At 39.7% G+C, this 57671-nt stretch carries 48 protein-coding genes and 1 tRNA gene (2 of these 49 cut by a window edge); 22 read left to right on the top strand and 27 right to left on the bottom strand.

The window, feature by feature from the left end; genetic code table 11:
- Positions 1-1591: the 5' portion of a phospho-sugar mutase gene (locus tag BLQ87_RS29440; RefSeq protein ID WP_074612486.1), read on the bottom strand. 143 nt of this gene lie to the left of the window's left edge; 1591 of the gene's 1734 nt are visible here — the first part of the coding sequence; the start codon lies at positions 1589-1591; its stop codon lies beyond the left edge, outside the window.
- 200 nt (positions 1592-1791) lie between these two features.
- Here BLQ87_RS29440 and BLQ87_RS29430 point away from each other — a divergent pair, with 200 nt between their 5' ends.
- The gene (locus BLQ87_RS29430; RefSeq protein ID WP_074612484.1) at positions 1792-3105 is read left to right on the top strand and encodes an aspartate kinase; all 1314 of its coding nucleotides are present in this window, start codon (positions 1792-1794) and stop codon (positions 3103-3105) included.
- Between the two features lie 10 nt (positions 3106-3115).
- Here BLQ87_RS29430 and BLQ87_RS33915 read toward each other — a convergent pair whose 3' ends face one another.
- The gene (locus BLQ87_RS33915; RefSeq protein ID WP_172664994.1) at positions 3116-3292 is read right to left on the bottom strand and encodes a hypothetical protein; all 177 of its coding nucleotides are present in this window, start codon (positions 3290-3292) and stop codon (positions 3116-3118) included.
- Between the two features lies 1 nt (position 3293).
- On the opposite strand from BLQ87_RS33915, the gene lysA reads away from it, so the two are divergent.
- Positions 3294-4451, top strand: coding sequence for a diaminopimelate decarboxylase (gene lysA, locus BLQ87_RS29425; protein ID WP_074612483.1), 1158 nt, complete (start codon positions 3294-3296; stop codon positions 4449-4451).
- 353 nt (positions 4452-4804) lie between these two features.
- Here the strand turns inward: lysA and BLQ87_RS29420 are convergent, their stop codons facing one another.
- From BLQ87_RS29420 to BLQ87_RS29410, 3 genes are all read right to left on the bottom strand, one after another.
- Positions 4805-5185: an SRPBCC domain-containing protein gene (locus BLQ87_RS29420; RefSeq protein WP_074612482.1), complete on the bottom strand. Its 381-nt coding sequence runs from the start codon at positions 5183-5185 to the stop codon at positions 4805-4807.
- Positions 5172-7769, bottom strand: a complete 2598-nt coding sequence (locus BLQ87_RS29415) for a DUF3857 domain-containing protein (RefSeq protein WP_172664993.1) — start codon at positions 7767-7769, stop codon at positions 5172-5174. The genes BLQ87_RS29420 and BLQ87_RS29415 overlap by 14 nt, the downstream gene beginning before the upstream one ends.
- Positions 7770-7834: 65 nt before the next feature.
- Positions 7835-9025, bottom strand: a complete 1191-nt coding sequence (locus tag BLQ87_RS29410) for an acyl-CoA dehydrogenase family protein (protein ID WP_074612480.1) — start codon at positions 9023-9025, stop codon at positions 7835-7837.
- A 135-nt stretch (positions 9026-9160) separates the two neighbouring features.
- Here BLQ87_RS29410 and BLQ87_RS29405 point away from each other — a divergent pair, with 135 nt between their 5' ends.
- Both BLQ87_RS29405 and BLQ87_RS29400 read left to right on the top strand, forming a co-directional pair.
- Positions 9161-9547 (top strand): dihydroneopterin aldolase, encoded by a 387-nt coding sequence (locus tag BLQ87_RS29405; protein WP_074612479.1) that lies wholly within the window; start codon positions 9161-9163, stop codon positions 9545-9547.
- A gap of 91 nt (positions 9548-9638) precedes the next feature.
- Positions 9639-11036 (top strand): FAD-binding oxidoreductase, encoded by a 1398-nt coding sequence (locus BLQ87_RS29400; protein ID WP_074612478.1) that lies wholly within the window; start codon positions 9639-9641, stop codon positions 11034-11036.
- 101 nt (positions 11037-11137) lie between these two features.
- On the opposite strand, the gene BLQ87_RS29395 is transcribed toward BLQ87_RS29400, so the two are convergent.
- Entirely contained in the window at positions 11138-11629 is a 492-nt protein-coding gene (locus tag BLQ87_RS29395; protein WP_074612477.1) for an acyl-CoA thioesterase, read from the bottom strand.
- A 76-nt stretch (positions 11630-11705) separates the two neighbouring features.
- Between BLQ87_RS29395 and BLQ87_RS29390 the strand changes: the two genes are divergently transcribed.
- The 3 genes from BLQ87_RS29390 (at position 11706) to BLQ87_RS29380 (ending at position 13873) form a co-directional block, all read left to right on the top strand.
- Positions 11706-12140, top strand: coding sequence for an Hsp20/alpha crystallin family protein (locus BLQ87_RS29390; protein ID WP_074612476.1), 435 nt, complete (start codon positions 11706-11708; stop codon positions 12138-12140).
- Between the two features lie 212 nt (positions 12141-12352).
- The gene (locus tag BLQ87_RS29385; protein ID WP_074612475.1) at positions 12353-12934 is read left to right on the top strand and encodes a peptidoglycan recognition protein family protein; all 582 of its coding nucleotides are present in this window, start codon (positions 12353-12355) and stop codon (positions 12932-12934) included.
- Between the two features lie 165 nt (positions 12935-13099).
- Positions 13100-13873 carry an HAD-IIA family hydrolase gene (locus BLQ87_RS29380; RefSeq protein WP_074612474.1) on the top strand — a complete coding sequence of 258 codons (774 nt, stop codon included), beginning with the start codon at positions 13100-13102 and terminating at the stop codon, positions 13871-13873.
- Positions 13874-13951: 78 nt separating this feature from the next.
- Here BLQ87_RS29380 and BLQ87_RS29375 read toward each other — a convergent pair whose 3' ends face one another.
- A complete protein-coding gene (locus BLQ87_RS29375; RefSeq protein WP_073225930.1) occupies positions 13952-15343 on the bottom strand; it encodes an arginine decarboxylase in 1392 nt (463 codons plus the stop codon).
- Between the two features lie 103 nt (positions 15344-15446).
- On the opposite strand from BLQ87_RS29375, the gene BLQ87_RS29370 reads away from it, so the two are divergent.
- Both BLQ87_RS29370 and argS read left to right on the top strand, forming a co-directional pair.
- A complete protein-coding gene (locus BLQ87_RS29370) occupies positions 15447-16397 on the top strand; it encodes an arginase (RefSeq protein ID WP_074612473.1) in 951 nt (316 codons plus the stop codon).
- 3 nt (positions 16398-16400) lie between these two features.
- On the top strand, positions 16401-18182 hold the full coding sequence (argS, locus tag BLQ87_RS29365; protein ID WP_074612472.1) for an arginine--tRNA ligase: 1782 nt from the start codon (positions 16401-16403) through the stop codon (positions 18180-18182).
- Positions 18183-18312: 130 nt separating this feature from the next.
- On the opposite strand, the gene BLQ87_RS29360 is transcribed toward argS, so the two are convergent.
- A complete protein-coding gene (locus tag BLQ87_RS29360; RefSeq protein ID WP_074612471.1) occupies positions 18313-18669 on the bottom strand; it encodes a hypothetical protein in 357 nt (118 codons plus the stop codon).
- Between the two features lie 78 nt (positions 18670-18747).
- Positions 18748-19866 (bottom strand): AI-2E family transporter, encoded by a 1119-nt coding sequence (locus BLQ87_RS29355; RefSeq protein ID WP_074612470.1) that lies wholly within the window; start codon positions 19864-19866, stop codon positions 18748-18750.
- 315 nt (positions 19867-20181) lie between these two features.
- Here BLQ87_RS29355 and BLQ87_RS29350 point away from each other — a divergent pair, with 315 nt between their 5' ends.
- The 6 genes from BLQ87_RS29350 to mnmE all read left to right on the top strand — a co-directional run bounded on the left by BLQ87_RS29350 (position 20182) and on the right by mnmE (position 29476).
- Entirely contained in the window at positions 20182-21960 is a 1779-nt protein-coding gene (locus tag BLQ87_RS29350) for a class I mannose-6-phosphate isomerase (RefSeq protein ID WP_074612469.1), read from the top strand.
- Positions 21961-22020: 60 nt separating this feature from the next.
- Positions 22021-23421, top strand: coding sequence for a sugar porter family MFS transporter (locus BLQ87_RS29345; RefSeq protein WP_074612468.1), 1401 nt, complete (start codon positions 22021-22023; stop codon positions 23419-23421).
- 3 nt (positions 23422-23424) lie between these two features.
- Positions 23425-24240 carry a sugar phosphate isomerase/epimerase family protein gene (locus BLQ87_RS29340; protein WP_074612467.1) on the top strand — a complete coding sequence of 272 codons (816 nt, stop codon included), beginning with the start codon at positions 23425-23427 and terminating at the stop codon, positions 24238-24240.
- A 20-nt stretch (positions 24241-24260) separates the two neighbouring features.
- Complete coding sequence (locus tag BLQ87_RS29335; protein WP_074612466.1) at positions 24261-25235, top strand: phytanoyl-CoA dioxygenase family protein; 975 nt, start codon at positions 24261-24263, stop codon at positions 25233-25235.
- Between the two features lie 57 nt (positions 25236-25292).
- Complete coding sequence (locus BLQ87_RS29330) at positions 25293-27950, top strand: glycoside hydrolase family 38 C-terminal domain-containing protein (protein WP_074612465.1); 2658 nt, start codon at positions 25293-25295, stop codon at positions 27948-27950.
- Between the two features lie 155 nt (positions 27951-28105).
- The gene (gene mnmE / locus BLQ87_RS29325; protein ID WP_074612464.1) at positions 28106-29476 is read left to right on the top strand and encodes a tRNA uridine-5-carboxymethylaminomethyl(34) synthesis GTPase MnmE; all 1371 of its coding nucleotides are present in this window, start codon (positions 28106-28108) and stop codon (positions 29474-29476) included.
- Between the two features lie 101 nt (positions 29477-29577).
- Here the strand turns inward: mnmE and BLQ87_RS29320 are convergent, their stop codons facing one another.
- From BLQ87_RS29320 to BLQ87_RS29295, 6 genes are all read right to left on the bottom strand, one after another.
- Complete coding sequence (locus BLQ87_RS29320; protein WP_074612463.1) at positions 29578-30966, bottom strand: serine hydrolase; 1389 nt, start codon at positions 30964-30966, stop codon at positions 29578-29580.
- 107 nt (positions 30967-31073) lie between these two features.
- The gene (locus tag BLQ87_RS29315) at positions 31074-31544 is read right to left on the bottom strand and encodes a hypothetical protein (protein WP_143010582.1); all 471 of its coding nucleotides are present in this window, start codon (positions 31542-31544) and stop codon (positions 31074-31076) included.
- 60 nt (positions 31545-31604) lie between these two features.
- On the bottom strand, positions 31605-32045 hold the full coding sequence (locus BLQ87_RS29310) for a hypothetical protein (RefSeq protein WP_074612461.1): 441 nt from the start codon (positions 32043-32045) through the stop codon (positions 31605-31607).
- Entirely contained in the window at positions 32035-32535 is a 501-nt protein-coding gene (locus tag BLQ87_RS29305; protein ID WP_262502388.1) for an RNA polymerase sigma factor, read from the bottom strand. The genes BLQ87_RS29310 and BLQ87_RS29305 overlap by 11 nt, the downstream gene beginning before the upstream one ends.
- Positions 32536-33027: 492 nt before the next feature.
- On the bottom strand, positions 33028-33555 hold the full coding sequence (locus BLQ87_RS29300; RefSeq protein WP_176833003.1) for an SRPBCC family protein: 528 nt from the start codon (positions 33553-33555) through the stop codon (positions 33028-33030).
- 43 nt (positions 33556-33598) lie between these two features.
- Positions 33599-34030: a VOC family protein gene (locus BLQ87_RS29295; RefSeq protein ID WP_074612458.1), complete on the bottom strand. Its 432-nt coding sequence runs from the start codon at positions 34028-34030 to the stop codon at positions 33599-33601.
- A 126-nt stretch (positions 34031-34156) separates the two neighbouring features.
- On the opposite strand from BLQ87_RS29295, the gene BLQ87_RS29290 reads away from it, so the two are divergent.
- A complete protein-coding gene (locus BLQ87_RS29290; RefSeq protein ID WP_074612457.1) occupies positions 34157-35131 on the top strand; it encodes a GlxA family transcriptional regulator in 975 nt (324 codons plus the stop codon).
- Between the two features lie 81 nt (positions 35132-35212).
- On the opposite strand, the gene BLQ87_RS29285 is transcribed toward BLQ87_RS29290, so the two are convergent.
- The 3 genes from BLQ87_RS29285 to BLQ87_RS29275 form a co-directional block, all read right to left on the bottom strand.
- On the bottom strand, positions 35213-36019 hold the full coding sequence (locus BLQ87_RS29285; RefSeq protein WP_074612456.1) for a helix-turn-helix domain-containing protein: 807 nt from the start codon (positions 36017-36019) through the stop codon (positions 35213-35215).
- A complete protein-coding gene (locus BLQ87_RS29280) occupies positions 36020-36991 on the bottom strand; it encodes an aldo/keto reductase (protein ID WP_083362118.1) in 972 nt (323 codons plus the stop codon). It abuts the gene before it with no gap.
- An 88-nt stretch (positions 36992-37079) separates the two neighbouring features.
- Positions 37080-37778 carry a hypothetical protein gene (locus BLQ87_RS29275; RefSeq protein ID WP_074612455.1) on the bottom strand — a complete coding sequence of 233 codons (699 nt, stop codon included), beginning with the start codon at positions 37776-37778 and terminating at the stop codon, positions 37080-37082.
- Between the two features lie 426 nt (positions 37779-38204).
- On the opposite strand from BLQ87_RS29275, the gene BLQ87_RS29270 reads away from it, so the two are divergent.
- Positions 38205-38852 (top strand): tetratricopeptide repeat protein, encoded by a 648-nt coding sequence (locus tag BLQ87_RS29270; RefSeq protein ID WP_143010581.1) that lies wholly within the window; start codon positions 38205-38207, stop codon positions 38850-38852.
- Between the two features lie 172 nt (positions 38853-39024).
- Here the strand turns inward: BLQ87_RS29270 and BLQ87_RS33620 are convergent, their stop codons facing one another.
- Entirely contained in the window at positions 39025-39621 is a 597-nt protein-coding gene (locus tag BLQ87_RS33620; RefSeq protein WP_143010580.1) for a hypothetical protein, read from the bottom strand.
- Entirely contained in the window at positions 39596-39892 is a 297-nt protein-coding gene (locus tag BLQ87_RS34300; protein WP_074612452.1) for a TlpA family protein disulfide reductase, read from the bottom strand. Before BLQ87_RS34300 ends, BLQ87_RS33620 begins: the two co-directional genes overlap by 26 nt.
- A 439-nt stretch (positions 39893-40331) precedes the next feature.
- Here BLQ87_RS34300 and BLQ87_RS29250 point away from each other — a divergent pair.
- Positions 40332-40404: transfer RNA gene (locus BLQ87_RS29250), tRNA-Ile, on the top strand.
- Positions 40405-40913: 509 nt separating this feature from the next.
- On the opposite strand, the gene BLQ87_RS29240 is transcribed toward BLQ87_RS29250, so the two are convergent.
- The 5 genes from BLQ87_RS29240 to BLQ87_RS29220 all read right to left on the bottom strand — a co-directional run bounded on the left by BLQ87_RS29240 (position 40914) and on the right by BLQ87_RS29220 (position 50406).
- Entirely contained in the window at positions 40914-41360 is a 447-nt protein-coding gene (locus BLQ87_RS29240; protein WP_074612451.1) for a hypothetical protein, read from the bottom strand.
- Between the two features lie 58 nt (positions 41361-41418).
- On the bottom strand, positions 41419-43011 hold the full coding sequence (locus tag BLQ87_RS29235) for a SusD/RagB family nutrient-binding outer membrane lipoprotein (RefSeq protein WP_074612450.1): 1593 nt from the start codon (positions 43009-43011) through the stop codon (positions 41419-41421).
- Positions 43012-43028: 17 nt separating this feature from the next.
- Complete coding sequence (locus BLQ87_RS29230) at positions 43029-46403, bottom strand: SusC/RagA family TonB-linked outer membrane protein (RefSeq protein WP_245723953.1); 3375 nt, start codon at positions 46401-46403, stop codon at positions 43029-43031.
- A gap of 83 nt (positions 46404-46486) precedes the next feature.
- Positions 46487-47671 carry an ROK family protein gene (locus BLQ87_RS29225; protein ID WP_074612449.1) on the bottom strand — a complete coding sequence of 395 codons (1185 nt, stop codon included), beginning with the start codon at positions 47669-47671 and terminating at the stop codon, positions 46487-46489.
- Between the two features lie 329 nt (positions 47672-48000).
- On the bottom strand, positions 48001-50406 hold the full coding sequence (locus tag BLQ87_RS29220) for a serine hydrolase (RefSeq protein ID WP_074612448.1): 2406 nt from the start codon (positions 50404-50406) through the stop codon (positions 48001-48003).
- 228 nt (positions 50407-50634) lie between these two features.
- Here BLQ87_RS29220 and BLQ87_RS29215 point away from each other — a divergent pair, with 228 nt between their 5' ends.
- Positions 50635-51789, top strand: coding sequence for a helix-turn-helix domain-containing protein (locus BLQ87_RS29215; RefSeq protein WP_074612447.1), 1155 nt, complete (start codon positions 50635-50637; stop codon positions 51787-51789).
- A 137-nt stretch (positions 51790-51926) separates the two neighbouring features.
- Positions 51927-53396: a serine hydrolase domain-containing protein gene (locus BLQ87_RS29210; protein WP_172664992.1), complete on the top strand. Its 1470-nt coding sequence runs from the start codon at positions 51927-51929 to the stop codon at positions 53394-53396.
- Positions 53397-53610: 214 nt separating this feature from the next.
- Here BLQ87_RS29210 and BLQ87_RS29205 read toward each other — a convergent pair whose 3' ends face one another.
- Together BLQ87_RS29205 and BLQ87_RS29200 are read right to left on the bottom strand one after the other, a co-directional pair.
- Positions 53611-54273, bottom strand: coding sequence for a hypothetical protein (locus tag BLQ87_RS29205; protein WP_074612445.1), 663 nt, complete (start codon positions 54271-54273; stop codon positions 53611-53613).
- A complete protein-coding gene (locus BLQ87_RS29200; protein ID WP_172664991.1) occupies positions 54264-54680 on the bottom strand; it encodes a YcxB family protein in 417 nt (138 codons plus the stop codon). The genes BLQ87_RS29205 and BLQ87_RS29200 overlap by 10 nt, the downstream gene beginning before the upstream one ends.
- Before the next feature lie 1155 nt (positions 54681-55835).
- On the opposite strand from BLQ87_RS29200, the gene BLQ87_RS29190 reads away from it, so the two are divergent.
- Positions 55836-57296, top strand: a complete 1461-nt coding sequence (locus tag BLQ87_RS29190) for a DUF3375 domain-containing protein (protein WP_074612442.1) — start codon at positions 55836-55838, stop codon at positions 57294-57296.
- Positions 57293-57671, top strand: partial view of a DUF4194 domain-containing protein gene (locus tag BLQ87_RS29185; RefSeq protein ID WP_074612441.1) — the 5' portion only. The gene runs 194 nt beyond the window's last position; only the first 379 of its 573 coding nucleotides appear in the window; the start codon lies at positions 57293-57295; its stop codon lies beyond the right edge, outside the window. Before BLQ87_RS29190 ends, BLQ87_RS29185 begins: the two co-directional genes overlap by 4 nt.

Genomic DNA, 57671 nt, shown 5'->3' with positions numbered 1-57671 from the left:
AAACAATGCTGCCATCAACCGTAATGAATTGCAATACATCCGATTTTGGAAGTGTCAGCTCAGTTTTCTCTCCGCTTAGCAAGTCGGTTTCTGTACCCAGCTCATAGTCCTTCAGCGTCATCACTTTGGCACCTCCAAGGGTCTCAGGTGGATTGTTTCTGAATTTTTCCATCATGGCTTTGATCTCTTCCGCTCCGGTTTTACCTTTTTTGGTAATGGAAACCAGCTCTTCTTTATACAGGCCGTATTCTACGTACATGTCTAACATGGCATTGTACAAGCTACTGCCTTTATCTTTATAGAAAGCCGTCATTTCAGAAATGAAAGCACAGGATACTACCGCATCCTTATCCCTTACCAGTTCACCGATCAGGTAACCATAACTTTCCTCACCACCACCAATAAAGGTTTGCTTGCCCTGAAGTTTGGTCATCAGCTGACCGATCCATTTGAATCCGGTTAAAGTATTGTAAAAGATTACTTTTTTCTTTATCGCGATTTGCTCGATCAGGTTACTGGTTACAATCGTTTTAACAATGTATTGATCGCCGGTAAGTTTTCCTTTTTCTTCCCATGCGCTCAACAGGTAATTAATCAGTAAGCTTCCGGTTTGGTTTCCATTCAACAATACGAACTGACCGTCGTTATTTTTTACAGCGATACCTACTCTGTCTGCATCCGGGTCTGTTGCCAATACCAGGTCTGCATCAATTTCTTCTGCTTTTTTTAGCGCCAGGGTCAATGCTTCTTTTTCTTCCGGATTTGGATAAACTACCGTAGGGAAGTTTCCATCTGGTTTGCTTTGTTCTTCAACAATGGTCAGGTTGGTAAAACCAAACTGCGCCAATGCCCGAGGGACAAGCGTGATTCCTGTACCATGAATAGGAGAGTAGACGATTTTAAGGTCTTTCTGGCGGGCGATGGCTTCCGGAGATACGGACAGCTCCGTGATCTTATCCAGATACAACTGATCAATTTCTTCTCCGATTAATTCCACATTGGCATCAATCCGGTCGAATTTCACTTCGTCGATGCTGCTGATTTTTGCCACTTCATCCATCACCATGGTATCGTCAGGGGAGGTGAATTGTCCGCCGTCTTCACCATAGGCTTTATAGCCATTGTATTCTTTAGGGTTATGTGAAGCAGTCAACATCACCCCACTTTTGCAGCCCAGTTCTCTTACTGCAAAGGAAAGCTCCGGTGTTGGTCTTAGCGCTTTGAAGAAATAGACATGGATTCCATTGGCAGAAAATACATCCGCAGTAATGCCGGCAAAGTAATCGGAATTGTTACGGCTGTCGTGCGCAATGGCTACTTTTACCTTTTCTCCAGGATATTTTTTCAGCAGGTAATTGCACAATCCCTGAGTTGCAGTACCAATCGTGTATTTATTGATTCTGTTGGAACCTGCACCCATGATGCCGCGTAATCCTCCTGTTCCAAATTCCAGACTTCTGTAAAAAGAGTCTGTGAGCTCAGTAAAGGCTTCTTTGTTTAAAAGCTGTTGGATTTCTTCTTTTGTTTTCGTGTCGTAATTACCATTAAGCCATTGGTTTATGGTGCTTAAGGTTGCGGCTTCTAATTGCATATGATAATGTTATAACTTTTGATTGGTTATGGGATAAACAAAATTGCCTACACCATGTTTTGCGGGAGGACAAAAAAAATGCATTATTCCAAATTTTATTTTGTGTATTTAGTGCTAAATATCGGCGATTTATTTAATTTCACGCCCAATTACAAGTATATAGCCAATTTATCAAAAAATAAAATTCTTACCTCAATTAAATGAAGATATTAAAGTTTGGAGGAACTTCCGTAGGAAGCCCTGAGCGCATGAAAAAGTTGCTGGACATTATTAATCCGGCCGAAGAGCAAATTGTGGTCCTATCAGCCGTGTCTGGTACAACCAATAGTTTAGTGGAAATTTCAGGCAAACTTTTAAAGGAGGATAAACAGGTGGCGTTAAGCTTAATTAACGCATTGCACCAAAAATATAATGAATTTGTGATTGAGCTATTGCCGGAGAACGGGTTTCTTGAACAAGGGCAGGAAGTGGTAGATTATCATTTCAACTTTTTAAGTTCATTAGTAAACGATATTTTCACGCCAATCGAAGAGAAAGTGGTATTGGCACAAGGTGAATTGCTGTCGACTACCCTTTATCATATTTACCTGAAGTCTATCGGGGTGCCTTCTGTATTGCTTCCGGCATTGGATTTCATGAAAATTGATGAAGACAACGAGCCTGATGTTCCCTACAGTACCAAACATTTACAGCCTTTGCTGGATCAGCATAAAGGAAATAAGTTATTCATCACCCAGGGATTTATCTGCAGAAACAGCTTCGGAGAAGTAGATAATCTGAGACGTGGCGGAAGTGATTATACCGCTTCATTAATCGGCGCTGCGATCTTAGCCGAAGAGGTTCAGATCTGGACAGATATTGATGGCATGCACAACAATGACCCCCGGATTGTAAAAGGAACGAAGCCGATTTCTCATCTTTCTTTTGATGAGGCCGCGGAGCTTGCTTATTTCGGGGCGAAAATTTTACACCCACAGTCGGTATTCCCGGCGCAGAAGTATAAGATTCCGGTGCGGTTACTAAATACGATGGAGCCTGAAGCAGCGGGAACATTGATCTCTACGGATAGTGAAAAAGGAAAGATCAAATCTATCGCAGCAAAAGATGGCATTACCGCCATCAAGATCCAATCCAGCAGAATGCTATTGGCTTACGGTTTCCTGAGAAGGGTATTCGAGATCTTTGAAAGGTATAAAACACCAATCGATATGATCACGACTTCAGAAGTTGCGGTTTCGTTAACGATAGATTTTACGGATAATCTGGATAAAATCGTAGAAGAGCTTCATGCTTTCGGTTCGGTGGAGATTGATAGCGATCAGAGCATTGTTTGTGTAGTTGGAGATTTCAGTGCGGATAAGCATGGTTATGCAGCCCGTGTACTGGATGCAATCAAGCACATTCCTATTCGTATGATCTCTTATGGCGGAAGTAATTACAACATCTCCCTGCTGATCAATACGAAAGATAAAACAGAAGCTTTAAAGAGTTTACATAACCGTTTGTTTGAATAAGCAAGCGGTTTTACCGCTTCCTTAACCAGACAACAATGGCAAAGATCAGGACGACCAGGAAGAAGAAGAGCCTGACTCTTCTGTTGTACTCCGCACGGTTCATCTTATTGTTCTTGTAATCGAGATAGTTGCCGAAATAGATTAAACTCAAAACAACGATAAAAAATATAATCAGATACTTGAACATTATGTTTTCCGATAAAGATATAGCACGTTTCGCAAATTTAGAAACACCATTTTATTATTATGACCTTACTTTACTGCAAAAAACGTTAAGTGATTGCGCAGCGGCCGCTAAGGTATATAATTTTCATGTGCACTATGCCATGAAAGCTAATTTCAATCCTGCTGTTTTACAAAAGATCAAGGCCGTAGGTTTTGGTGCCGACTGTGTAAGCGGGGGCGAAGTGAACAAAGCCATCGAGATTGGCTTTGATAAAAAACAGGTTGTTTTTGCGGGTGTGGGTAAGTCCGACCGCGAGATCAATGCTGCGCTGGATCATGATATTTTCTGCTTTAACGTAGAATCTGTTCAGGAGCTGGAAGTGATCAATGAGCTTGCGGAAAAGAAAGGAAAGCTGGCGAGAGTAGCGATCCGTATTAATCCAAATGTGGATGCACATACGCATCATAATATCACCACCGGATTGGATGAGAATAAATTTGGGGTCAATTCCTGGGATTTAACCGCCTGTGCGGAAACTTTAAAGAAGAGCCCTAATCTGGAATTTATAGGGGTTCACTTCCACATCGGATCACAGATCACAAACCTGGATGTCTATAAAAATTTATGTGTCCGTGTGAATGAGTTTGCCGGATGGTTTGAAGAACGTGGGTTCATCGTAAAAGTATTAAATGTTGGCGGTGGTTTAGGTATTGATTACCATAACCCGGAACAACAGGTGCCGGATTTTGCCGCTTATTTTAAAGTGTTCCAGGAGTTTCTGGAAGTAAGGTCTAACCAGGAGGTTCATTTTGAACTGGGCAGGGCTTTAGTTGGGCAATGTTCTTCATTGATCAGTAAGGTGCTTTACGTGAAAAACGGAAAGAAAAAGAACTTTATCATTCTGGATGCCGGAATGACGGAATTGATGAGACCAGCTTTATATCAGGCTTACCATAAAATTGAAAACATTTCTAAGCTTGCTTTGGCAGATTCGGTTAAATATGATGTGGTTGGGCCAATTTGCGAAAGCACAGATTGCTTTGGTAAAGAGGTGGAATTGCCGGAAACATTGCGTGGGGACCTGATTGCTTTACGCAGTACAGGTGCTTATGGAGAGGTGATGGCATCACACTATAATTTAAGAGAGAACATCGTTTCTGTATACGATACGGAAGGATAAGGGTTGGTTTGGGCAGTTTTTGCTTTAATATTACTGAATAAAATAATTCTGGTTAAAAAAGAAGGTATTACTACTCAAAGGCTGGAACCTTTGCCCTGAAGGGGGCAAAATTCCTATGCCTTTTCCTGGAATACCTTCTTTTTTTGAAATTAAGGATAAAAATCAGACACAATGAATCATCGTTAAAATAGAAATCCTGCATAGGTACGCCACTAAGAAGGCAATATACCTGTGCAGGATTTTAAAAAAAAAGAGGTATTTCTTTGAGGACGTTCGAATATTTGCTCTTCAGCAAAGATTCGGGGACGAAAAGAGATTCCTCTTTTTTTATGACTAAATTTCAACCTCTTCTTTTATTCTTCGAAAAAGTCGATCAGACCACCGAAATAGTATTCCGTTAATCCTGAAGTGAATTCTTCGTAATCCTCGTCCGGGATATTCGTTTGTACGAATTCCAGTGAAGTTCCTTTTTTATCTTCATGCAGTTTAATGGTGACGATAGAAGGTTCATTTTCTTCTCCGAAATACCATTGCTGAACAATCTTTTTGCCGTATTCCAATTCCAGGTTTTTACCCACGATATCGCCGTCCCAAAAAGAGAATTCTGTGTTTACTTCTTCTGTAAATTCCGCTTCTGCACCTGTCCACAGCTGGATGCTTTGCGCTTTTGTCATCGCCCAATACACCTCTTCAGGAGGCGCAGGGAGGGAATAGTATTTTTTAAATGTTTTCATTGTCAATGTTTTCTTTTTGAGGGGCAAAATGCTGCTCATTATACTGTTTAATCATCGCTGTTCTCCACTCTATTTCAGGGTAAGTAAAAACAAAAGTTTCTTTTACACGTTCGGATCTTTTTAAGTATGAGATCCATAAAATGCAAAAGATGGTATCCGAAACCCTGAGTGTTGAGTTGTTCCATATGACCTCTTGTTCGCTTACCTTTGCTGAAATGATATAGATTACGGCATTGAGGATTAAAAAGCAAATATATCCAAATAAGAAGGGAATATAGAGTTTAGGGAAGTTTTTACGTCTCTTAAAGAATAAAATAGCGCCTAAAACCGAGTAACAAAGGAGTAAAGAAAAGAGAACGACATGGATAATGATCAAAAACTTAATGCTGTATTCCGATAAAGCACCCTGCTCACTGAAGTTTTTCCAGGTATTGGCAGACCATACGCCCATCAGCATCGTTTTTCCCATTAATGCCAACGGGAAACAAAGAACCTGAAGGCCAAGAAAGATCAACCATCCCCGGATTGGCCTTGCTTCAGTCAGTTCCTCCAGCTCAAAAGGAGATCTGATCTGATAGATCTTAAGGCAAAAGACCAGGGAAACGATCAGGGCCAGGATGCAGAGGTAAATGAGGTAGGGGTTGATGTCGTCAGTGGCAGCGGCAGGAGTTCCCCAACTAATATAATAAGTTAGGTTATCCAGGATTTTAGCCCTGTCTTTCACATAAGCCTTTGTTTTTGAGCCATCAATGAAAGATTTCATGTTCCGGAAAACATAGTTTAGTGTGAGCGTCTTTTCGTGTTGAAATCCGGATGTTTCAAAATAATAGTCGTCGGTCTCCAATTTAAAAGGCTCCACTTGCAGGTTCCATGTTTCAGGGGTATGCACAATAATCGTCTGTTCTATATTTACGGGGTTTTTCAGGGAAAGAGGCGTGTTTCGGTTCTTCGCCATAATGTCGCGCATTTCTTCTCTGATCAGGTCAGCATAAAATTGTACGTAAGATTGATTTTTTGCGGAATCTACTTCCCATATATTGCTGATTTCGTAGCGCTCAGTTACCTCCAGGATATTGCTTTCCTCCTGATCGGTGACCTTTAATTCAGCTGTTGTTTCGATATCGGCATATATTTTACCATAATATTCCAGGTAAGATTTCTCCAGGGCTTCGGTACCTGATTCCGCGATTTCGGCCCTCATATTGTCCGCGTAATTGTCGGTATAGGTGGTTTTGATCAGCAGGCTGGCTTTCTTCCCGGCAAGGGTGTCGGGAACGTTAAATTCTAAGACAGAAGAGAGCTTCCCGGTTGGGATACTGATCACTTTTTCGAGCGCGTTAACTCCTGGTTTGATGACCAGCGCTTCTCCATAATCCGGAAAATAAATGCTGTCAAATGTTCCTCTTTGATAGGAGATGGTGGGATCAATCCAGGTTTTGTTGTTGTTATAATTTACGACCACCACCACATGGTTAAAGGCAAAGGGACTCGGTAAGTTCTCTCCGGTTTTAACGGTAGCGTAGGTGTTTACATAAGCCATATCCGCCTTGACATTCATTGGTGCCAGCAAATGGACCAGCAACAGGGACTTGTCTTTACAATCTCCATAGCGCTGTCTGAGTACTTTATTAGGGGAGTTGGGCTTATGAGAGTATTGACCGATTTCAATGCCCATATAGCGGATTTCATCCTGTACAAATCTGGTCGCCAGTTCAATGTATTTCTTGGTATTGTTGCCGGATCTGGCCTTTAATTCCTGTACTTTTTTATCGAGTAAGGCGGATTTCAGATTCGGGTAATCGTTCACTTTTAATCCCCAGTTCACCACTTCATTCCAATTTTGGTAGTCTGAGAGCTGGGTTCGCCTCAGCGGATTGTACCATGAAGGTTCGAAATCCGTGACTCTATGGGTTTTGGTAAGATTGCCTTCCCATTCGTACATATTGAGTCCATCTTTCTCTTTAAGTTTAGGATCGGTATTGAAATTGAAATTTTTAATATTGAATACCCTCTTTTTGTTGAAAATAAGGTTTGAATACAGGTATCCAACGCTGCTTGGGCCTTCAAAATAAAAGGTAGAAGCATACTTTTGACCGAAAATGGGATTGTTGCCTTTAATCGTGTAAGCGTACTCTATGCGATCCCCTTTTCTGATGTCGTCCAACAATAAGAAAGCCTCATAAGTTCCGCTATAGATAAATTTAGAAAGGTCCTTTTCTATTTGAAGAACTTTAAATTTATGGGATTGAAGCAGATCTTTGGATTGATTATTCCTCCATAGCAGGATTTTGTGGAAAATCAATTTTTGAAATCCGGGCTCGTAGGTTACCGAGATTTGTGATCCGTTCTGGACCCCGGCTTCCGACACAATTTCCCGGATCAGGTGACTGTATTCTTCCTGTAGTTCTACATGATTCTGGTTTTCGTACAGGGAAAGGAAGTAGCCATCGGAAATATCTTTGGCCGGAGGGGTAGCTCCTTTGCTGTTTGTTTTAACAATCCATGAAGGGTCTTTACGGTCTATCGAGAAATTTTTACCTTGTCCGTATGCGGTGTTGATGGCTATAAAACATAAAAATGCCACTAGTGGCATTTTTATGTTTTTGTAAAATGAAATGGAGCGCATTTATTCGAAATCAATAGTAAGTTTTATTTGAACGCGTTTATTCCGGTCACATCCATTCCGGTAATCAATAAGTGGATGTCATGCGTTCCCTCGTAAGTCACCACAGATTCTAAGTTCATCATATGTCTCATAATTGAATACTCTCCGGTGATTCCCATTCCACCTAACATTTGTCGGGCATTACGGGCGATATCCAATGCAATTTCTACACTGTTTCTTTTGGCCATAGAGATTTGTTCTGCAGTGGCTCTGTTTTCACTTTTCAATACACCTAAGCGCCATACCAGCAATTGTGCTTTTGTAATTTCAGTCACCATTTCGGCTAATTTCTTTTGCTGTAACTGGAATCCGCCGATAGGTTTACCGAATTGTACACGTTCTTTGGAATAACGCAATGCCGTATCATAACAGTCCATTGCAGCACCCAATGCACCCCATGCAATGCCGTAGCGTGCCTGGTTTAAGCAACCCAATGGTCCTTTTAATCCACTGATTTCCGGGAAAAGGTTTTCTTTGGGAACTTTCACATTGTCAAATACCAGTTCGCCGGTAGCGGAAGCCCTTAAGCTCCATTTGTTATGTGTTTCCGGAGTGCTGAAGCCTTCCATTCCTCTTTCTACAACTAATCCTCTGATTTTGCCGGATTCATCTTTTGCCCATACCACAGCGATATCTGCGAAAGGGGCGTTAGAGATCCACATCTTTGCGCCATTCAACAGGTAATGGTCGCCTTTGTCTTTTATATTGGTTACCATTCCACCAGGGTTAGATCCATGATCCGGTTCGGTGAGTCCGAAACAGCCCATAAGTTCACCTGTAGCTAATTTTGGAAGGTATTTTTTGCGTTGTTCTTCTGTACCATAAGCAAAGATCGGATACATGACCAATGATCCCTGAACGGAAGCGGTAGACCTGATTCCGGAATCACCACGTTCGATTTCCTGCATCAGGATTCCGTAGGCAATGTAATCGAGTCCGGCACCGCCATATTCTACAGGGATGGTTGGTCCAAAAGCGCCAATTTCTCCCAGCCCTTTAATCAGGTGTTTAGGGAATTCTGCTTTCTGTGCATAGTCTTCAATGATCGGGCTAACTTCTTTCTTCACCCAGTCTCTTGCCGCAGAGCGGATCAGCTTGTGTTCTTCCGTAAGTAATTCGTCGAGTAAATAATAATCAGGAGCTTCGTAAAGGTCTTTTTTGGCAGATTTATTCATTGTTTACACTATATTTGGTTAAGTGATCAGCTGTTGCTTTTGTTTGAACCGGGATTTTTTCAAAGCCCTTTGCTTCAAAGGTAATAATTTCGGGGAATGGCTGGTAAAAACCGTCCAAAAAATTAATTTTGCCAAATGAGTTCAGCAAATAGCTATATACAGACCGTTGCATTAAGAGATGTAAAGTGTTTCGCCCTTCATGGCTGGTACCCGGAAGAGCATTTAACCGGGATCTACTTTTTGGTAGATGTGGTGGCCACCTTTGTCCATACCGGAGATACCGAAAACCTGAACCATACGGTGAATTATGAAGTGATCAATATCATCATTCTGGAGGAAATGCAAAACACCCAGAAGATGCTGGAAACGGTAGTGAAGCGGATTCTGGACCGTGTGATTGCCCATTATCCTTTCGTGTTGACTGCCCAGGCAGGGATTCGCAAAATGAACCCGCCAATGCCAGGCGAAGTTGGGCATTCTTTCGTTCAGCTGAGCTATACCGCTCCTGAAAAGAAAGCTTAAATCAACACTGTTGTTAAAATGAATACTTTGCTTATCAATAAATGCCGTGCTTAAATTACCCTCCTTTAAAGATTAAAAAACCAAATATATAATGGAATACACTAAAATAACTTCAGAATTGCTGGAGCTGATCAAAACAGCTGTTGGTGCGGAAAGTGTTTTTACAGATCAGGATGCTTTAGATACTTATTGTCATGATGAAACTGAAGATTTGAAATATTACCCTGAAGTAGTGGTTAAACCTAAAGATACTGCTTCAGTGGCTGCTTTATTAAAATTGTGTAACGCACACCATGTTCCTGTAACGCCCCGTGGTGGTGGCACAGGTTTGAGCGGGGGTGCACTGCCGGTCTTCGGTGGTGTATTGCTGTCTATGGAGAAATTTAAAAAGATTATTGACATCGATACGGAGAACCTGCAGGCAGTAGTGGAGCCCGGCGTGATCACGCAGGAGTTTATGGATGCTGTTGCAGAAAAAGGATTGCTTTATCCTATTGATCCTTCGAGTAAAGGTTCCTGCTTTATTGGTGGGAATGTAGCGCATGGTTCCGGCGGGCCAAGGGTGGTGAAGTATGGAACGATCAGGGAGTATATCCTGAATCTGGAAGTGGTCCTGCCTACGGGGGAGGTGATCTGGACCGGTGCAAATACCTTGAAATACGCCTCGGGCTATAACCTGACGCAGTTGATGATCGGTTCTGAAGGTACATTAGGGGTAGTCACGAAGATTGTGGCTAAACTGATTCCAAAAGTTCAGCACAGTGTGCTCATGATGGCTTCTTTCTCTGAAAATGAGCAGGCTTGCGGCGCGGTATCGGCGATCTTCCGGGCAGGGGTGATTCCTTCTGCACTGGAATTTATGGAACGGAGAGGAGTGGAATGGGTAATAGAATATGACGATATCAAATTTGACCTGAAAGATGGGGTGAATGCTTTTCTCTTGATCGAATTTGATGGTGATGATATGGACGCTATTTTTAAGGACTGTGAGCGGGTGAATGTAGTCCTGGAAGAGTTTGGTTGTACAGATGTACTTTTTGCGGATACCGCGATGCAAAAGGACGAACTATGGAAGATCAGGCGTACGATGCCAGAGTCGGTGAAATCAAATTCTATTTATAAAGAAGAAGATACTGTAGTGCCAAGGGCTGCTTTGCCGAAATTGATTAAGGGAATTAAAGAGATTGGCGGCAGATATGGTTTTGAAAGTGTGTGCTATGGACATGCTGGTGATGGAAATCTTCATGTAAACATCATCAAAGCAGGGATGAGTGATGAAGATTGGAAAAGCAAACTTAAAGACGGCATTGTGGAAGTGTTTGAGCTGACCAGTGCATTGGGCGGAACGATTTCCGGAGAGCATGGAATTGGCCTGGTACAAAAGGACTTTATGCCTATTAAATACAGTGAAATTCACCTGAACCTGATGCGCAGCATTAAAAAGGTATTTGATCCTGCAGGGATTCTGAATCCGGGGAAGATTTTTTAACTGAGATCAGATACGGAATAAAACGGAGGCCGGTAAAAGAAAACTTTTACCGGTTTCTCCATTTTTCGGCCCCTGAGCCGCTTTGTCTATGGTCTTCAAATCTATTTATTTTCCAATTGCTCAAATGAGATCATTCTTGCCCTTTCGTTTTCCGGAATAGGGGAGGCGCCTTTTGTCTGATAATCGAAGGCGACGCAAATGGTTTTCCCTTTGCTGCAAACCACTTCTTTTCCATGTTCATGTTTTACCAGCAGATATTCCAGATCAAAACTGCTGTTTCCTATTCTTGACGTTCTCACATACATGCTGATTTTATCGTCGATCAATACCGGAACAAGGTAATCCAGGCTGGCCTGAGCAATCACTACCCCGGTCTTTTTCCAATCCCACTTAATGGCCACATTCCAGTACTTTGATCTGGCAACTTCAAGGTACGTAAAGTACACGGCATTGTTCACATGGCCAAACATATCAAAATCAGCAAAGCGGGTTTCAATCTCGGTTTTATACTTAAAACTGTCTAAATGGTTGATGATGTCTGCCTTTTTGTCTTGTTTTTTTGATTTTTTGCGCCAAAATGTCTTGAAATTCATAGAAAATGGGGTTGGTATGAGTGTTGATTAGCTGTTTAGTATAAAATTAAAACTTAAATAAAAGGAGAAATAAGCAATGACACTAGTAAAATTTAACAACAGAACCAGAAACACTGCACCTTACTTTAACAACGTATTTGACTCTTTGTTTAGTGAGGCATTAAATAAAAATTTAACTGTAAACAAAGTTCCGGGTGTAAACATTCTGGAAACTGAAGCAGATTATAAAATTGAATTGGCTGCACCTGGTTTGACAAAAGAAGATTTTCAGATCAACTTAAAGAAAGATACTTTGTCGGTATGGGCAGAGAAAAAAGTAAGCGAAACTGAGGAGAAAAAAGATTATACCCGTAAAGAATTTGATTATTTCTCTTTCGCAAGATCATTCGTGTTGCCGGAAAGTGTAGATGCAGAAAAAATCGCTGCTGAATATACCAACGGAATTTTAAACATCACGATTGGTAAAAAAGATGAATCTAAATCTGCTACTAAAGAGATTAAGGTTTCTTAATAAAAGGTTTTCATTGGAATCTAATTGTTTTTCAATGGTGATGAAGCGATCATGATCTTGGTATTCAATCGTTGTGTGATTTGTAAGATCATGATGGTTTCATAATTGGTTTGGTTTAAGGTTGTAAGGGCATATCGGGAGATATGTCCTTATTTTTTTTGACATCAGAACAGAATGTTAAGATTTTTGTTATCCTATAAATCCCTATTTTAATGAAAGCAATCGGAAAATTTATCTTGCTATCGCCGGAAGAATTTGATTCCTGGCTGAAGATGCAAAAGACACCAGCAAGAGACATCAGGCTGGTTCAATTACACCACACTTATATTCCTGCTTATCGTCATTTTAATGGCGATAACCATTTTGCGCTCTGTGAGGCGATGGAACGCGCACATCTGGAACGTGGTTTTGCAGAAATAGCGCAGAACTTCAGCACTTTTCCTGATGGGAGGATTATGGTGTGCAGAAGTATGAACAAGATACCAGCCGGTATCAAAGGGGCAAATGTAAACGGCATATGTATTGAGAACGTTGGAAACTTCGACAAAGGGAAAGACCAGATGACTGCAGCTCATCGCGCTGTGATTTTATCAGTGACCAGGGCTTTACTTAGTCATTTTAAGCTGATTCCAACCGACCAAAGCGTTGTTTATCACCATTGGTATGACCTCAACATAGGAAAAAGAATCAAAGTGGAAGGGACCGGGCTGACTAAAAGTTGTCCGGGGACGAATTTTTTTGGCGGGAATACGGTCGCTGATTTTAATAAAAACCTGTTGCCCTTGTTAAAATAAAAACAAGGGTTTTTAGAAAGAACAGACCTTATTATTAAGGCAGCAATATCAATTCGCAAAGTGTTCAGTCTTGTTTTTAATTCATTAAGTAATATGTGCATCTTTATTGTAAATTAAGCGGCACAAATAGACTAGATCTTTACTACGAAATTACGAACAAAAAATATGAAACACGGACTTCTAATTGACATGGATGGTGTCATTTACAGCGGCGAAACTTTAATCGAGGGTGCTGATAAGTTTATTGCCAATCTGCTTAAAAACGATATCCCCTTTACCTTTATGACAAACAATAGCCAGCGTACCCGGCTTGATGTGGTCCGTAAGCTAAAACTTTTGGGCATTGAAGTGACTGAAAAGCACGTTTACACCAGTGCAATGGCAACTGGTAAATTCCTGGGCGACCAGGGTGAAAACGGAACTGCCTATGTATTGGGGGAGGGTGGACTGATTACCAGTTTACATGAAAATGGCATTAACCTCGTGAATACTGATCCGGAGTTTGTGGTATTGGGTGAGGGCAGGAATTTTACTTTGGAAATGGTGCAACGTGCTGTAGATATGATTCTGGCGGGCGCTAAATTCATCACGACCAATCAGGATCCATCTCCTAAAAAACCGGGATGGAACAACCTGGGCATCGCGGCAACTACCGCAATGATAGAAGAGGCAACGGGCAGGAAAGCCTTTGTAATCGGAAAGCCCAGCCCGGTAATGATGCGTTCAGCCAGAAAGTATTTAGGACTGGAAACCGCAGAAACCACTGTAATTGGGGATACGATGGAAACAGATATACAGGGTGGAGTGCAAATGGGTTACAAGACGATATTGGTTTTATCCGGAATCGCGAAAAAAGAAAGTTTAAGTGATTATGCTTTTAAGCCGGATTTGATTGTCGGCTCTGTAGACCAGCTTGAATTCCCTTTGAAATGGTGGTAATGGTACCATTCATTAGTTAAAAAAATAGGCTGTCCCCATAAAAGGGACAGCCTATTGAATTTTGTTTTCCCGGGTTGTTTAAGCGTAACCCAGAATTTTTAACACCTGTTTACTGTTTTGCTCTTCCCCGAATACTTCAAAGTTGAAAGTTTCATCTCTGTTTCTGCGAATGATGACATGTTTTGGACTTGGCAATAAGCAATGGTGAATTCCTCCATATCCGCTCAGTACTTCCTGATAAGCTCCGGTATTGAAGAAACCCAGGTATTGTACTTTACGTGTTTTAGGCATGAACACACTGTTCATATGCGCTTCCTGATTGTAGTAATCCTGGCCATCACAAGTGATACCACCTAAGTTCACCCGCTCATATTCTGCATCCCAGTTGTTGATCGGAAGTAAGATGTATTTTTGGTTTAACGCCCATACATCAGGTAGGTTGGTGATGAATGAACCATCCAACATCAGCCATTTCTCCCTGTCGTTCTGTTGTTTACGACCCAATACTTTGTATAAGATGCCAGATGCTTCTGCAACGGTATATTTACCAAATTCAGTAATGATATCCGGTTCTACCACATCGTGCTCTGCACAGATTTCTTTAATCCTTTTTACGATTTCATTCACCATGTATTCGTAATCGAAATCAAACACAAGGGAATCTTTAAATGGCATACCACCACCGATATCTAAAGTATCCAGCTCAGGGTTGATCTTTTTAAACTTGCAATACAAGGTCACGTATTTTTCCAGCTCATTCCAGTAGTATGGAGAGTCTGTAATTCCGGAGTTGATAAAGAAGTGAAGTAATTTCACCCTGAAGTTAGGATTGGCCGAGATCTTATTGTTGTAGAAATCGATCACATCTTCCATACGGACTCCCAGTCTGGAAGTATAGAATTGTGAATCCGGCTGCTCTTCTGCCGCGATACGGATTCCAAGGTTACAAGGGGTATCCAGTTCTACTTCATCATCGAAAAGGTTAAACTCTTCTTTGTTGTCCAATACAGGAATGATGTTCTTATAGCCATCATGCAGCATATCGATGATATACTGTTTGTATTGGTACGTTTTAAAGCCATTACAGATTACGGTAATGTCTTTGGTAAGGGAACCTTTTTTCTCCAATGCCTCAATCATGGGCATATCGAACGCAGATGAGGTTTCCAAATGGATGCCATTTTTCAGGGCTTCTTCAACAATGTGCCTGAAGTGCGAACTTTTAGTACAATAACAATACTTATAATCCCCACGGTAATTGTTCTTAATGATCGCCGTTTGAAATAATAATTTGGCTTGTTGGATTTTCTTACTTATCATTGGGAGGTAAGTGAAACGTAATGGCGTACCATAGGTTTCAATCATCTCCATCAGATTGAGATCTTGAAAATATAATTCGTCGTCTATAACGCTGTAACCTTCCTGAGGAAAACCAACACTTAGATCAAGAAATTCGGAGTAACTCTGCATTTTTTATATTTTTGAACAATTATTTAAAGGAGTAGCAAATTAAAATGAGTTAATTTCGGTTCCAAAGATAAACACTTTATAAAATACACTTGTATTTTTTTTTATGACTAAGACTTTAAAAATTATTGAGGTAAAATCCGAGATCGGCGCCGGTACACGCGGAGCCAGTTTAGGAGTAGATGCAATTAAGATTGCGGCACTGGATTTTGGGAGCAGATTTTTTAAAAAACACAAATCTGTTGAGGTGCCAAATGAGAACCATTTGTTGCTTGAAGGTACCGGTAGCCCCTATGCGAAGCGGATTTCCGGAATTTTAACCATGGTAGAGCGGGTGAGTGAAATGGTGCAAACTACGCTTGATGAGAAACAGTTTCCAGTGGTTCTGGCAGGTGATCACAGTACTGCTGCCGGGACAATTGCAGGCATAAAAGCAGCCTATCCCAAGTCGAAATTAGGGGTAATCTGGATCGATGCACACTCAGATTTACATTCCCCTTACACAACACCTTCCGGAAATATGCACGGAATGCCGCTTGCGATGGCGCTTGACGAAGATAATTTAGAGTCAAAAGTAAACAAGCTGGATCAGGAGACGATCAACTACTGGTATCAGCTAAAAAACGTTGGAAATATAGCACCTAAGATTAATTATCGCGATCTTGTGCTGATTTCTGCAAGGGATATGGAGAAACCGGAAGAATTTTTACTGAAGAAAAACAAAGTAAAGATCTATACTACGGCCGATCTCCGGAAAAGAGGAGTAGAGCGGACAGTAATCGACACTTTAGTCTACCTTGACCATTGCGACCTGATCTATGTTTCATTTGATGTAGATTCTATGGACCCTACCGCATCACGCGGAACGGGAACACCGGTTGCACAAGGACTGACGGAGAGAGAAGCAGGAAAGCTAATGTCCGGGCTGATCACCAACCAAAAGGTATGCTGCTTCGAAATTGTAGAAGTGAACCCTACTCTCGACAGAGAGAATCAAATGGCAGAACATGCCTTTGAGATTTTAATTAAAGCGACGAACGCTTTTAGAAACGAGTAAATTATGAATATCGAACAACATATTACCACTGCAACAATAGCTGCAGTAAAGCATTTATACGATCAGGAGATTCCTGAAAACCAGGTTAGTTTACAAGATACCAGAGCAGAATTTGAAGGACAGATCACGATTGTCGTGTTCCCTGTTGTACGTTTTTCTAAGAAATCACCGGAAGTTACGGCAACTGAGCTTGGCGAATATCTGGTAGCGCATATTGAAGAAATTACTGCATTTAATGTAGTGAAAGGATTTCTAAACTTAACCGTAGCCGATAGTTATTGGTTAAACCTGTTTAACCAGAAGCTGTTGAGCCCTGATTTCGGTGCAGTACCGGCGAATGGTAAAAAGGTGATGGTAGAATATTCTTCGCCAAACACCAATAAACCCTTACACCTTGGACACGTCAGGAACAACCTGTTGGGTTATTCTGTGGCAGAATTGCTGAAAGCAAGCGGTCATGAAGTGTATAAAGTAAACCTGGTAAACGACAGGGGAATCCATATCTGTAAATCCATGCTGGCATGGCAGAAATGGGGTAATGGCGAAACTCCTGAAAGTTCCTTATTAAAAGGCGATCACCTGGTAGGGAAATACTATGTGATTTTTGATAAAGAATACAAAAAAGAAATAGAAGCTTTAAAAGCAGAAGGACAGACGGAAGAGGACGCGAAAAAGAATGCGCCACTCATCAAAGAAGCGCAGAAAATGCTGCTGGATTGGGAGAATGGAGATGAAGCGGTGATGTCTTTATGGAAAACCATGAATGGTTGGGTGTATGACGGCTTCGCCGTGACTTACAAAACCATGGGGGTGGACTTCGATAAATATTATTATGAGAGCAATACTTACCTTTTAGGTAAGGGAACGGTAGAGGAAGGTCTTGAGAAAGGCGTGTTCTTTAAGAAACCGGACGGCTCTGTCTGGATCGACTTAACTGCAGATGGTTTAGATCAGAAGCTGGTTTTGCGTGCGGATGGTACATCGGTGTACATCACTCAGGATCTGGGAACTGCTCAAATGAAACACGACGATTTCCAAATGGATGATTCGTTGTACGTGGTAGGAAATGAGCAGGATTATCACTTTAAAGTATTGTTCCTGATTCTGGAGAAGCTGGGTAAAACCTGGGCTAAAGGATTACACCATTTGTCGTACGGCATGGTGGATCTTCCAAGCGGAAAAATGAAATCAAGAGAAGGTACTGTCGTTGATGCCGATGATCTGATGGCAGAAATGGTGGAAACCGCCAAACAGAAAACCGAAGCCTTAGGAAAAGTGAATGACTTCTCTGAAGAAGAAAAAGAAAACTTATACCAGAATATAGGATTAGGTGCTTTGAAGTACTTCCTGTTAAAGGTAGAGCCGAAAAAGCGCTTGTTGTTTGACCCTGCAGAATCTATCGATTTCCAGGGGAATACAGGGCCGTTTATCCAGTATACCCATGCACGTATCAAATCTTTGCTAGGTAAAGCAGGCTATGACCCGGTAAAAGGCGGTGCGAAAAACATTGTTTTAACTGGTACAGAACGCGAAATGATCATGTTGCTTGCAAAATATCCTGCAGAGCTGATTGCTGCTGCAAAAGTGTATAGCCCTGCAAGTCTGGCCAATTACCTATATGAGGTAGCTAAGCTGTTCAATAAGTTCTATCATGAGGTTCCGCCAATTGTGAAGGAAGAAGATGAAGAATTAAAACATCACCGTTTAAACATCAGTGCGGTAACTGCAGGTATTCTTAAATCCGGAATGAGAATTTTAGGCATCACGGTGCCTGAAAGAATGTAAGTTCGGTTTATAATATTTTGAATATTTAAAAGGTGCAGAGATGCGCCTTTTTTGTTTACAGATTGGAAATTGAAAATAAAAAAAGCAGGACCTATCGAAATAAGTCCTGCTCTTTGAAAAATTTAATGATTTAGAGGTTTGGGAACATGGTCTGCGCCGCTTTTCCAATCAAAGGCATTTCTTTCTTTTCTCCCTGGATAGCACCGATAAAACCGATTACCCATAATATAAATATCCCCAGGTATACTATTTTATAGATCAGGCCTGCATCGAAAGGCATGATTGCCACAAAAATGCTGAGTCCAATATTTAAAGCAAGTACAATAAGAAAGAGTAACAAGGTTTGTCTGAGGTGAAAACTACCCAGCTCTGTTCTCTTGTCTTTGTGCATGGCAAAATAGGCTACCAGCCATCCTATAAGGGTGATGTAGCTGACAATTGCCACTGTCTTTCCATCGTCTGTTGATGAGTTAAAGTTTGTTTCCATAGGTTTGAAGTTGTTAATTATTGATGTTAAGGCCTTTTATTGATGTTAATATAGTAAAATAATTGTTATTTAGCTTATTTATTTGCTTAGCCCGGGGTCTGTAGGTACAGATTTCTTCTTCCTGAAAGCGGCAAAAGTCATTGGACTTTTGGCGGGTCTTTCATCCCCCAGTAACACCCCCCATTGCTTGAACATCTCTGTTCTGTCGAAAATCACTTTTAATACCGCAATGATCGGCATGGAGAGAAACATTCCGGCGACGCCTGCGATACTTCCGCCGATAATCACCCCGAGAATGGCAAAAAGGGCATTGATCTTCACTTTGGAGCCTACAATTTTCGGCATCAGGATATTGTTGTCCAGGAACTGTACGACTGCAATTACTCCTAGTACTGTAATTACCGGCCACAATTCCGTAGAGGAGGTCAGGGTAAGCAATACACCGATGATATTTCCAATTAAAGCACCTACATAGGGAATCAGGTTTAAAATGGCGAAGATCACACCAATCAGTAAGGCATGTTTGATGCCTATCAACAACAGGATTCCGCCAAGGAGAATGGTCATGTAAGTCACCTGGATCAGCAGGCCCACCAGGTAGTTTTTGATGATGGCCTCTGTTTCGTAAATGGCTTCTTTTACCTTTGGATGGTGATCGGGCTTAAACCACATGAAAATGAAACGGAGTAAAATGTCTTTATAAAAAAGCATCAGGTAGATGTAAATGGGAAGCAGTCCCACAAATACAAAAATGGAGCTTAAGGTTACTGCTGCACCACTGGCTGCTTTTCCCGCCATTCCCAGTAAATCATCACTCTTCTCGGTGATGAATTTCATCTGTTCTTTTGTAGAAACATGACTGATGGTGCTGAACCACTCGCTGAGTGATTTCAAATGCGAATTTACATTGCTTTTGATCTGAGGGAAGTCTGCCGCCAAAACACCAATCTGTGCGGAAAAGAACCAGACAATGGAACCTACAAAAATCACGACAAGGAGGATGGGCAGGATAATCGCGGCAATTTCCGGAAACTTGTATTTCCTTAAGAACCGGAATACGGGAAGGAGCACGATGCTGATGAAAAATGCCATGATTACAGGCATGATGATGTCTTTTCCAATGACTAACAGGGCGCCAACGAGGACGATTCCGAGGAGTTCAATGGATCTTTTTACGGTTAGGGGCATTTCTTTCATAGGAACGGTGCTTGTTTTACTGCCTTTATCGGCTGTTAAGGTAGATAAAGAGAGACATGATGGCTTGAATTGTAGTTTATTTGTTTTTTACAAAAGGTAAACACGATAAGATATGAAATGTTTGGCTAGTTATTGCAATTTAGAATAAACTGTTTATATTCGTAATATGTATATACATATGAACAAAGTTCAGTTAAGATTTGAGCAATGGATCATGATGCTGTGCTGTTATAAAAATGATCGCTTTACTTATTGTGGAAAAGAGGAACAGTGAAGGGAAATTAAATCAGTTTAAAAAATTACAAAGAAATATCAATGGAATCTATCCAAGTAGCACGAAAAACAACACAAGTCTTATTGCCGCTAACCAATTCTTCTCCTTCTCATCAATCATATACTATCGTTCCAACTTTTAATACGCAATATGCAGTGCAAGCTGGCTATGATTCATTGGCTCAAAGTTTAATAGCTGAAAAGAGGGTGGTCATCGATGGCTTTGGTGGTGTATTATGGGAGTTATTCCGAATGAATTTACAAGAGTGTTTCGATCGGTATGGCAAAAAAGTATTCTGGTATGATGTGGACTCCTGCTTAAAATCTCCCGAAGAAGTAAACGAAATGATTGCTGCTAATTTAAATGGCGACGATCCGGTGTTTGGAAAAAAATATTCCGGCAACCTGATTGATTTCTTTGATGAAAAGAAACTAGAGTTGTTAATGCCCGATGACCACACTGATTTGTGCATTGTCTACGGAACAGGAGCCATGTTAAGTAACTGGAAGGCCCCGCTTATTTATTTGGATGTTCCAAAAAATGAAATCAAGTATCGAATGCAGGCTAAAAGTATTACAAACCTCGGATCTGCAGCCGTATTTGAGAACACTCAGATGTACAAACGCTTTTATTTTGTAGACTGGCCCGTATTAAACAAACATAAGGAAGCATTGCTTTCCAGTGTTAACTATATCGTTGATGAGCAAAGGATAGATGAAATTACCTGGATGAGGGGAGAGGATTTCAGGAACACACTTGATGCCATGTTTGAACAACCTTTTAGAGCCAGACCCTGGTTTGAAGCGGGTGTGTGGGGTGGAAACTGGATGAAGAAAAAGTTTAAAGAACTGCCTCAGGAAGAAGTAAATTATGCCTGGTCTTTTGAATTAATTACGCCTGAAAATGGAATAGTGCTGGAAGGTAACAACCATTTGCTGGAGATTTCTTTCGATTTCCTGTTATTCCGAAATAATTATAAAATGCTGGGAAAAGCAGCTCATAGGTTCGGTAACGAATTTCCAATCCGTTTCGATTTTCTGGATACCTATGATGGAGGCAATCTTTCTATTCAATGTCATCCAAGAACCAAATATATTCAGGAGCATTTCGGAGAAACGTTTACCCAGGATGAAACTTACTACATTTTAGATTGTGAGCCAGATGCCAATGTTTATTTAGGCTTTCAGGATGATATTAATCCGGATGAATTCAAACAGGCATTACAAGATGCGCAGGATAAGGGGATAGAAATGCCGGTAGAAAAGTATGTGCAAAAATACAAGGCGCATAAACACGATTTATTCCTTATCCCTAACGGAACCGTTCATGCTTCGGGCAAAAATAATATGGTGCTGGAAATTAGCAGTACCCCATATATTTTTACGTTTAAAATGTACGATTGGCTTCGTCTTGATCTTAATGGCAGCCCTCGTCCCATCAATATAGAACATGCTTTTAATAATCTGTATTTTGATCGAAAAGGTGATTATGTTCCGCAGGAGTTGATTTCGCATCCTAAAATAATCAAAGAATGGCCGGAGGGTAGAGTGATGAAGCTGCCTACCCATCAGGAACATTTTTATACCGTTGACCGATATGAGTTTACCGGAGAAACTGTTATTGAGACCCAGGGACAATGTCATATCTGTATGTTGGTCGAAGGAACATCAGTTGAGGTAAGGGTCGGAAGTAACAAGACGGTATTTCAGTATGCCGAAACCTTTGTGATTCCTGCTGCGGTTGCACAATACACCGTTCGCAATCAGGGGACATCCAAAGCCTTCTTAGTCGTCGCTTATGTAAAAGAGCATTACTGCTAGAGCCGGAATTCACATTGACTTATAAAAAAACGAACCACGTTTAAGAACAAAAAAACTATTATGGAAAGGAAAGGAACAAATTATTTTATTTTTCTCATCACGCTAATTGCGGCACTGGGAGGTTTTTTATTTGGGTTTGATATGGCTGTAGTGAGCGGTATTATTGAACCCTTAAAATTGCAATACGGATTATCATCCGCACAGGAAGGATGGTTTGTATCCTGTGCATTATTAGGTTGTATTGCTGGCGTGGCTTTTTCTGGTTATCTCAGTGATAAAATCGGCAGAAAAAAAGTTTTGTTTATTTCAGCCATATTGTTTTTAATCAGCGCAGTAGGTTTTGCATTTTCCGAGGCTTATCTGATGTTAATTTTCTTCCGCGTTCTTACCGGGATGGCGGTAGGTGTGGCTTCGAATCTATCCCCGCTTTATATTTCAGAGGTAGCGCCTTCGCAAAGGCGTGGACAGCTAGTTGTCTTTTATCAGCTTGCGATTACCATAGGGATTCTGGCCGCTTATATCAGCAATTTATTTTTACAACGTTATGCCAGTGCCCAGGTAGGGGGAGGCGAGGGTTTGTTGCATTGGTTACTTGTTGAAAATGTTTGGCGGGGAATGTTTATTGTGGGCGTTATTCCGGCAGTGGCATTTTGCTTATTGCTGTTAATAGTGCCTGAAAGCCCGCGCTGGTTGGTGCAATATGGAAGAAATGAGGAAGCGTTAACCATTCTTCGTAAAATAAATGGAGAAGAAACCGGACGGCTGGAGTTCGATTCCATTAAAGAAATGGCCAGTCAAAAATCAGGTGGCTATAAAGAGTTGATGCGTTTGCCCTTAAGTAAATTATTGACATTGGCAATGGTGCTTACTGCATTGTCGCAATTCAGCGGGATCAACGGGGTGATTTTTTATGGTCCCACCATTTTAAAGTCGGCGGGTATTGTCACCAGTGATGCCCTGTTTTACCAGGTCATATTGGGATCAGCCAATGTACTTTTTACATTTATCGCCATTTCAAAAGTAGATACCTGGGGTCGCAAGCCGCTATACCTGATTGGTTCGCTCTGTGCTGCTTTCGCATTGGCGCTGACGGGCTTTTGTTTCCTGATGAATATCACAGGATGGTTCATGTTATTTAGCATCATTTTGTTTCTTTTATTCTTCGCCTTTTCTCTTGGTCCATTGAAATTTGTGATTTCAACAGAAATATTTCCCACGCACATCAGAGGAACCGCTTTGTCGATGTGTATTATGACAATGTGGGTTTCCGACTGGATTGTAAACCTGTTATTCCCCATGATGAGAGACGGGTTGGGCATTGCCAATACGTTCTTTATCTTCTCCTTCTTTTGTATCCTCTCTTTTGTATACGCAAAAAAGAAATTGTTCGAAACCAAAGGCAAGAGTTTGGAAGAAATTGAGAAAGCCTGGAATTCAGATTTGATTGCAGAAAAAGTATAGCTCATGAAATTGCAATTTTATTATCCGCGATGGGGTTCAGAAAATATGGATTGGGATCACTTTTGTCAAAAAGTAAAGCAAGCAGGATATGATGGGGTGGAAGCGCCGGTACCGGAAGGCCCTGAGGAGCAAAAAGTGATCTTGGATGCGCTGAAAAATAACGATTTGCAGCTGGTTGGCCAATACTATCAATCTTTTGAAAAAGATTTTGAAGTACATAAATCCAGTTACGTAAAGCAGTTATATATACTGGCTTCGGTGCAACCGGTAAAAATTAATGCTCAAACGGGTAAAGATTATTTCAGTTTTGAACAGAATGCGGAATTGTTTGCCATTGCCAATACGATCACGAAGGAAACAGGTGTTACCATTTGTCATGAAACGCATCGCAATAAGGCTTTATTTGCGGCTCATATCACACATATTTTTTTAAAAAAGTTACCAGATTTAAAGATCACGGCCGATTTTTCCCATTGGTGTAATGTCGCAGAAAGTTTACTCGAAGACCAGGAAGAGGCTCTTGCTCTTGCCTGTGAAAATGTGGAACACGTTCATTCAAGGGTAGGGCATACACAAAGCGCTCAAGTGATTGATCCACGCTTGCCGGAATTTAAAAATGAACTGGAAGCGCACTTGAGATGGTGGGATGCAATTGTGAAGGAGTACCGGGATCATAAAAGAGAAGTATTAACAATTACAACCGAGTTTGGTCCGGCTCCTTATATGGTTCATTTACCTGTTACCGGTATGCCGATCGCCAGTCAATGGGATATCAACGTACACATGATGCATTTGCTGAAAGGGAGATATTGTAAATAAATTGTTTGTGATAAAAAAATATGGAAAATTTAAATTTCTCTAAAGATTTAGCCGACTATAGTCATCCACTAGGGGATATGTTTGTGCAACCAAAATCTGCAAAAGAATGGGAACCCTACCTATTGTCTGAGGAACAAATTGCTTCTTTTAAAAAAGTCGGATTTGTAAAAGGGATTAAAATTCTGTCAGAAGAACAAGTAGATCTGCTTAATGCGGAACTTGTAAAGCTACAATCCTTGAATGAAGAGGAAAAAAAACTATTTTACCACTACGAAAGCAACGAGTCTGAAGATCCGGACAAAGTGCTCTTCCATGCCATTGGAGCCTGGCGTTTAACTCCCGGATTTCATGACTTGCTATGGGCACCGGCATTTCGTATGGCAGCCTATCAACTGTTGGGGCAATCGTTTAGAATTTTCCATGACCAATTGTTTTGTAAACCGGCTAAACACGGTGGGGTAGTGGCCTGGCATCAGGACTTTTCCTATTGGACATTTACTAAGCCTATGCACCACCTGACTTGCTGGATTGGTTTAGATGATGCCAATGAAGAGAATGGCTGTCTTTATTTTGTTCCGGGAAGCCATAAGTGGGGATTGCTTCCTATTACAGGATTAACGGGTGATATGGATTCAGTAAGGACAATATTAAATGAAGAACAATTAGCCGCATTTGAGAAAAGAGTGCCTAATGAATTGCCTAAAGGATTTGCCAGTTTTCATCATCCGCTTACGATGCATGGTTCTTATGCCAATGTTTCGGCTCGTCCAAGAAGGGCAACTGTGCTTAACGTGATGAGTGCCCATACCTTGGGAAACACGGAAGGATACCAAAGGTTGGAGGCTTTAAAAACCTTTCCTGCTATGCCTCAGGACCAAGTGCTCGACAGTAATTTTTTTCCGCTTTTATTTGATGGTGATAAAGAATTGGAAGCAATGGGAAAAGCTATTCCTAAAGTCGGTCATCAGGAGCTATATGATACTGATGTAAAATAATTCCAGCGATAAGATTTGCAGAAAAATACAACTATTCAAACCAAATATTAAAATAAAATGAAACGTTTCATCAGTGGTTTAGCCATGTTTTTGCTGGTAAGTACTTGCGTGCTGGCCCAAACAAACGACAGTAAAGTAAAGGAGGTGATTGTTGTATTTAAAACCCATTTTGACATTGGTTACACCGATTGGTCGGACAATGTTCGATACAATTACGCCAATTCAATGATTATAAGCGCTTTGAGTACAGTTGATAAATCAAAGGATTTGCCAAAAGACCAACAATTCAAATGGACAATTTCAGGCTGGCCAATGAAAGAAATTCTTTCAAAAGCGAAACCGGATGTTAAGTTAAGCGTTGAGCAGGCCATTAAAGATGGAAACTTTCTCGTTCATGCCTTACCTTTTTCCATGGAAACGGAGTCAAGCGATTTAGAGCCATTGGTGCAGTCGATGGGATATGCTTCAAAAATAAGCAGAGCAGCAGGCTTGCCACTACCGATAGATGCCAAGGAATCAGATGTTCCGAGTCATTCCTGGATCCTGCCTACCATGCTGACTAATGCCGGAGTTAAATTCCTGCACATCGGGTGTAATCCTGCATCAAGGTCGCCAGAGGTTCCGTTGTTGTTTTGGTGGGAAGGTCCGGACAAATCAAAGCTGATGACTTTCTATTATGGAGAATATTACGGAACCAGTCCTGCACCGCCAAAAGACTGGGCCCACAAAACCTGGTTGGCTATCATTCAGACTAATGACAACAGCGGGGCCCCTACTTACGAAGAATACAGAGAAGCAGTGAAAAATGTTGAAAAACTGAATCCCGGTGCAAAAGTTCGTGTGGGAAGTATGGCCGATTTCTACAGTACAATTATCAAAGAAAATCCAAAGCTGATCACCGTAAAAGGCGATATGCCTGATACCTGGATTCATGGTTATATGTCGATGCCGCGCGAAATGAAATCGAGTAGGGTTTTGAGTAAATCAACTTTTAATCTGGAAGCTTTCAGTACGCTTTCTTCTATTTGGGGAAGAAAATCAGAAGAACCAATTCCTGCTTTTGTCGATCAATCGTCGGAGAATATTAATCTATTTGACGAGCATACCTGGGGTTTGGCAATGAGCCATGGCGAGTCCGGCTATTGGGCTTATGGTAAGGAATTTGAAAAATTGCGCGCCAAAGGATACTATGATATTATTGAATATTCATGGAAGGAGAAAGGGAATTATGTAACTGGTTCGGAAAAATTAATTCTTCCGGTTGTCAGCAGAGAGCTGAAACGTTTGGCTGCTGCTGTAAATGTAGAAGGCAATCGTATTGTGGTTTACAATCCACTGCCATGGGAACGCAATGATATGGTAACTGTTCAAACGGCTGCAGCTTTCAAAAAATCATTGAAAAATGTGGCAACGGGAGAAATTGTTTCCATCGTTAAAGATAAAAATATTCTTCAATTCCAGGCCAACCACATTCCGGCAATGGGATATTCAACTTTCGTGTCAACAGGTGAGGAAGCGGTTACTTCAAAATCGAATCTTTCTTTCGACGCTGAAAAAGCAATGATGGAGAATGAATTTTTTAAAATCACTTTCGACAAAAAAAACGGGACCATCCAATCGTTGATTGATAAAAAATCGAACAAAGAAATGGTGAATGCCAATTCTGATTACAAATTCGGACAATATGTAAACGAACGTTTCGCTAAAACGCAAACCGACAAATACGCTAAAGATTACATCAAAGCGGGTTGGAACTGGGCGTATCAGGAATTGGGCCGAATCAATCTTGACGATACTCCCTACAAAAAGTCATCCGGTAGAAATGCAGAAATCACATTTTCTAAAGATGCTTTGTCGGTTACTGCGATCATGACTTTCAAAGGAGATGCTGATTTAGTTCACAATTATTCAATGGTTTTTACGCTGTATGAAAACAAACCAACAGTAGAAGTGATTTGGAGTATCAATGGAAAACCTGCTGAGGCCTGGCCAGAAGCGGGATGGATTAGTTTTCCTTTCAATATTGAACATCCACAGTTTAAGCTGGGGCGTTTGGGAGCTGTGGTTGATCCAGTTAAAGATTTTGTAAAAGGATCTAATTTAGATTATGGTTTTATTAATACGGGAGTTGGCGTTTTGGATAAAAATAATCAGGGATTTGGGCTTACTTCTCCAGATGTGCCAGGCCTAAGCTTAGATCGTCCCGGATGCTGGAAATATTCAACAGATTTTGTTCCGCAAAAAGCAAACGTGTTCTTCAATTTGTATAACAATCAGTGGAGTACCAATTTTACAGAATGGGTGGAAGGTTCCTGGACTGCAAAGTTCTACATCTGGGGCATTAATAATTATGCTGACGGAAGTGCTATCGTAGTCCCTTCGGAAGAAATCAGAAATCCATTGATGGTTGGCTATACCGAAGGAGCAGCAGGGAAACAAGGGGCAACTTCGAAAGGCGTTTCTGTATCTGAAAAAGGAGTTTTAGTTACTTTCTTTGGGAAAAACCGAGATGGGGAAGGCGATGTAATCCGTTTGTGGGAGCAAAATGGTAAAACAAGTCCGTGTAAGGTTACCCTGCCTGATGACAATAAATATAAATCGGTACAACCTTGCAATTTGAGGGGAGAAAAAACAGGAGAGGAAATTTCTATTAAAAATAATGCGTTCGAAGTTAAGATAAAGGCTAATCAGCCTGCTTCTTTCATTTTAATTTAGATGGCATTTTTTGATGTTGCCCGCTTTTAAGTTAGATAAAGAGCGAAAGCAGTGCTTGAATTGTAGTTTATTTGTTTTTTCAAAAGGTAAAGACGATGAGGTATGAAATGTTTGGCTAGTTTTGTAAATAATCAAAACACAGTATATTTCTTTTTATGATCAGTAACGAAACCATAGTTGCCTTATCTACGCCGCCCGGAATCGGGGCGATAGGTGTAATCCGCCTTTCAGGTAAGGACGCAATCTCTATCACAAATTCAGTTTTTAGTGGAAAAGACCTGCTGAAGCAGGATTCTCATACGCTGCATTTTGGGTTGATCAAAGATGGAGATATGGTGATTGATGAGGTGGTGGTCAGTTTGTTTGTCGCCCCGAAATCTTATACAAAAGAGAATGTGGTAGAGATTTCCTGTCATGGGTCAAATTATATCATTCAACAGATCATTTCTTTATTGATCAGAAGAGGAGCATCGGCGGCTAAACCCGGAGAGTTTACTTTAAGGGCGTTTTTAAACGGAGGATTAGACCTTTCTCAGGCAGAAGCAGTTGCAGATTTGATTTCCTCGGATTCTCAGGCAGCGCATAGCGTGGCCATGAACCAGTTAAGAGGAGGTTTTAGTACCGAGCTTAATTTGTTAAGGGAACAATTGATTCATTTTGCTTCGATGATAGAACTGGAGCTGGATTTCTCTGAAGAGGATGTGGAGTTTGCCAACAGAGACCAGTTACAGGATCTGATTAACAAGATCACTTTAGTGATCAATAAACTGATCCGTTCTTTTGAATTAGGAAACGTGATTAAGGAAGGAATCAATACCGTAATTGCCGGTCGACCAAATGCCGGTAAATCAACTTTGTTAAATGCGTTGTTAAATGAAGACAGGGCAATTGTAAGTGAAATTGCGGGAACAACAAGAGATACGATTGAAGAGGTCTTAAATATCAACGGAATTAATTTCCGGTTGATCGATACGGCAGGGATCAGAGAGGCTACAGATACGATTGAAGCGATAGGAGTAGAGAAAACGATGCAGAAGATTAGTCAGTCTGCAGTGTTGGTGTATTTGTTTGATGTGCTGAACCTTTCTGCTTCGGAGATAAAGGAGGATATCAAGAGTTTGCACAAACCGGGAGTATCCTTTGTTGCTGTAGCGAATAAAATGGACCTTTCTTATAGTGATAGGCTTAAAGAATTAAATCTTCCTTCGGATATCAATTTTATTTCTATCTCTGCGAAAGAGAATCAGGGGATCGAGGAATTGAAAGAATTGATCTATAATACTGCGGTAGGAGATAAGCTTTCTGCAAACCATACCATGGTAACGAACATCAGACATGTGGAAGCCTTGCAGAAAACGCAGGTGGCACTGAGCAGTGTTGCGAATGGATTGTTGAATCCGGTGACTTCGGATTTTCTGGCCATGGATATAAAACAGGCGCTTTATTACCTTGGTGAGATCACAGGGGCCGTTACTACTGATGACTTGCTGGAGAACATATTTAGTAAGTTCTGTATCGGCAAGTAGCTGAAAACCAGTATTTAAGATTCAATTCCAATCGATACTACAAACAAAAATTTCAGAGAAGCAGATAAATTTTATTTGCTTCTCTGTTTTGGTATGCTTCACTATTTAATTTTTTTTGCCTTCATTTTATGCTTCCCCTGAGAAAAAGTGAGTTTGCAAACATTTCCGTTTTCATCTTTTTCGAATAGGATTGTGGCATCAAATTCTTTTAAGAAAAACGAAGTTTCGCTTTCAGCGTAAATTCTTAACGGCGTTTGATTTGTCATAGATGCGTAAGGCTTATCTCCATTCAAAGTAATGAAAAACTCCATTCCTTCTTGAATTTGGTAAACCCCTGCAATTTCGTTGAGCTGTTCTGGCGTTAAAATTATTTCCTTTTTACCTGTCGGATTTGGCTCTGGTAACTCATATAATGCATAGCGAATGGTTTTGTTGACAATTTCTGACCCTTTGTGATTAAAAAGTATAATGATTGTTTTGTCATTATCAATATGTAGCTCGTTTAAAGTAAGATAACCAGCCCAACCACCGGTATGTGATACTACCTTACCAAACACTTCGTTACTGTCGAGTTGCCAACCATATCCATAATTAAAATTGGAACCGTCAGCCAATACAGCCGGTCTGAACATTTCTTTTTTTCCTTCTGCGGAGATAAGTCTATCCGTATATAAGGATCTGTCCCATTTTAATAAGTCCAATACAGTAGAAAAAACTCCACCATCGCCTACGATACCGCTAAACATTTTTACGTAATTATATTCTTCCAATTCATTAGTAAGAACTAATGACTTCAAACTATCCGAATATGCATAGGAATGTGCCAGATTTTTAATTTCATTTGATGGATGTTTATTTTTTTGTACAAATGTACTTTTCATTTCTAAAGGTTTAAAAATATACTTCGATAGAAAATCACCGTATTTTAATCCGTAAACTCTTTCAATAATACTTGCCAATAGGGCATATCCGGTATTACTGTATTCCCATTTGGAATTTGGAGCAAACAATGCTTCTGGTTTTTCTTTGGAAAAATAATCTATGATATCTTTATTGGTAGCTATTTTGGTTTTGTCAAATGACTTTTCAAATATTTCCATATAGTCAGGTAAACCTCCGGTATGGTTGAGTAAATGTCTTATGCTAACGCCTTTGTAAAAAGATAACTCGGGAATGTATGTTGAAAACGGCTCATCCAATTTTAATTTCCCCTTTTCTTTCAACAGCATAATACCCATTGCCGTAAACTGTTTGGAGACTGAAGCTAAATCAAAAATGGAATTTTCATTTAATTCTTGCCTGGTACTTTCATTAGCCATGCCAAAACTTTTATTGTAAATGATATTGCCTTTGTCTGCAATTAGTACATTGCCATTTATTCTGCTCTTTGCATATAAGGAACTTAGCAAGCTGTCTATGCTTTGAATATTTTTTTGCCCAAATAGTATCTGAACAGCAAACAGGAATACGAATGTGATTTTATACTTCATTGTTTTATGTTTTAAAATTGATTTTTCGTTTTTACAAGGCAATACCTTTCCTTCTCCACCACCTGATGAAGTTGTTGATATTGTACAAAAATGTTATGGGTTGAAAACTATCTATTTTGATTTTTCAAGTAGAAAAAATAACCTAAATAACCAGCACCAATACTAAATGCCATGATAGCAAGGGAATGAATGTGCAAAGGCATCGTGCAGTATGTCAAGATTAAACCAACTCCAATGCTACATAGCAAAATTGCTAACTTCATGGCTTCATCGTATTTGTTTTTACCGTTTTTTTCAAGAATGGAGGCTGATAATTGTTCAGAAACTCCCCTGTCAATAATTTTATTTTTCAGACGATGTTCTAAAATATATTGTAGTATAGAAATTGTAAAAAAAACCAATAATCCAATTAAAATAAGGGAAACAATAGTTTCGATATGAAGGTTTTGATTTGCTGATTCCATTATATTTTGGTTTAAATTCGGTAGTGAGGAAGCAGGAACACCATTCGTTTTTTCTTGTGCAAAAACAAAAATAGATGATGAAAAGCCCATACTACTTAAAATTAATTTTTTCATTTTATTTAAATTTTGAATTCTATCTGATTAGACCGGCAGCTAATATTTCGGTTGCAAAATTTATGCTGTAAGCAACATTTCCTTTTGCTTGTATTGCCTGAAAACAGCTGTCAATAAGAAAATAAAAACACTAAGAGCAGACACTACTATTAATGCATTAGCAATCATCGCATGAAAGAGCTGAAAAACAGGCCTTATAAGAGGAATGCAAATTACAAAAACACCCAAAATTAAAATTGCCAAAAATGCAGTTAAGGCATAACTGCCGATTGTTATTTTCTTGTTTTCAGATTGCTCAATTTTTTGCATTACAAGGGCTGTCGCATCAAAAGAAAAAGTTTCAGGTTCGATGTTACCCATTGCACGCATTAAAATCTGATACGATTCCAGTTTAGCTTTACAGACAGCACATGCTGAAATATGTAAAGCTATGTTGTTATCGGCTACTTCCTGCTCAATATAGGCTTGTATGATGTCGTCAGTCAAATGATTATTGTCCATAGCTATCCATTTTATAATTGTTTTCAATGTTTTCTTTCAGTATTTTTCTTGCTCTGTATAAATAACTCTTTATGGTACCTTTCGGCAAACTGGTAATTTCAGCAATTTCCCTGTTGGGCAATTCTTCTATATGGTAAAGCGATATTAACGTTTTGTACAAAGGGGAGAGCTTATTGATTTCGTTGTTAAGTATTTGTGCGGTTTCTTTTTTGAAAATTCCTTTTTCTACGTTTTCCTGCAGTACAAATTTGCTTTCCTGCACGCTGTCAATGTCGCACAGGGGAATTTTCTTTTTTTCAAGATAGTTTATGGTCGTATTGTAAGCAATAGTAGCAATCCAGGTTGATAACTTAGACTGAAATTTGAATGATGGCAGGCTTTGATAGGCTTTTAGATAAATATCCTGCACAAGGTCTTTCTGATCTTCTTGGTTTGCAACCATTTTCCGAACAATTTGGGCGACCAATCTTTCTGTATTTTTCACTACCATAGCAAAATCCTGCGTGTTTCCACTCAATATTTTTTCTACTAATAGTTTGTCAGAAAATAGGTTGCTTTCATTGCCCATATTTCAATAAGACAAAAAAGTTTAACGTCGGTTGCAAAACTATTTGATTTTCACAAGATTTTTTTGGAATTGGGATTTCGATATGCTTGCAGGTAACTCAAAAATAGACGAAAGTTTCAGATTTTTGAAATCAAAGTAATGTTCTTATATACATTGATAAAGAAATGGTTACAGAAAGGCCCGGTTTCGTATTTTGTATTGAAAGTAAAGCTACGAAATATCAATAATCATCAATAGGGAAATTTACATAATTAACTGAAAATAAGCTGATATGGTTTGTTTTCGGTTTTTTTGTTTATGAATACCAAAAGGTCAGATTACATCTATTGCAGAAGATATAATCTGACCTTATCTATTAAAACTAAATGGCTGGTAGTGGATCTCGATATGAATGCTTTGAATATGGAGGAGATGTTATGATTCTAGCCTGTGTTTCATATTTCTCAGGCTCTCTGCAATGTCATTACCGATGATTTTATCCATATCCATAAACAAAAGCACGAAATTAACCGGCCAGTTCATGCCACTGTTGTATATCCAGGTCAGCTTTGTTGAATTTGGTGAGAGGGCCTTCGCGGCAATATATCCGTTGGCTGTAAAAGCGAGGAAACGAATCTCAAAATCAAGTCTTTCGCCAGTTGTTACTTTTTTAATTTCAAATTCACCTTTACCTGTTTTACTGTTTTTACTTTCAAAAGTTAATATAGCACCCGGTAATCCATCGGATTCACCCTTATATCCAATTTTTGTATTTGGGTCAAGCAACAGCCATTTGTTGTATTCAGGCTGGTTCTTTAAGTACCTGACATAATCAAAAACATCGTCTACAGATCGGTTGATGGTAATTTCACGCGTTAATGTATACTTGCTTTTGGAAAACATGGCAATAACCAGGCATACAGAAACAATGGCAATTATGACAACTATTATTTTTATGATCATTTTCATTCGTGTTTATATTTTTTTGTTTCAATTGCTTAAAACGCTATCCTGCTTGCTGGTTATCGAAATTGATCATCCATTGAATGCCAAATTTATCAAGACACATTCCAAAGTACGCCCCCCAGAATGTTTTGTTTAACGGCATGTCTATTCTGCCTTCTGCAGAAAGTGCCCCGAACAATCGATCGGCTTCCTGTTCATTTTCTGTATGCATACAGATGTGGAAATTGTTTCCTGCGTTAAAAGGCATTTCCATTGAGGCCAGTATATCAGAAGCCATGATACTGATATCGTCTGAAATTTGTAATGTAATGTGAATGAGTTTTTCCCGGTCTTCGGGTGACATTTTTTTTCCGCTGTCCAGGTTTTTATAATGCTGAATATTTTTGAATTCACCACCAAAAACTGATTTGTAAAAATTAAATGCCTCTTGGGCGTTGCCCATAAAATGGAGGTAGGTGTTCGTGCCAATCATAATGAAAGAAAGATTAATTGATTTAAATGTTTATCAAAGATAAATGCATTTCACAAAGGTGATAATGGGTAAATGCGACATAGTATGGCAGGTGAATGCGACAATGATAATTTCTACTTTTACTGAATGATCCACATTTCTATACTTGCAATAAAACGTGCGGTTTTAGCAGCTATTACCGACACCTATGATGCGTTTGCCTACACCAACATTTTACTCAAACAAATGGGAAAGCCTGAACTGTTTAATATTTCACTGGTTGGACAAGGACAGGATGTGCAATTGAACAACGGTTTGTTTACCATCAGGCCGGATGGCCAGATTTATAAAGAGGAACGACATGATCTGATTGTAATTCCACCTATGTCGGGCGACATGATTAGTGCTACGTATTTAAATAAGGATTACGCGGGCTGGATAGCCGACCAGTATAAAAATGGTACAGAAATAGCCAGCTTTTGTGTAGGTGCATTTTTATTGGCATTTAGCGGATTGCTTAAAAATAAACAATGCAGTACACACTGGGATTATGCTAACGAATTTAGAAGTTATTACCCGGCAGTTCAGCTGGTAGAGGATAAAATTTTTACGGCTGATAAAGGGATTTACTCAAGCGGAGGCAACAATGCCTACTGGAGCCTGCTGTTATACCTTATAGAAAAGTTTACGGACAGGCCGACAGCAATACAGGTTGCCAAGCATTTTGTAGTAGACATCAATAAGGTGAATCAAACCCCGTTTGTGGTATTTAAAGGATTTAAAAAACACGATGATGAGCTGATCAAAGAAATCCAGACTTATATTGAACAAAATTTTACAGACAAAATAACCGTTACCGATCTGGCCGAAAAATATCACATCACAAGAAGAACTTTTGAGCGTAGGTTTCTGAAGGCAACCCATCTTACCGTTGCTGAATATATGCAGCGCATCAAAATAGAAGCAGCCAAAAAACTTTTGGAAACGGGACGCAGGTCTGTTTCGGAGGTCATGGTGATAGTAGGATATACCGATACTCAGAGTTTCCGGGATGCATTTAAGAAAGTCACCGACCTTACACCTACTGCATACAGGGAGAAGTATAATATCCCCTCTGCTTAATGTAACTTGCCCTGAAAAGTATACTTTCCATCTTTGACGGTAATAGGTTTATGTATTTAATATAGTAGTGAGGTAGCATGATCAAATCAGCGACGGTGCTTTACCGAATTTTTGTTTGAACGAACGTGAAAAATGGGGCAGACTTTCGAAGCCGAGATCTAAATAAATGGCCGATGGCTTTTGATGTTTCTGCTCGATCAAATGCTTTGCCGCTTTAAGGCGTTTATCTAACAGCCATTGACGGGGAGGCAGGCCAAACGTTTTTGCAAAATCGCGTTTAAAGCCTGCCAGGCTGCGTCCGGTGAGCCGGGCAAATCTTTCAACCGGGACGTTAAAATGGAAATTGGCCATCATAAACCGCTCCAGATCAATTTTATGAGGTGCTGCAAAATCGAATAAGTATGACCTCAATTGCGGCAGGCTATGTAATAATAGTTTAACGCCTTCTTTGACTTTGAGGATACCCATATCTTCTGTGAGCGTCCCTGCTATGGCGTGTGCATAGGGAATAATGGATTGAAAATAGCCGAGAAGAAATGGATCGGATGGAACGGGTACGTTAGATGGACCGAGGTATTTAGGACCGGTGTCGATCTGTTCTTCCAGCGCTATTTTGCGTAACAGATCTTCCTGAAGGCAGATCACGATGCTCTCATAACCCTGGCCGGGAAGAGGTGTTTTGGTTAGTGTACCCAGCTGATTTTTACCTACCAACAGCATTTCACCTGCTTTGAGCTCCAGGCGCTCGTCAGCCGTTTCTAAATGAAGTTGCCCGGAAACCATCAATACCAGCGTATGATGGTTCCAGAAGCATACTTTATCTTTCCGTTCTGCGGAGAGGTAGGAATAGAAGATCACGCCGGGAAGTATTTCAGTTGGATTGGTCATTTATCTCTGTAAGTAGGTGCCGCCTAAGATGGCGCCCGGTGTAAAAGTAGTATTTAATAATTCCATTTCAGAGGTCGTAAGTTCAATGCCCATGGCAGCGATGTTTTCCGGCAACCTTGAACGGCGGCTCATGCTTACCAATGGCATAATATGGTCGTCTTGCGCATTTACCCAAGCGATGGCAATTTGTGTAGGTGTAAGCTGTTTATCTTTCGCCAAGGCTTTCAATACTTCCACTTTTTCCAGGTTTTTGACGAGGTTCTCGCCCTGAAAGCGCGAGAAATGCAGGTGATGATCATTATCCGCAAGCGGCGCTTTCATATCACCTGTTAACAGACCTTCGGCAGTGTTGGCAAAGGCGGCTACTGCGATACCCATTTCTTTAGCTGCCGGCAACAATTCGCTTTCTATTTGTCGGTCTGCGAGTGAATAGCCAATTTCCAGTGCACTTATCGGATGAATCTGGTTTGCTTCACGCAGTTGATCAGCAGTGATCTCAGAAACACCAATGTAGCGCACTTTACCTTCTTTGATCAGGTCGGCTACAGTACCAATAATATCTGCTACAGGTACGCTGCCGTCCATCCGGCAGGGCTGGTACAGGTCTATGGTGTCAATGCCTAAACGGGTAAGCGAATAATTGATGAAATTCTTAATCGCCACAGGGCGCAGATCCAGGCCCAGCCACTGGCCATTGTGAAAGAAAGCGCCAAATTTAACGCTGATGAAAGCATCGTCCCTACGGCCTTTAATCGCTTTACCGATTAACAGTTCATTGTGTCCTGCACCATAAAAGTCGCCGGTATTTAAAAAATTGATGCCACTGTTAAGCGCAGACTGTATGGTCGCTATGCTTTCGGTTTCATCTGGCGTTGGACCTCCCCATACGGAAGACATGCGCATACAGCCCAAACCAAGTTTGGAGACGAGCGGGCCGTTTTGGCCCAATTGTATTTTTTTGATCGTTGTCATGATACAAAGATCAGCGTTCGATCATTATTGAACTTATCTGTACGGCTCAAATTAATTATCCTGGTAGCTCATGATGACATGATATCATCTATCTTAACTTTCTGAGTTCCTCCCAATCTTTCCTATCTTCCTCGCGATAATCTCTTCCTGTCGTACCGTAACTAACACCTATGCTTTTAAAGTAATGACTAAACAGTTCATATTTTTGGTTACATAAGATACCAATATCAAATAGCTCAGACTTTGAATAATTCTGTTTGCATTCGAAGCAGATTTCCAGGTAATCGATCACTTTGTCATCAGAATTGAGGAAAATTAAAGCATTTCTAGGTTCAAAACATTTTGCGAACTCAATAAGATGAAGCTCCGATTTATTCTTGTAGTCGGTATTGAAAAATAACCTGGTAAGTTCATCGGTTTGCTCAGGTTTCAGTTTTTTTGTTTCAATCAGCGTGGTTGTATCCAATATCCCATTATTGATGCGTAAGCCTCTTCTTGGAAAGTTCTTCAAATCATTGGTCTCGTCTGTATCTATGCCACCGTATTTATAAGAAACAGCCAATACTTTGGCCGCTTTTGAAAAAGGATACATAGCCAGTCGCTGCTTCGCGGTGTATTTATTTGTGAAACCACAATCGCTGAATTCTTTTTTGTAATTCTTTTCCCAATCAGCAAGAGTGTTCGTTTTGTATGCTTTTTTTTTCTTTGATATTCGTTTGGTGTTCTGTGCAAAGAGTGTAAAAAAGGAGATGTTTAGCAAAAGAATAATTTGAAGCGTTTTTTTCATTGGAATATAATTTGATTTCTATCGGTTATGAAACGATCATGATCTTGGTATTCATTTCGTTGTGTGATCTGTAAGATTATGATGGTTTCATCTGTCGTTGATTGAAAATTCAATTAAATATATGTATTTCTTATTCTTTAGGAAAAACTTCCAGGAGGTCAGGTATATAATGAATTTACTGATGGGCCTATTGAGATTCAGGAAGTGTGGCATCTGCTGGTAAAATAAGCGTATGCAAATCCTGTAATGATCCGGCTGGTAGGGTTTGAACGGACAGAACGGCAAAATACTGTGTGTAAATAAATGAAATGAACAGATTTCAGACACTACTTTTAACAGTGTTTGTTCTAATTAAACAATAACTTAGTTTGAGCTATTTGCATTTAAGCCATGTCCCGATCAAAAAAACTGATAGGTTATTTTTTAATGATTTTGCCATTTTGTTATGGCGAGGTACAAGGACAGTCCAATCTGATAAACGCAGAGCGGCAGAAATTGCCTTATGTTAAAGACAGTATTGGTTATATCAATTCGATAAACCGCCTGGGAATGCTTTATCATATGAAGGATGTCGACAGCAGCCTTTATTACGGCATGATGGCTAAAGATCTGGCCAGCAGGATACAGTATCCCAAAGGAAAAGCAGATGCAGATAATGTAATCACCTCGGTACTTTATATCAGGGGGATGTACCAGGAATCACTTCAACGCTACACACATGCTTTATCTGCTTACAAAGCGCAAAAGGATACTCCAAATGTGAGTCAGGTCACGATGAACATGGGTAACGTATATCTGAGTCTGGATGACGCTAAAAAAGGACTTGAACTTTTCCGGCAGGTGATGCGAACAGGTAGGAGAGATAGTATTATGAGTCTTGTATACGCCAATTACTGTATGAGTAATCCGGATCTTTCAGATGATAGTATTGCGTACTATATCAACAAAACCCGGGAGATTGCTAATATTTATAAAGACCACCGGGTACTGATTGCAGTAAAAGAATTGGAATTCGACCAGCTGCTAAAAAAAGGCGACTCAACACGGAGCTGGAATCGCACTTTCTATGTGTAGGGATTTTATTCAAAAGCTTGGCGGGAGAATCTGGGCTAAGAATGCGACACCAAATGGAGCTGTATTCTCCTACGCCATTCCATCAACGGTATAATCTTTTTAAAGGTGATTAATTACCCTATCTTCTTCGTCATTCTTAAAATATGAAAGCCTTGCTGCTGTGGGGAACGAATTAAACGGGCTGAGTCTTTTCCCAGGAACCTTTTTCGTCAAGAATTTTTAAATAGCTGTTATAGGGTTCGTTAGCGTGATAAAGTTGATACAGCTGATCAGTTAGCGCCGTGAGAAAGTTAAAGAAAATTGAAAAGTCTTCTTCTGAGTTATAAAGCCCACCCCATTCATTCAATATATAATTTAATGTTTTTCCATCCAGCGTGGTGATCGAAAATTCCAGGTTAGGACTATCAGCATCTGTTTTTTTGTAATAGTCGCGTTGTGTCCCCCCCAATAGCCCTATTTCCCTTACAGGAATACGCATGGAACGTATTTCCGAAAACAAAACAGAACTGAAACAGGAACTGGTAAATCCTTCTTTGCTTAATGAAACTATTTCTGTTGACTTTCTTTCGGAGGCTGCTTTAAACAGTCTGTAAATGGCCACTAACATTAAAGGTAAGAGGATTAGCAATAGCCAGGCCGGGAAAAGTGGGTGCGAAGATGTTAGGAAACCGGTGGCTGTTAATGGAATAGTCACCAACGTGGTGAAAAACCAAAACAGGATAGTTGAGGTTTTCTTGCTGTTATTAAAATGGAAGCGATAGGTATTCATACAATCCAGATGATTTGGAGGCTTTTAATGGTAAATCTACAGATAAAATCCACTGCATAAACAGAAACTTTACAATCGGGGCATTCTTGTATTTGTTGACTATGATCTGCATCACTGGAAGAGATTTTTTACCAGGTCCGCACCAGGTAGCCCAAAAGTCCAGAATAATCGTTTTGACCTTACAATCTGACAATGACACTTCTTTGCCGTTTAAGCCTTTTTCTAAGTTCTCGGGGGAATAATTTTGATTATCAGGAAATTTGTGTATCATTGCAGCATGAACATGATCTCAATACAAAGCTTTATACCACAACCGATTTATCGGAGGGGATAGCTATGTATTGAATAAAAATATTTAAAACAAAGAATCCCCTTAGAAAACCTGAGGGGATTTTTTGTTTTAAACGAGAATTTTTAAAATGAAGTGGTTTGAGTCCATATAATATAACAAAACATAAATAAATAATAACATGAAAACGACATCAATACAAAGCTTTATACCACAACCGATTTATCGGAGGGAATAGCTATGTATTGAATAAAAATATTTAAAACAAAGAGCCCTCTTAGATAACCTAAGGGGGCTTTTTGTTTAAATAATAATGATTACCCGATCTATTTTCCTGTGGTGCAATGGCAGCACGTCTGATTTTGGTTCAGAAAATTGTGGTTCGAATCCGTACAGGAAAACATAGTTTTTTATGATAAATGGAAATATAGCTCAATGGTTAGAGCAGTATCCTTATACGGTACCGGTTAAAGGTTCGAGTCCTTTTATTTCCACCTATTTTTCTGTGGTGCAATGGTAGCACGTCTGATTTTGGTTCAGAAGATTGTGGTTCGAGTCCATGCAGGAAAACATAGTTTAATTATAGTCATTCATTCTGGAGCTATATCTTTCTTCCCCAAGTACAGCTCTTCCTGTAGATAAAGCTATAAATACAGTTTTTCTCCTTAAACGAATCTTTTGAATGAAATTTTCCATAGAAATCTAAAATTAATTGATTTGATTCAAAGACGAAAAATGTTGAGTATTTTAGAATAATAAATTCTAAATCACAAATTGAGAAAAGGATATTTCGATGATATTTCAACTAATACTTTCAACGTAACGGCGGAAAATAGGTTTGAATTAAATACAGGTGTAGTTAATCCTTGCAGAGTGGAAAGCATTGGTAAAAAACAGGTTTGTATTTATCGTAGAAGGCCCGAAAAGAGATAAATATGATACAAAAAAGGAGGCGTCCAAAAAGTCTGGACACCTCCTTGCAATTTAGAAAGATGTATGTTGTCTAGTAAAAAGATATGCTCAGGTTGGAGAGGAAGCCTACACCTGTAAATTCACATCCCCATGGTCCCATAGAACTATTAGCTTTACTTGTACTCGTTCCGCCATTGGTTAGGGTAGTGTAAGCATAAGTGGCACCAAACTGATACACCTGTACCGTATAAGAACTGTCGTACTCCACTGTACCTGTTTGCGTTCCACTTGAGCTTGTAAAATTGTAACTCCAGGAACTTCCCGTGGTTACTCCCTTCACGATTACTAATCTAACACCGGTAAAAGATCCGGGAACAGATGCACTAAATGTATAAGGCGCAGGTACCTTCTTTTTGGCTAAAGTGCTTAAAGAAACTACCGGAGCCTTTTCTGCTAAGGATTTAACATTTGTGAAGCTCGAAAAAGCCGTCACCGCTAATGCTGCCATAAGTGTAATGGCCGTAATTTTTGTTTTCATACAAGGTTGTTTTAAGTTTAATAATTGGTTCTATTAATTACTTTTCTAGATCCCCGCACTATTTCGCCCACCATACTTTTGTATTCTGCCATGCCTGAGCAGCGAGTCCACCTGTTACCACCCTTAAGTTGTCGCCATTGAAGTTTTTCTCGTCATCAGGATAATCCAGTCTCTTGTAGCTGGCAAAGTTAGCCTCATAATATGCTGCATTCACTGTTTCCATCGGCGTAGCTTGTGTCCTTCTTAATAAAGCCCAAGCCTCATAAGGTTGTCTGAAATTATCCAGCCATAACTGTGCATAAATCAGCTTTGTAGCCTGGGCTTCATTTGCAGCAACGGGGAAGAGCACTTTGGGATTTGTAGTGATCCAGCTTAGCTGAGCCATCGTGGGTAATGCCGTTGGTTTATTTACCACCCAAATCGGAGCGTCCATTGCTACTTTTGTCCAGAAGTTTACCGAATTTCTGATTCCACTCTCATATTCTGTTTTAGCATTGGCCATATTTGCAGCATTCCCATCCATTCCTCTTGCGGATACCTCCGCTTTTAAAAAGTTAACTTCTGCCGCAGTAATGATCAGTTCAGGAATACTATTCATATCCCTGCCCAAATAATGATTCACATTTGAATAGACGTTGGTCGCGCCTTTGTTATTCCAGTTGGCATCCCTGTTAGATTTGTTGTAAGGATCACCACCATCGCTGATGCTAGCCGCAGTTGGATTCTGTTCTCTTGGCACCCAGGTTCCGGAAACATTGGTTTCGAAAAAGAGCTTAGCTCTCTGGTCGAATATTCCGGATCCATCTGTATTGCTGTTGTCGGAAAGCAGGTTCCAGGCCGTAGTGCCCATGCGATATTTCGCTCCACTATGGGCCCACTCTCTTCCTTCGAGGGTGAAACCAACTTTGGCTGGCCAAATGCCCATATCCTCACCCTGGGTAAGCAGCGGTAAAGCTACTACTTCTTTGATATGTGCCTGAGCGATAGTTTTGTTCACTTCATACATCCTGATGGCATAACGTAAACGCAGTGAATTCGCGAATTTTTTCCATTTGGCGATATCATTGTTCAGAAAGGTTTCAGAAGTCCCAAGGCTTAGCTGATCTGCATTGGCAGATAAGGCTGCTGAGGCAGACTTCAAATCGTCCAGCAGCGTTTCGTAAATTACCTTCTGACTGTCAAATTTGACTTTATAATAGATACTTCCATCTACGGCCTTCCCTCCTTCAAAATAGGGCATGTCGCCAAAAATATCCGTCATCTTAAAGGTTTTGTAAGCGCGAAGAATTTTTAACATTGCCTGTATATTGGCCATTTTCGATTTATCAGCTGACTCTTCTATCAACTTATCTGCTCTTCTGAAATTGGTCAAAGTCCGGTAATAATCTTTCCAGATGTCATCTGATGCCGCTGTCATTCTGTAGCCTGTTGTGCCAACTATTGCGGCCTGTTGTGTAATCGGGTAGATCCAGGAATTGCCCACAGACTGCTCATTCCAGGTGAGCACCAGACTTTTTACGATTCCATTGTAAAGCGTATTCAAATCTGCGGTTGTCGCCTTATTCCAAGGCTGATTAGTTTCTTCAAACCCTTTTTTACAAGAGCTTAAAATAAGCATTACGGATAATGCGGTATAAAATATCTTTTTCATGTTCTTAACTCGCTAAATTAAAAGGATACATTAACACTAAAACCAAAGGATCGTACCCCAGGCAATGCACCAAATTCAATACCCTGGGCATTCCCGATTCCGTTAACGGCTTCCGGATTCAAACGATCCGGCAGAGAGGTATAGATATAGAACAGATCACGACCTATTAACGACAGGCTCAGATCCTGCACAAATTTTGATTTCTGAATTACCTTTTTAGGGACCTGGTAGGTTAAACGTAATTCTCTTAGTTTTATCCATGAATTCTCCAGAACTGCCGCACTGCGTGGCATATTAATGTCAGTCCAGGCCGAATAAACACCAGCGTACTTCCACATGTAATTCACTACATCCGTATTTTTAGTTCCGTCAGCAAAAACGCCATCCAGTATCACACCATGATTGGCCTTACTTCCGTCGGGGTAAGTATATGGAAGACCACCGCCATTACGTTCCAGCAAAGTTTCGGGAGCTAGACCATTGCCCATTGCTGTAGAATAACTGCCGCTCCAGATATCGCCACCCCATTTGAAATCAGCCAATGCATATAAAGAGAAGTTTTTATAACGGAAGTTTGTACCTAAACCACCAGTCAATTTCGGAACGGCATTACCAATCGCAACCTGCTCAGAGGTAACTTTATAACGTGTACCGATCGTATTGCCATTTACATCTTTAACCTTTTCCACGATACGTTGTCCATCTTTGTAGGTATAATCGGTTCCATAAATGGTTCCATAGTTTTCTCCTACTTTAACTTTCATCCTTACTCCGTTATTGTCAAACAGACTGTTTAGGGTATATTCATCAATTCCATCCGTTAACCTCAGCAGTTTATTCTGGTTGTGCGCGCCATTTAAGGTCAGGTCCCAGCTGAAGTCATCTTTCCTGATCACTGAACCTCTCAGCGTAAACTCATACCCTTGATTTTGTAGTTCACCCACATTGGATATTACCGTTTTGACACCCGAAGAAGGGGCGATGCCCATTTTAATAATTTGCGAGGTAGAATTTACTTTATAATAAGTAAAAGTCAGACCCAGGCGGTTTTTCAAAAATGACAAGTCTAAACCTGCTTCATAAGATTTAGACCTTTGAGGTCTTAATAAATCTAAAGGCAGCAAATCTTCCGGAGTAGCCCTTGTAGGCAGGCCCCCGAAAGTACTCGAGTCATATACATAAGTGGTTTGATACGGATCTGTTCCGCTTGCACTACCTGCATAAGCAACCCTGAATTTACCGTAGTCCAGCCAGTTTTTCATATTTCCCAGGTTAAGGTGTTCTGTAAACACATAACTTAAAGAAGCTGCAGGATAAAAATAGCTGTTTGTAGCAGATGGCAGGGTAGAAGACCAATCGTTACGTCCTGTAAGTTCTAAAAACAGGAAGTTATTATACGATACATTGGCTATACCAAACAGGGAATTGATCTTTTGTCTGGATCTTTGTTCCACCGGTTGTATATCAGAGGCATTAACAAGGGGTTTATTGATATTTTGCAGAAAATACTGAAAAGGAATGTTAAAAGGTCCGTCATTCCATCCCTGGACTGCCCTGTAATTTGTGGCCCATGAACTTCCTCCCACAGAGAAACTGGTATTAAATTTACTGCCTAAAAAATTATCTTTATGCGCGGTTGCCAGAAACTCCAGGTTTCGGTCTGTAGTTTTATACAATTCATGACCAAATTTACCATCTATACCTGCAGGATCAATAGGCTTGAATTTCTTCTCCATCTCATCAGAGCCAAAATTGACCGAAGCCCTTCCCATTACTGACAACCAGTCTGTCAGATCCCCTGAGATCTTTGCGGTTCCCAATAACTGATCATGGTTCATGTAGGTGTTTTGCTGATTCAACTTCCAATACATCTCACTTCCATAGCCGCCATAAGGATAGCTCATCGGATAGTTCGTATTGTCCAGCTTTCGTTTGCTTCCATCAGGATTGATATATAAAAACTGTTCTATATTCTGATAATCCCTCGACATCCCGTAAGTACTGAACTTACCCCATGAATCATCTGCATTACCTATTGTCGGAGAGTTCAGTCTGCTGTAGTTGATGTAACTACCGGTAACTTCCGCATTGAATTTTTTAGAAACTTTAATATTTCCACCAAAATTCAGGGTATTGTTGGAAAAATCACTGTTGTGTACAATTGCCTTATTGTCCTGTCTGGAATAAGAGACCCTCAGACTTCCAATGTCATTTGCTCCGGATAGGGAGATGTTGTGCGACTGGGTATTTCCGGTTCTGTAATAGGTAGATAAGTTATCCGGTTGTGGCGAATAGGCTCTCATTGTGCCATCCCACCAGCGGATCATCTGACCATCCATTTTTGCACCCCAGGAAGCCCCGGTACCATACCAGCTAAAAGCACCCCAGCTATTAAGTCCGCCGGGGATTGGTCCATGACTCAGGTATTTTTCGTCCGGGCCTGTTAAACCAGAATTACTCCATGGTGCTTCACCAGGATAACGTTCCACACCGTCAGCACCCTTTGGCAAAGTTTTAACCGCACTGTATAAGCCGATCGCGCCTCCGTAACCGTAGGTATTCTGCATCTCCTGATAGCGGTAGGGATCATTTGATCGGAAGTTATAAGAATAATCAATTCCCAATCCTTCCTTCATTTTTCCTTTTTTGGTGGTGATCAGGATTACACCGTTTCCACCTCTGGCACCATACAATGCAGCAGCTGTAGGCCCTTTCAATACGTTTACATCTTCAATATCTTCAGGATTCAAAAAATTTAATACAGTTCCCCAGTCTTTATAGCTACTTACACTATTGACATCATTGTCCTTACTGTTTACCTGGGTATTGTCCAAAGGCATTCCATCAACCACATATAAGGGCTGATTATTACCTCCTATGGAGGTATTTCCCCGGATGACCACACGCTGTGAACCACCCTCAATTCCGTTCGACTGACTAACGTTTAAGCCTGAAACCTTACCCATTAACCCTGTTGAAAGCGTTGGTGCATTACCCTTTACGAGGTCGCCGCCTACGACTTTCTGGACAGAATAACCAATGGACTTAGCTTCGCGCTTTACGCCAAGGGCGGTTACGACCACATCTGTAAGCATATTTTCCTCTTCGGTAAGCGTGGCGTTAATTACCGTTTTGCTGCCTACAGTCGCTTCGAAACGTTTATAGCCTACAGCTGTAAAAACGATGATTTGTGTATCCGATGCTTCAATGGAAAACCTTCCTTCGGCATTGGTTTGTGTTACTTTTTGCGTGCCTTTTACAGCAACACTAACGCCTGGCATGGGGCCTGAGGCGTCTCTAACCGTTCCTGTGACGGTTTTTTGTGCATTAGCGGCCATTGTTATTAGGCTAAATAACAACAGCACGGTACACTTTAAGTACATCTGTTTCATGTTGTAAGGTTTAAAGGTTAGTGATTTGTTTAGTTTGTTTTAATAATTGATTTTGGTATGCTTCATATTTTGGTTAGTCATATTTAATCAAACAGACTATTTTCGATCACCAGACTCGCTGCGGCAAGTAGCTCCGCATCGGCAGCAAGTTCTGAGAGGACTATAATCGTTTGATCCGCAATTCTTGGTATGCAAAATTCATTAACTGCCTGCTGCACGGGTGGAAGTAATACTTTTCCTGCGATTGCGCCCCTGCCACTCAAAACAATACATTCAGGATTCATGATGTGAATCAGCGTGGCCAGTCCTTTCCCAATCAGAAAAGCGGCATCCGAAAGGATGGATACGGCAAGCGGATCCCGATTTTGTGCAGCTTCTAAAAATAGCTCCCCAACATTCCTGTTTTCATCTTTAAACAGCTCCGTCATGCTGGTCGCAGCACCATTTTTAATTTCTTCTTTTGCCCTTTGCGTCATCACGAGCAAAGAGGTCTCCACCTCAAGGCAACCACGCTTACCGCAGGAACAAAGATTTTTGGTCTTTGAAAGCGGGATATGGCTGAACTCACCGGCATAACCACCACTACCGCGATACAACTGTCCGTTCACAATCATCCCTAAACCCGTTCCCCAACCGATATTGGCAACCATCACATCACGTTTTCCCTGCGCTGCGCCAAAATTCAGTTCAGCGAGTGCAATCAGACTGGAATCGTTATCCATAAAAACAGGAAGACCCAATTTTTTGGAAATAAAATGTCCTAAGTGTTTGCCATCATTTGTTTTCAAGTGGGAATGATCTATACCATGCTTAAAATCAATAAAGCCGGGTACGCCGATCCCTATACCCAGTAGCTTTTTAGGATCAATACCTGATGCATTAATGTGGTGACCGATAAAGGAAATCAGCTCATTTACGTCTTCAGCATCTCCGGGAAGCGTGAGTTCCAGGGTTTGAGCAGGATAAATAATATTTTGAGCAAGATCATAAATGGCCATCCTGGTCGTGAACTGATCCATGGCCACCGAAATGAGGTACTTTTGCATATCAAGATTCAACAGGTATAAAGAGGCTCTTCTTCCGCCGGTGGATGCGGCCAGGCCTTGCTCAATCACATAACCTTCTGCAATCAGGCTATTGACTACCTTGGTTACCAATGGTAAACTTTTGAAGGTCAGTTTACTGATCTCTGTAAGGGACAGCGGATTTTTAAAATAGAGCTGCTTGAGGACACCCGCTCTCAGAAGTTGGCCCTTTTCGATTGTCATACTAAGTTTGGTTTGGTCTTATAACAAACTTAATAATTAAAATCAATAGTTTTATTTTCTTTATAAAAAAATTATTAAGTATACTAATGTTTATAAAGAATTTATAATTAGTATAAGGTGATAAACGCCCATATTTAATGCCTGGAGTATGTTTATTGTTCTTGAAATCAACGAATTAACTGTGAAAAAAAATCAAAAAAAGGTTAGATTATGTCTTGTGTTGGCGTCCTTGCCAACACAAGACATAATCTAACCCTGGCGTCCTCAGGACCGTGTTAAAATTCCTTAACTTAATGGCATTGAGGTAGATACCGGGTATATAGGAGCAATCAATGTTTTATTTTTTCAAAAAACAGGTTTTTAATCTTATCAGAATTTAAATAAAACCCGGTAATGTTTTCTCGTTTGTCACGAGTAAACCAAATACTACCAAAATTCCTGGAGCTACTTAAGAATAGGTCTGTCTGGGTAGGGGTGAAACTAATTAGGGGTTGGTTTTTATTGCTTGTAAACAAGCCTTTTTCATTTTGAGACAAGGTGTATGTTGTCTTTAGTGCATTGTTATAGAAGGTACCCGTAAACTCAGTCAAAGCAGTAGCAGCGTGATTGATGGGCTTGTAGGCTTCGTATACATACTCATCGCTTTCACCAGAAGTGTAAACCATTTTCATAGTACCGCCTTCTTTGCGAAATTTCACTATGATCACATCATCGCCATTAACCACCATTTGAAAAATATTTTCTGATATTGGTACGAGGAGGCTTCCGTCATTGCTGCCTAAAACTTGGTAGCGCAATGTGTCATTTTCCACATAAATCCTGCGGGACGCCACATGTTCACTGTCCCAATAATGGCCACTATATGTTTCTAATTGTTGGCGTGTTAATTTTATGGTTTTAAGCTTGTCGAAATCAATATTTGCGGGTGCAGGAAATATATCTCCAAGCACTTCAGTAGCCATATTCATGGCAAGGGCACCATTGTATCTGTTGTTGTTGCCAAGAACAAATGAAGTGACATTCTGATTTGGAAATATGAAAATATTACTGGCATAACCACCCTCTAAACCAAAAGTCCAGATTTTTGGAACACCTCGTTTCGCATGCTGATATTGTTGTCCGTATAGCAATCTTCCTGCAGTAGGGTTAAAAGTGGTGATGCCATCATTTAAAGTAACAGGCGAAGTCAGTTTTTCAATTAATTTTTTACTACCTATTTTGGGGTTCTCAAAATTGACATACCAGCGACTTAGATCTGCCGCAGAAGTATAAAGATTGGTCGTTCCAATAATAGAATAGTTGATATAATTATTCTTTAACCCGTTTTTTCCAACTTGGTAGGAGACAGCCATATCAGGTACGATCAGTTCATTTTCATCATAAAACAGGGTATTGGTCATACCCAGGGGTTGAAAAATATGTTGCTGAGAAAAGGCTGCCAGGGTTTGCCCGGTAACTTGTTTTACGACTTCAGTCAATAAAATGAGTCCTGATGCAGTCTGAGCAAACTTTGTACCCGGTATGTGGTCCAATTTCTTTTGTTGAAGGATTAAATCCAAAGCATCTTGCTGTGTAAAAAGATCTTTGTCTCTCCAGCCTGCAATTTCTTTTAAGGCTGAAAAGTCGGCCAATCCACTCGATTGGCTTAACAAATGCTTAATGGTTATGGGATATCCAAAATCAGGAAATTGTGGAATATATTTATGAACATCATCAGAGAGAGACAGTTTTCCCTGTTCTTCAAGCAGTAAAATTGCAAAGGCTGTAAATTGCCTTGACATATTACCAATTTGAAATTTGGTGTCTGCGGTGTTGAGTAATTGACGGTTAACATCGGCACTTCCAAACGCTTTTAAGTAGACAATTTTACCATTCTTTAACAGCCCTGCTGCTACGCCAGGTGTATTTGGAGCATTGTCCCACTCCGAAAAGACCTTATCCAGGTTCTTAGTTGTTTCTTTCTGTAGGTCCGGGGTGTTAGCCTCAATAAGTGTCATGACTTCATGAGCCATTTTTGATGCAGAACTAGGGTCCTGTCCGGTTACAAATCTGCCATCAACAATGGTAAAACTGTCCCAACCTTTATCAGAATACACAAAGTTACCTCCATTGCTTTTTATGGCCTGGTCAATTACAAAAGGAAATGTTTTATAATATTCTTTTTCCCTGCTTTCAAACTTGTTCGGAAACCCTGTTATCTTTTTGCCGCTATACAGTGATTTTCCAGCATCATCTTTTAGGTAGGCTAAGCCTGCAGTGCCATGACAAATTGCGGCAACTACTCCGTTCCCGTTATAAATTTCCCTTGTAATGTTTTGAATCGTTTGATTTTCTGCCACACCAAACATAGCTGCTCCGCCACCAGTATAAAAAACTGCACTATAATCGTCTGTCCAGATGTCTGATGGCTTTAAAGTATGCTTCAATTTGTCCATGAAAAATACATCATAAAGATATTTTTTCTGAATGCTATCAGATGAATTGATATAACCAATCGGAATTGCTCCACCCTCGGGGCTGATGAAATCAACTGTAAACCCTGCTTTTACAAACAGATGATAAGGAATGACAATTTCCTCAAAGTGATTCGCGGCAGGAATTTTACTGTTGCCATAAAACGCTTGATTGGAGGTGACAAACAAGATCTTTTTTTGCGCATAAGCACGGGTAAGCAATGAGCTGAATAAAATGCCCATCATCATCACCAGATAAAATTTAGAAGTCGATCTATACATAAGTGTTTTTTTGATTGCAAATGTATTTGACACCTTTGCCTGTAAGGGCTTAGTTTGCGAAATGGGAGTACGATATTATAGAGTTGAACTCATTTTGATTACCACGGGCTATTAAATTTGCGCTTTATTTTGTGAAAAATTTATCTAAATTCGTCGCAAAAGAGGAACGGGTAGAAGGGCTAAAAAGGAATTTTTCCAAACTAAATGATGAACAAAAAAGAATAATGAATGGATAAAATCAACTTGTTAGTTGTTGTGACGATAATCTCCCTCTTCATATCACTATTTCTCGTGTTTTTTCTGTTCACAGTTAAAACAAAACACAAGATCAGTAATGCGCTGTTTGCGCTTTTTTTATTAATAACCGCGATAGATATTAGTGAGCCTCTAGTTAATTTGCTAGCTAATGGCCCCTCAAATCTGGGAATGCTAAGAACCACATTTGCTTTCTTACAAATTCCTGTTCTTTATCTGTATGTTTTATCTGTTTGTTATGCTGATTTCAAGCTTAAACCCAAATACATACTTCATCTGCTTCCATTTTTAATAGGGAATATAATTTTATTACCTCGTTTTTATACGGTAGATGCCGCTGCTAAAATTAATTTTATTATAAATCGTAAAAGCATGATTGAGCTGCCGCTCAATCATACGCTTTTTCATATTCAGGTAGTGGTTTATTTTACTGCCATTTTTATGCTGTTAAGAAAAGCAAAAAAGCTATATCTTGAAAATTATGCAGGCAGCAGTATTAATTCCTATAAGTGGCTGTTTCAGTTTACGAGCGTACTTACTAGTTTTTATTTGATCGTCATTTTAAAAAATGTGTTTAAATTTTCTAATTATCCACATATCTCTGAATGGATAAAAATTGGAATCCTGGTATTTGAATTGTTTATTATTTGCTGGTATTTATATAAAGCATTAAATAATCCTGGTTTATTTAGAAATATTGATTCAAAACTAAAGCTTGTTTCCGATCTTATTTTAGAGGAAAAAAATGGGGAGCAATTGGCGGTAACGGAAAAAGAATACCATCAGGACTTATTGAAATTAAAGCAGTATATGGCTGAAGAAAAACCATTTCTTAATCCTTCTTTAACAATTCAGGATGTCTCTAAGGATCTTAAAGTTCCTGTTCGGGATTTATCTCTTTTAATTAATCATAAATTGGAGCAGCATTTTTATGATTTCGTTAATAGCTATCGCATAGAACGGGCTATGGATATTTTAAAAGACGTTACAAAAAGTAAGGTCACTATTTTAGAAATTCTATACGAAGTAGGCTTCAATTCAAAATCTTCTTTTAATACTGCTTTTAAAAAGCATACAGGCAATACGCCTACTTCCTATCGCAAGGGTCTGCAAAACAGTAATTTGTAATTACCTGTACTTGTTTTTGTAATTACCCGTACTTATTTTTTTAAACAAATGCGTTCGACTACGCTTACTCGGTCGCATAGCATCGGTTTCTTCCTCATGTTTGTATCGAAATGATTTTTGATATAAAAAACAATACGATGAGAAGCACCCTTTATTTACTAATTCTCCTACTAACAATTTCGAGCTGTCAGATACGCAATAAGGCTTTGCCGAAAAAAGGAGACTATAGCTTTCTAGGGGACAGCTTACATATTGAACAACAATTAGAAAAATACAAGCTCCCAGGATTTAGCGTCGTTGTTTTTGAAAATTATAAGATTGTATATTCGGGTCAGGAAGGATTAAAGTCAACGAATTCTAAAGAAAAAATAGATGAAAACACTGCTTTTTCTACCGCATCAATTACAAAACCAATAACAGCACTTCTTTGCCATATACTTGAAGAGAAAGGCTTGATTAATTTAGATGATCCGATAGATAAGTACTTAAAACGTTGGCATTTGCCAAAAAGTAAGTTTACTGAAAACAATAGCCCAAACTGGAAACAATTTTTTAACCATACCTCTGGTACAAATCAAGGCGGATTTTCAGACTATTATGAAGGAGATACAATTCCTACGATAAAACAAAGTCTTTTAGGACAGATTCCAAGATATGATAAGGAAATTGAATTCCTGTTCACACCAGGAAGTAATTTTGAATACAGCGGTGGCGGTTATGTAATTATCCAAATGGCATTAGAAGACACTTTAAATAAATCTATTGGAGAACTTGCACAAGAATATATTTTTTCACCTCTTGGTTTGAAGAATACAACAATGATACAGCCTAATGAAACTGGATTTCCGACCAATGTTGCTTCTGTTCACGATAAAGATGGAAAAGTGATTAAAAAAGGCTTGCCAATCACACCGCAAATTGGCGCATCAGGGGTATGGTCTACACCAACAGATTTAGCTAAACTTTCTATTGAGATACAAAATGCTTTGCGCAATAAAAATAACAAAGTGATTTCTCATCGCATTGCACAAAAAATAACGGAAGTTACCACTTTGAAAAATGCAGTTGGGGGCTGGGCTTATGGATGGCAAAGATCTGTTAATTATAACAACTACGACTGGTTTATGTGTAGTGGTTCCAATACTGGAGTTGGCGGTAATATTTTTGCGACTATGACAGATGGGAACGGCTTTGTAATTCTTGCGAATGGAGAAAGCCCAAATCGTATTCCGGTGATGAACCAGGCTCGGATAAAGCTGCTGACCTTGATGGGCTGGAACAATAAAAGAGCTAACGACGACATTCAGGAAATGCCCTTAAGTATGAAAAAGCAACTCATCGGGACTTATAACGACTTCCTCTATGGGCAGGGAATGGAAACTAAAATTGTAGAAAAGAATAACCGTCTCTATATTGAATCTGCCTTTTTGGAACATTTTAAAGGAAAAAATAACAATGAGTTGGTGTATCTGAAAAATGGACTATTTAAAATTATAGATTATCCTAACCTGCTAAAATTCGATTTTAGCAATGAAAAGGTAAATTCTGTCACCTTAACAAGAGGTCATTTGAATGTTAAAGTCCTGCTGACTAAAAAAGAAAAATAGCCGTGTAAAGGCATCCCCTCAATTTGGTTTTCCCAATATAGATTTTGGAAAATTAATAGCACTGAATCCCCAATAATCTCTAAATAATGCAATAGAACAGCCGTTGACTACTCTAGTCAATGGTTGTTCTGCCTTAACAGATAGTATGGTGTAGCTACGAATAAATTTATTCATTAGATGGAGGTGGTTGCAAAATAACTTGGCTGGGGTATGTTTAATTTATCGCGTTGTCATACAGCTTTTCGCCGGGTTTTAAACGCAGAGATAGGAGACTGTCAATGGAGGTAATACTATGTTCGGATCCATCTGCCGGGCACTCATAGAATGCCCAATCAAATGCATATTTAGGTTTATAACCAAACTGAATTGATAAACCATTATTGCTATTATGGGTTACCCTTATAGGGAATCCGGAAAGTGAGGCTATATCCATATAAATTATATCTTTATTGATTACATGATATTCTCTGTCAAACAATCCGGTTCTCTTGAAATCCCCTGATTTTATTCCTGTTGGCTTGTCTATAATGATCAAGTAGGGGTGGTTACTGTGCTGTATGTTAATGCCAACTGTTCGATCTAAATATAGATGTGAAATAAAAAGCAATGCTAATAATCCGGCCTCAATTGCTGAAATCCAGAACAATTTTATCTTGCTGAAATTTACAAGACTACAATCAATCACTAATGCAATTGTGGCAATAAACATGGCGCCTAAGGGCAGTATTCCACCTAAGCTACTTCCTCCGGTTAGCCTGCTGTAATTATACAATGTAGGAATGGCCCAAATAAATACCAATGGAATTAACAGTAAAAATAGAGTTGGTTTATTTCTAAACCTGTTTATTGTTCCCTTGATCACATGTTTTATCGCCATTTCCAGTCGAGTTGTACAAAGTGCGGTATATTATGGTTCCTGATCATTTCATTTACTTCGTTATTTAATGAAGTAAGGGTTTTAGGAATAATTAGATTAGGTCCGGTACTCAATTTCAAAAAGTAGTAATCCTTAATTTCATTTACTGCTTTGATTTCCGAAATCTTTACGTTACTATCGCTGGCACTGTCAATCATTCTGATGTGGTCATCAATAATTTTAATTTGTACGCTTTCTTCAGATTGACAATTGAAATTGTTCTTTACGTGTTTTTTATAATGTCTTTTATGACGCCACCGCAAGTAAATATTTCCAAAGCAGAGCACAAGGAAAGTACAAAATAAGCCATAGTACATCAGGAAAACTCCTTCTTTTAAATAGCCATAACAGGCTAATAAAAGACTCATACCGAGTAGGATAAGGAAAGATTTTTTGCGTGATTTGATTTTTATGGGGTTTGTAGATGCTTCATATAGTTGAAACGTAATAAAGTCGTTTTCGTTGAGTGTAAGTGTATACATGTAGTGCGTATGGTTTAATTACAGATCTTTAATGTAATTGGATTCTTCGACTTTCTGAAATTATATAATTTGTCGTGATGAATATACATTCTTATTGAATCAGTGATCAAAAAGAGTGTGTCTTTCTTTTGTTCACATTTACCATCTAGAAAACCAGTAGAAGATCCGGGGCTGTCCCTAGACGATATGTTAAATTCATTGTATTTACTTTGACTTATCGATTATAAAGGTTGTGTCATTCAAACTAAAAGCCCATGAATCATAAGCGCTTCTGGATTGATTCCTCAATTCAACAGTAAAAAGCCAATTGGTAATTAGCGCTGCAATTATAGAATTGACAAGAAACATAGCACTGTATGCTCGTTTTGTAAAGAATAGTATGCCTCCAATGATAACATTTATTATAAAGACAAATGGTACTACCAAATAAATGACCATTGCTGATCCTGGTCCAAGATCTGAATTTATAGCCCAAAGCCAGATGACCAGAATATCAATAAGTGCGAGAGCTAATGAATATTTAAAGAATTTTAGCGATAGAAAATTCATATTAAGTGCAAGGTAAGCATTCGCTTGTTATTAGTTGAAATCTGATCAAATTTTATGCAATGTTAAAGAGCTGGAAATAAGAAATTTTCCGATCAATATTTTCCGTAAAAAAATATTTCAATTTAGTTGTGGATAGTTGATTCCAGTTTAGTTACTTTTGGCCAAAATATGGCCTCCAGGTCTTGTAACTGACTATTTTCAGGTGTCTTACTATTCTGTATCAGAAAGTAAACGCACAAGATTACCACAAAGTATAGAGGATTAAACGATTAAACCGCTGTAAATCAAAGGTCACAGCGGCTTATGCTGTTTGCGTTCCTTAGGGTTTGTTTTAGTGGTAATTTAACATTGGGCATGTAAACTAAAAGTTAATGCCTTGAATGCCTGTCTTGTTCAGGATATTTCTGCATGGAGCGCTATGGTATTGCATTTTTCCGGTTTTGGGGAAAGGCTGGAAAGAGGGATTTATTTTTTTAAGAATGTAAGGGGTTAATGATAAATAGTGACAAAATATTAGAAGTTTTAAATACTTCACCCAGTGTGGATATGCTGAGGTTACGCAACCGGGATATGCTCATTGTCTTTTTAATTGAAACCTTTATCAAAGGGCAAACTGTCGTGTCATCTGATCAAATTCACAATCAATTGACCGATTACCTCGATTTTAAACAAATCGAACAGGATGAGGATATGGAGCTGGAGGCATTTGATACCTATGAGGTAAAGGCCAGGAAATACATTAGAAAGTGGACTGATAGTGGTTTCCTTACAAATTATCAGGACGACAAAGGAGAGGTGTTTTACGAAATGTCGGCCCATGCCAGTAAAACCATAGATTGGCTGACGAGTTTAGAAAAGAAAGAGTTTGTGGGGGCTGAATCGAGGTTTAAGGATCTTTTTAGTCAGCTACGGGATTTGGTTGAATTTACTGACGATGACCTGCAAAAGCGGGTGGAGTTGCTCGAACAAAAGAAACTGGAGATTGATCAGCAGATCAATGCACTGCACAGTGGCGATGGTTTGAAAGTATATGAAAATTTTGAAATTATACCGCGCTTTAATCAGTTGACCCAATCTGCAAAGGAACTGCTTTCAGACTTTAAGGAGGTAGAAGACAATTTCAGGGAAATTACCCGTCATATTTACTTAAAGCATTCAGAAGGAAACCTGACAAAAGACCATATACTTGAATTTACATTCGATGCACTCGATGAGCTGAAGGAGAGTCAGCAGGGTAAAAGTTTTTATGCATTTTGGTCTTTTTTGCTTAACCCTGATCTACAGGAGGAATGGGGGGACCTGAGCAAATCACTGTTTAACCGGATGGAGGATAAAGAGATCCCGGTAAAGGATTTCTTTCTGAAAGACATGAAGAAATTCTTACATTCTTCGGGGCAGAAGGTGTATAAGGCCAACGATAAAATGGCTGAAAAGCTGGGCCGGATCATCAGAGAAAGTGAGCACTCCAAAGTTCATGTTACCCGAAACCTGATTCACGAGATCAAAACACTGTTGATTGAAATCGGGAAGAAAAAGAAAAAACCAGATGTTGGTTTTATGCTCGAGGCAGAACCGACGATCAACCTGCCATTTGAACGCAAACTGACCTTTGATCAAACAGAAGAAATTACGTATAAAAACAAACCTAAAAGAGCGGACACAGATTTTCTTCAGGCTGAAAACCTGGTTCGGCTGTTTGGAAAAAAACGGGTAGACCGGGAAGCCATCAGGAGCCGGATAAAGCATGTATTGGCAGATAAAACACAGGCAAGCCTGGCTGAAGTGATTGAGCTCAGCGGAGGAATTGATGATGGCTTACCGCAATTGTTTGGTTATTTATCGGTGAGTAAAGATTTTAAACATACCATTAACAAGGACAAAATGGAGCGGATCGTATTTGATCGTAAAAGCCTAAAGTCCATTCATATACCAGAAGTAATATTAACGAAATGAGTAATTTGAACAATCACTTGAAACCATATTCGAAAGCAGTAGTTAAATTGCTGAAACATGGTACAGTATACAGCAGTGCCGCTGTATGGGAAGAGTTATTGTACTACCAGGAAGAGATTCAGGAGTATGTAAATGTAATAGGGCTGGAGCTGATCATGAGAAAAGATGAAGGACTGGCCTTTGTTACCCAGTTTGAAGACGAAGAGGGAAATACACTGGGACTGGTGAGTCGCAGGCAGATAGGTTTTGAAACCTCGATCGTATTGGTGGTCTTGAGGCAGCTGCTGGAAGAGTTTGATCACAATCCAACCCAGATCCAGGCGAACGAAAAATTGATCAGCCATAGCGGTATACTGGAAGAGGTGGAACTGTTTT

Source organism: Pedobacter steynii, assembly GCF_900103665.1.
GTDB classification, from domain to species: domain Bacteria; phylum Bacteroidota; class Bacteroidia; order Sphingobacteriales; family Sphingobacteriaceae; genus Pedobacter; species Pedobacter steynii.
Note: the sequence above shows the minus strand (reverse complement) of the source record. Positions and strands in the feature narration are given on the sequence as shown.

Coding starts and splice junctions, on each gene's coding strand:
- BLQ87_RS29375 (WP_073225930.1), bottom strand. CDS start 15,343: ATGCAGAGTTACTCCGAATTTCTTGATCTAAGTGTTGGTTTTCCTCAG.
- BLQ87_RS29410 (WP_074612480.1), bottom strand. CDS start 9,025: ATGAATAAATCTGCCAAAAAAGACCTTTACGAAGCTCCTGATTATTAT.
- BLQ87_RS29305 (WP_262502388.1), bottom strand. CDS start 32,535: ATGGTAGTGAAAAATACAGAAAGATTGGTCGCCCAAATTGTTCGGAAA.
- BLQ87_RS29235 (WP_074612450.1), bottom strand. CDS start 43,011: ATGAAAAAGATATTTTATACCGCATTATCCGTAATGCTTATTTTAAGC.
- BLQ87_RS29275 (WP_074612455.1), bottom strand. CDS start 37,778: ATGAAAAAAACGCTTCAAATTATTCTTTTGCTAAACATCTCCTTTTTT.
- BLQ87_RS29300 (WP_176833003.1), bottom strand. CDS start 33,555: ATGATCATAAAAATAATAGTTGTCATAATTGCCATTGTTTCTGTATGC.
- BLQ87_RS29315 (WP_143010582.1), bottom strand. CDS start 31,544: ATGAAAAAATTAATTTTAAGTAGTATGGGCTTTTCATCATCTATTTTT.
- BLQ87_RS29370 (WP_074612473.1), top strand. CDS start 15,447: ATGACTAAGACTTTAAAAATTATTGAGGTAAAATCCGAGATCGGCGCC.
- BLQ87_RS29420 (WP_074612482.1), bottom strand. CDS start 5,185: ATGAAAACATTTAAAAAATACTATTCCCTCCCTGCGCCTCCTGAAGAG.
- BLQ87_RS29240 (WP_074612451.1), bottom strand. CDS start 41,360: ATGAAAACAAAAATTACGGCCATTACACTTATGGCAGCATTAGCGGTG.
- BLQ87_RS29230 (WP_245723953.1), bottom strand. CDS start 46,403: ATGAAACAGATGTACTTAAAGTGTACCGTGCTGTTGTTATTTAGCCTA.
- BLQ87_RS29355 (WP_074612470.1), bottom strand. CDS start 19,866: ATGAAAGAAATGCCCCTAACCGTAAAAAGATCCATTGAACTCCTCGGA.
- BLQ87_RS29395 (WP_074612477.1), bottom strand. CDS start 11,629: ATGAATTTCAAGACATTTTGGCGCAAAAAATCAAAAAAACAAGACAAA.
- BLQ87_RS33915 (WP_172664994.1), bottom strand. CDS start 3,292: ATGTTCAAGTATCTGATTATATTTTTTATCGTTGTTTTGAGTTTAATC.
- BLQ87_RS29385 (WP_074612475.1), top strand. CDS start 12,353: ATGAAAGCAATCGGAAAATTTATCTTGCTATCGCCGGAAGAATTTGAT.
- BLQ87_RS29270 (WP_143010581.1), top strand. CDS start 38,205: ATGATTTTGCCATTTTGTTATGGCGAGGTACAAGGACAGTCCAATCTG.
- BLQ87_RS29345 (WP_074612468.1), top strand. CDS start 22,021: ATGGAAAGGAAAGGAACAAATTATTTTATTTTTCTCATCACGCTAATT.
- BLQ87_RS33620 (WP_143010580.1), bottom strand. CDS start 39,621: ATGAATACCTATCGCTTCCATTTTAATAACAGCAAGAAAACCTCAACT.
- lysA (WP_074612483.1), top strand. CDS start 3,294: ATGTTTTCCGATAAAGATATAGCACGTTTCGCAAATTTAGAAACACCA.
- BLQ87_RS29405 (WP_074612479.1), top strand. CDS start 9,161: ATGAGTTCAGCAAATAGCTATATACAGACCGTTGCATTAAGAGATGTA.
- BLQ87_RS29290 (WP_074612457.1), top strand. CDS start 34,157: ATGATCCACATTTCTATACTTGCAATAAAACGTGCGGTTTTAGCAGCT.
- BLQ87_RS29400 (WP_074612478.1), top strand. CDS start 9,639: ATGGAATACACTAAAATAACTTCAGAATTGCTGGAGCTGATCAAAACA.
- BLQ87_RS29430 (WP_074612484.1), top strand. CDS start 1,792: ATGAAGATATTAAAGTTTGGAGGAACTTCCGTAGGAAGCCCTGAGCGC.
- BLQ87_RS29330 (WP_074612465.1), top strand. CDS start 25,293: ATGAAACGTTTCATCAGTGGTTTAGCCATGTTTTTGCTGGTAAGTACT.
- BLQ87_RS29380 (WP_074612474.1), top strand. CDS start 13,100: ATGAAACACGGACTTCTAATTGACATGGATGGTGTCATTTACAGCGGC.
- BLQ87_RS29360 (WP_074612471.1), bottom strand. CDS start 18,669: ATGGAAACAAACTTTAACTCATCAACAGACGATGGAAAGACAGTGGCA.
- BLQ87_RS29190 (WP_074612442.1), top strand. CDS start 55,836: ATGATAAATAGTGACAAAATATTAGAAGTTTTAAATACTTCACCCAGT.
- mnmE (WP_074612464.1), top strand. CDS start 28,106: ATGATCAGTAACGAAACCATAGTTGCCTTATCTACGCCGCCCGGAATC.
- BLQ87_RS29295 (WP_074612458.1), bottom strand. CDS start 34,030: ATGATTGGCACGAACACCTACCTCCATTTTATGGGCAACGCCCAAGAG.
- BLQ87_RS29390 (WP_074612476.1), top strand. CDS start 11,706: ATGACACTAGTAAAATTTAACAACAGAACCAGAAACACTGCACCTTAC.
- BLQ87_RS29210 (WP_172664992.1), top strand. CDS start 51,927: ATGAGAAGCACCCTTTATTTACTAATTCTCCTACTAACAATTTCGAGC.
- BLQ87_RS29335 (WP_074612466.1), top strand. CDS start 24,261: ATGGAAAATTTAAATTTCTCTAAAGATTTAGCCGACTATAGTCATCCA.
- BLQ87_RS29285 (WP_074612456.1), bottom strand. CDS start 36,019: ATGACCAATCCAACTGAAATACTTCCCGGCGTGATCTTCTATTCCTAC.
- BLQ87_RS29280 (WP_083362118.1), bottom strand. CDS start 36,991: ATGACAACGATCAAAAAAATACAATTGGGCCAAAACGGCCCGCTCGTC.
- BLQ87_RS29350 (WP_074612469.1), top strand. CDS start 20,182: ATGGAATCTATCCAAGTAGCACGAAAAACAACACAAGTCTTATTGCCG.
- BLQ87_RS29225 (WP_074612449.1), bottom strand. CDS start 47,671: ATGACAATCGAAAAGGGCCAACTTCTGAGAGCGGGTGTCCTCAAGCAG.
- BLQ87_RS29205 (WP_074612445.1), bottom strand. CDS start 54,273: ATGGCGATAAAACATGTGATCAAGGGAACAATAAACAGGTTTAGAAAT.
- BLQ87_RS34300 (WP_074612452.1), bottom strand. CDS start 39,892: ATGATACACAAATTTCCTGATAATCAAAATTATTCCCCCGAGAACTTA.
- argS (WP_074612472.1), top strand. CDS start 16,401: ATGAATATCGAACAACATATTACCACTGCAACAATAGCTGCAGTAAAG.
- BLQ87_RS29310 (WP_074612461.1), bottom strand. CDS start 32,045: ATGGACAATAATCATTTGACTGACGACATCATACAAGCCTATATTGAG.
- BLQ87_RS29215 (WP_074612447.1), top strand. CDS start 50,635: ATGGATAAAATCAACTTGTTAGTTGTTGTGACGATAATCTCCCTCTTC.
- BLQ87_RS29200 (WP_172664991.1), bottom strand. CDS start 54,680: ATGAGTCTTTTATTAGCCTGTTATGGCTATTTAAAAGAAGGAGTTTTC.
- BLQ87_RS29220 (WP_074612448.1), bottom strand. CDS start 50,406: ATGTATAGATCGACTTCTAAATTTTATCTGGTGATGATGATGGGCATT.
- BLQ87_RS29320 (WP_074612463.1), bottom strand. CDS start 30,966: ATGAAGTATAAAATCACATTCGTATTCCTGTTTGCTGTTCAGATACTA.
- BLQ87_RS29340 (WP_074612467.1), top strand. CDS start 23,425: ATGAAATTGCAATTTTATTATCCGCGATGGGGTTCAGAAAATATGGAT.